Origin of the sequence: Amycolatopsis halotolerans, assembly GCF_042647905.1 — a bacterium.
GTDB lineage: Bacteria > Actinomycetota > Actinomycetes > Mycobacteriales > Pseudonocardiaceae > Amycolatopsis > Amycolatopsis halotolerans.
Genome location: NZ_JBHRWI010000081.1, coordinates 57,672 through 115,342 on the forward strand (window position 1 = coordinate 57,672; position 57,671 = coordinate 115,342).

Consider the following 57,671-nt stretch of genomic DNA (forward strand, 5'->3'; position numbering starts at 1 on the left):
ACCAGCCGGTACCGTCCGCCGAGTCGGCGAAGGTACGGCAGCGGGCACTGCGGGCGAGCGTGCCGTCGAGGGAGAACTCGACGAACGTACGCGGCGTCGACATCACCGAGACCCCGCCAGCGAGCGCGAGCGTGCATTCACCGTTGCGCAGCGCCTGCACCGCCAAGTGCAGCGCGACCAGCGAGGACGAGCACGCGGTGTCGATGGTCACCGCGGGTCCTTCGAGCCCGAAAGTGTAGGCGAGGCGCCCGGAAATGACGCCGGAGGAACCGTAGCTGCCCTGATAGTTGTGGTACATCGTGCCCGCGAAAACGCCGGTCGGACTGCCCTTCACCGAATGCGGCGCGATCCCCGCGCGCTCGAACGCCTCCCAGGACGTTTCGAGCAGCAGCCGCTGTTGCGGGTCCATCAGCAGCGCCTCGCGCGGGCTGATGCCGAACAGGTCGGCGTCGAAATCGAGCGCGTCGTGCAGGAATCCGCCCTCGCGCACATAACTCGAACCCGGCCGCTGCCCGGTCGGGTCGTAAAGCCGTTCGAGGTCCCAGCCCCGGTTCGACGGGAACTCGCCGATCGCGTCGACACCCCCGGACAGCAGTTCCCACAACGCTTCCGGGGTGCCCGCGCCGCCGGGAAGCCGGCAGGCCATCCCGACGATCGCGATCGGCTCCCGTGCGGCTTCGGTGAGCTTGCGGTTCTTCTCGCGCAACCGCTCGGTTTCCTTCACCGAAGCCCGGAGCGCACCGACCAGCTTCTCCTCGGAGTTGCCCACGTGCCCACGTTCCTTCCGCGTCGCATGCTCGCCCGACGTCGTGACGATACGAGCGCGCCCGCGCGGCGACCCACCCCTAACGGCCCCTGCCGCGCCGGTCCGCCCGCCCGGCCAAGGTCCGCTTTAGACGGTCTTTAGGGGTTGTCGCACGCACCGGCGGATGTCAGATTTTGCTGGCGTTCCAAGCCATTTCGCACGGCTCGTTTCCGCTGGGGGTTTCACCGCCCGGACAAGGACTGGGGAATCGTATGCACACGTTGACACGCAGGCTGCTGGTGGTGGGAGCCCACGGCGACGACGAAACGCTCGGCGCGGGCGGGACCATCGCCCGGCTCGCCGACGAGGGCGTCACCGTTTCGCTTTGCATTCTCACCAACGACGACGGTTCGCGTTCGGCCGCCGGCGCCGAGGTCACCAATCGCGCCGACGCGATCGAACTGGCCGCGAAAACGCTCGGCATCGAGCGCGTGCGAGTCCACGAATTCGGCGACAACCGGCTCGACACGGTCAGCCACCTCGAACTGAACCAGGTCGTCGAGCGCGAGGTCCGCGAATTCGAGCCGGACACCATTTTCGCCACGAGCATGTGCGACCTGAGCACCGACCACGCGCTGGTCAGCCGCGCCGCGCGGGTCGCCGGACGGCCGGGCAAGGGCCCGGTGCGCGAGGTCCGCACCTTCGAGATCCGCTCCGCCACCGACGTCGGAGAGGCCTCCGGGCTGCCGGTCACGTTCCGGCCGAACTGCTGGCAGATCCTCGACGAAAGCCACCTCGAACGCAAAATCGAAGCGCTGCGCGCCTACGGCAAGGAACTCGAGCCGTGGCCGAATCCGCGCAGCGAACGCGGCGTCCGCGCCTTGGCCGAATACCGCGGCTCGCAGGTCAGCGCCGGCCTCGCCGAGGCCTTCGAAATCGTCCGTTCGGTCCGATGACCGCGTTTTCCTCCGCTTTTCCCGCTCGCTTTTCCCACAGCCCATCCAGAAACGGGTGACCAGGAATGACCAGTACTGTCGCTGAATTCGAGACCATCGCCGAACGGAACGAACTGACGTCGGTCGCGGTGATCGGAATGGGCTACGTCGGCCTGCCGACCGCGCTCGGCCTGCACGCCGGCGGCGTCGGCGTGATCGGCATCGACCTTTCGCAGAACCGGCTCGACTCGATCCGCACCGGCGAGGTCGACCTCATCGAGGCCGACCACCGCAGGCTCGAGAAAGCCGTGCACCAGGAAGACTTCCAGCTCACCACGGACTCGGCGCGGATGGCCGAGGCGGACGCGGTGCTGGTGTGCGTGCCGACCGGGCTCGACGAGTACCTGATGCCGGACCTCGGCCCGCTCGAGGCGGCGTGCGCGGCGCTGGTCGCGAACGCCCGCCGCGGCCAGACGTTCATCCTGACCTCGACCAGCTACGTCGGCACCTCCAACCGGCTGCTGGTGAAACCGCTGGTGGCCAAGGGATTCACCATCGGCCGCGACCTGTTCGTGGCGTCCAGCCCGGAGCGGATCGACCCCGGCAACGTCACGCACACCCAGTCCGAGACGCCGCGCGTGCTGGGCGGCGTGACCCCGGTGTGCACCGCGATGGCGCAGCGCGTGATCAACGTGCTCACCCCGAGCGTGCACTGCGTCAGCTCGCCGGAAGCGGCGGAGATGACCAAGCTGTACGAAAACACGTTCCGCGCGGTGAACATCGCGCTGGCCAACGAGTTCGCCGAGATCAGCGACGGCTTCGCGATCGACCCGATCGAGGTCATCGACGCGGCGGCCAGCAAACCGTACGGCTTCATGGCCTTCCACCCCGGCCCCGGTGTCGGCGGCCACTGCATCCCCTGCGACCCGCACTACCTGCTGTGGCAGCTGCGCGCGACGCAGAGCAACGCACCGCTGGTGACCCAGGCGATGCACGCCATCGCGGAGCGGCCGAAGCAGGTTGTCGACCGCGTACTGAACACACTGTCGCGCGAAGGCAAGGGCATGGCGGGTACGCGCGTGCTGGTGGTAGGCGTGACGTACAAGCCCGGTGTGCAGGACGTGCGTTCTTCGTCCGCGCTCGACATCCTCGACCTTCTCGCCGCGAAGGGCGCGAAGGTCGGCTACTACGACCCGCTGGTCCCGAACGTCCGAGTCACCGGCGGTTCGCTCGACACTGTCCCTGAGCCGGAAGGCCAAGACTGGGACGTCGCGCTCATCCACACCGTCCAGCCGGGCCACGACTACGAATGGCTCGCCGACTGCCCGACTGTCATCGACGCTACTTACCGCTTCGACCGCGCGCTCTTCGCTAACTGATTCTTTGCGGGGGTTCCGGGTGGCGGAGCCCCCGGCCTGGGGCGCGGCCCCACATGACACTGAAAGGAAATCGCTGTGCGTTACCTCATCACCGGAGGCGCCGGGTTCATCGGCTCCCACCTCACCGAGCACCTGCTGGCCCGCGGCGACGAGGTCGTCGCACTGGACAACCTCAGCACCGGCACCCTGGACAACCTCACCGGCTTCGCCGGACACCCCGGATTCCGCTTCGTGCGCGGCTCGATCACCGACCCGAACGCGGTCGAATCGTGCATGGCGGGCATCGACGCGATCTTCCACCTCGCCGCCGCGGTGGGCGTCTTCACCATCCTCGACAAGACCATGGACAGCCTGCGCACCAACCTGCACGGCACGGAGAACATGCTCGACGCGGCGCTGCGGCACGACGTGCCCATCCTCGTCGCGTCCACGAGCGAGATCTACGGCAAGAACACCGCCGACGGGCTGCGCGAGGACGACGACCGGATCATCGGGTCGCCGTTGAAGAACCGCTGGTCCTACGCCGAGGCGAAGGCGCTGGACGAGACGTTCGCCCACCTGTACGCGGTGGAGCACGGCCTGCGCACGGTGATCGTGCGGCCGTTCAACACCGTCGGCCCGCGCCAGACCGGGCGCTACGGCATGGTCATCCCGCGCTTCGTGACGCAGGCGCTGGCCGGCGAGCCGATCACGGTCTTCGGCGACGGACAGCAGACCCGCTGCTTCTGCCACGTGCAGGACGTCGTGCCCGCGCTGGCGGACCTGCTCGCCGACGAATCCGCGTACGGCAAGGTGTTCAACCTCGGCAGCAACGAGCAGACCACCATCTCGCAGCTGGCCGAGCGCGTGATCGGCGCGACCGGTTCGAGCAGCACCATCACGAAGGTGCCGTACGAGGAGGCGTACGGCGACGGGTACGAGGACATGCAGCGTCGCATTCCCGACTGCACCCGCGCGTACAACCAGATCGGCTTCGTGCCGACGCGTTCGCTGGACGACATCATCGAAGCGGTGGTTGCTGACCGCCGATCCTGAGCTGTTGCCGGTTCTTGTTCCGGTTCCGGTGAAGGGTCTCTCGCGGAGTTCGCGCGAGAGGCCCTTCACACGTTTCGGAGCTTGACGTAGACGGCTGTCAGATGGCTGGCGGCGGTGTTCGCGGACACTCCCAGTACCTCCGCGATCACCGCCACCGGCGTGCCCTGCGCGGCGAGTTCCGCGACTCGCAGCTCTACGTCGGTCAGCACCCTTGCTCCCGTGAGTTTTTCCATCACTGCCCGGCACCGGCCAGCTCTCCGGCGAGCGCACTCCGCCCCGCCACGCCGAGTTTCCGGTACACCCTGGTCAGGTGTTGCTCCACAGTGGACACCGTGATGTACAGCGTTTCGGCGATCTGGCGGTTGGTCCGCCCGTGCGCCGCGAGCTCCGCGACGCGCAGTTCGGCCTCGCTGAGCGCGGTCGCCGCCGCTCCCTCCGGATCCGCGCGAGGCGGCTCGGGTCTCGACGCGACCGGACGAGGCGCGAGCGGACGCATCGGCTGCCGCGGCACCTGCACCGGTTTCACCAGGCCCGCCGAGCGTTCCGCGCGCTGGCCGAGCTGGTTGATCGCGCGGACCGTGCGGGCCAGCTCGAGCCGGTCGCCGGATTCCTTGAACGCCTCCGCCGCCCGGTTCAGCAGACCGGACCGCGCACCGGTGTCCCCGGCGAACGCCAGCACCCGCAGCGCCACTGCCTGCGAGAACGCGTCCGTCGTGTCCGCCAGCTGCTGTTTCGCCAGCTCGACCGCCAGGGTCGGGTTGCGCAGCCGCAGATTCGCCTCGGCGAGGTCGGTCCGCCACGGTGCCACGGCGGGCAGGTCGAGGTTGCGGTCACGAAGAATGCGTTGGCATTGCTGGAAATCGCTCACCGCCGAGAGCCCGCGGTTCGTGGCCAGGTGGAACTGCCCGCGCGCCCTGAGGAACCGTACGCCGCCGAGTGTCGTGTACACCGTTTCAGGCAGAGCGTGTCGCAACACCGCTGCTGCGGCCTTGAACGCGCCTGCCGCGGTATACGCGGTCAGCATCGTCGCCAGCGGGTACGTGATCGCGACGCCCCAGTTCGGTTCGTCAAGCAGCGCGAGCGCACGGCTCGCCGCTTCAGCCGCTTCGGCCGGTTCGCCGCGACGCAGCAGCAGACTCGCGCCGATAGCGTCGAGCATCGCCTTCCACGTCACCGCGCCGCGATACTCGGCCTCCTCGGCCAGCGAAGAGCACCAGCCTTCCGCGCGGTCCGCCTTGCCGTCGTACGCAAGCGCGAGAATGGCCGTGGCCAACGCTTCCAGCGAAGTGTCCGAGAGTCGGCAGTTCTGCAGAATCCGCTCCGCGCACACCGAAGTCTCTTCGCTGCCGCCCACCTGCCATACCGACGCGAGCGTGGTGGCCGTGCGCATCCAGGGATCCGACGCGTCGACCGACAGCTGCGGTGCCGTGCCGTAATGCCAATGCGCGGCGAGAGTCAGTTCGGCGGCTGTGCGCGGGTGCAGCGGTTCGAGGTCATCGCCCAACCGGACCAGCGCGGACTCGAACGTGTCCCGGTCACCGAACCACAATGACTGGCGCACCAACGCGATCCGGTCCGACTGATCGAGCGAACCAGCGTCGCGCAACGCCGCGAGATGCGGTGCGGCCGCCGCCGGGTTGACCCGCCAGGTGATCTTGGCCAGCAGCTGCGAAATCATCTGCTGCTCCCACGACGCGGTGGTCGTCGATGCCGCCAGATGCAGGCAGCGGGTGGCGAAGTCGACGTCGTCGCCGAGCATCACCTGCTCCGCCGCCGCGACCAGCACCGGCAACGCCCACTCCGCCTGAGCTTCGCCCGCCGCCACAAGGTGCCGCGCGACCTCCGGAGCCGACAACCCGCGTGCGTGCTTCACCTCGGCGGCCCGAAGGTGCAGCTGCACCTTCTCGGACCCGCGCAACCCTCCGACGACCGCCGCCGCGGCCGGCTGCTGCCGGAAGCGCACCCCGTCGACCAGCCCAGTCTCCACGAGCAGCCCCGCGGAAGCCTCCGCCTCGACCGGGTCGACGCCCGCGACCGTCGCCACCGCGTCCGTGGTCACGTCGGTGTCCAGCACCGCGATCGCCGTCGCCACTTCCCGCAGCGGCGAACCGTAGCGACGCAGAAGCCGTTGCACCGCATCGGAATACACCGCGCCGTCGTCCACCGAGCTACGACATGCGTCGACCAACGCGCTGACCAGCAAAGGATTCCCCGCGCTCAGCCCGTGGATCCGCTCGGCGTCGCCGTGATCCGCGACCAGCTGCGCGATCGCCTCCACCGTGAACGGCGTGAGATGCACATACCGATGCGGCTGCGCGGCGAATTCGACGCCCTCGCCCGAATACCAGCCGTCCGGCTGCGTCAGCACCAGCAACATCGCGGCCGACCGCGCCCGCCGCTGCAGCCGCAGCAACAACCGCGCCGACGTCTCGTCCACGTGCTGCAAATCGTCGACCGCGATCAGCAGCGACCGCTCGCGGGCCAGCCGGTGCAACGCACTGCACAACGCAGCGATCCGGTCCTCGCCGTCAGCCGCGGCCAGCACTTCGCGCGGCAACGCCGGACTGGCCAGCAGCTGGTCGAGCACACCGCCGTCGACGTCGCGCTCGTCGGCCGCCCCCGCCGCGGTGAGCGTCAAAACGCCCAACTCGCGGGCTCGCGCCACCACTTGGTTCTGTACCTGTGTTTTCCCGCTGGCCGGTCCTCCGCCGACCAATACCGTGTCTCCTGCCCCCGCATCGCATTCGATCAGCAGGCCCTCAAGGAGGGACACTGCTTCGTTCGGCTCGGTGCGGCGGTTCTGCCCCCAGTTCACGCCCATCGCAAGCTCCTCGACCCAACGGTCATCTTCCTGCGTGTGCCACAGTCGCAGCCGCCCCCTAAGCACAGCCAACCGCGATCTAAAGTCACTCAATCAGGTGATCACGATTACTTTGCGTTTTTGGCGGCCGGGTTTTTCTTGCGGCGCCTGCTGCGCGCGAGGGGCAGATTTCCCGTGGCGAGCTTGCGCTTTAGCTCCGGACAGTGATCTTGCTTCGCGTGCTTCCACAGTTGGGGTTGACCAATTCGAGCGATGGCGTAATCGAACGTGCGTTCGAGAAAATAGAGGGGTGTCCACGACTACGACGCTCCCGGCCTGGCAACTGTCAGACCAGGACCTGACCACCAGACTCCTGACCACCCAAAGACAGCAGAACACCGCCTACGCCGCGCAACTGGAGACAATCCGGGAAGTGGAATCCCGCGGTGCCATACCCGAGGGCTATTCCTCGACCGCGGCCTACCTGGCGACGATCCTGCACGTGACGCCGCGCGAGGCCCGCGCTCGGCTCGCCCAAGCCACCGGCTCTCTGCCGCTGACCTGGAAAGCCTTGACCGAGGGCGAAATCACCGCCCAGCACGCAGCCGTGATCGCCGAATTCCTGGCCGACGCACCGAGATGGCTGACCCCCGAGGACTACACCGTCGCCGAAGACACCCTGGTGACCCTCGCCGCGCAGGCCAACCCCGGCACGGTCCGCCGAGCCGCGACCCGCCTGAAGATCTACTGGGACAACGATCCTGCCGAGATGCCCGGCTCTTCACCCGCGCCCGGTTTGGACCCCGACGCGAGCTCCGGTACGGACGCGGGCTCGGATGCGGCCTCCGCGCGCCCGTGGCGAGAATTCCGCTGGCACTGGACCCGAACCGGCCGTTTCCGCTTCACCGGCAACGTAGACCAGGAAACCGGCACGTTGATCGAACAACTGCTGGTCCCCCTGGCCGCACCAGACCCCGCGACCACGCCGGACACCCCCGACCCCCGCACCCCAGCAGAACGCCACGGCGACGCCATCGCCGCGATCGTCGACCTGGCCGCCCGAGCTCCCGACCTGCCGTCCAAAGCCGGCGAACGAGCAGTCGCCACCGTGACCGTCGACCTGGAAACCCTGCAGAGCACAGCAAAAGCGGTCTTCACCGACGACGAATCCGTCCTGCCAGCTTCCCACCTGCGCCGCATCCTGTGCGACGCCAGGGTCTACCCCGCCGTCCTGGGCACCGAAGGCCAAGTCTTAGACCTAGGCCGCTCAGCCCGCACCGCCACGAACGCCCAACGCCGAGCCCTGGCAATCCGAGACCGCGGCTGCACCTTCCCCGGCTGCGACCGCAGTCCAAAGTGGACAACCCCGCACCACATCGTCCACTGGGCCAACGGAGGCGCGACAGACCTGGACAACCTCGCCTCATGCTGCGAGCGCCACCACCGCCTCCTGCACCACAGCGGCTGGCAAATCCTCCTCCGCGACGGCGTCGTGTACTGGATCCCGCCGTCCCTCCTCGACCCCGAGCAAAAACCTCTGCGCAACACCGCCCACAACCCACCACCCACCCCGCTGGGCCACTCACGATGGCAAGCCGCGACACCACGCCCGGCTGCCGCTCCACACCCGTCGGCCGCAGCCTCATGACCGCCACACCCGACGCCACCTGTACCCGGACTCGCACCCACCACCGCGAGTCCGGGCGATGGCCCCTGCCTGGGCGCGCTCAAACCCGACGCTCAGCGCACCTTCGCCAACGCCACCCCTCCTCAGCCCAGCCCCAGGCCACTAGGGGTTGTCCCAACCTGCCCCGCCCCGAACACTCCTGGTTTTGTGACTGCAGTGGACGAAACACCCGCGAACGCACGCACAAGCCGGTGGATCCGCCGTTTCCACCCGACCGACCAGGCACGGGTGCGTCTGGTGTGCCTCCCGCACGCCGGCGGCTCGGCGACCGCCTACTTCCCGCTCTCCGCAACCGCAGCGGGGCAGGACTTCGAGGTCGTCGCCGTCCAGTACCCCGGCCGCCAGGACCGGCGCACCGAACCATGCCTGGACACGGTCGCCGCCATCGCCGACGCGATCACCGACGACCTGTCCGACTGGTCCGACCTGCCAGTGGCCCTGTTCGGCCACAGCATGGGCGCCACCGTCGGCTACGAGGTGGCCCGCCGACTGGAGGCGCAAGGCAACCCGCCGATAGGGCTCTTCGCCTCCGCCTGCCGGGCCCCGTCCGCGCAACGGATCGAGTTCATCCACCAACGCGACGACGACGGCCTGATCGCCGCGCTCAAGGAACTCAGCGGCACCGACGCCGGCGTGCTGGGCGACGACGAGCTGCTGCGCATGGTCCTGCCCGCGATCCGCGGCGACTACACCGCCGTCGAAACCTACCGGCACGAACCAGGTCTGGAGCCAAGCTGCCCGATCCAAGTCCTCGTCGGCGACGCGGACCCGGTAACCGACCTGGACGAGGCCGGCGCCTGGCGCGACCACACCACCGGCGCCTGCCAGGTCAAGATCTTCCCCGGCGGCCACTTTTACCTGAACGACCAGCTCAACGCCGTCCTGAAGACGATCACCACAACCCTGGCCGGATGGCAACCGGGAATCTGCCGGGGATAAGGGTGGGGAAACCCCAGGGAAGCTTCAGGAGCACACCCCATGGTTCCGGCCCGCCGGTTCCGAGAGACTAGGTACATCAAGGAAACACCCCCTCAACCAGGAGGCCATCATGATGGCGATCACCACCGCCCCCGGCGTCACCCAGCGCATGCTCGCCAACGGCCACCTGGAGCTGACCTGCCGCACGACCAACCGCCACATCGAATGCGAGCCGGTGGCCGCCGCGATGTGGATCGCCCTGAAGCAGCACAACGGCGACGTCGACCAGGCCGCCACCACCCTCTCCGCCCTGTGGGAAACGAACGAAGACGACACCCGCTACGACCTGATCGCCCTGGCCGGTTCGCTGTGCTCGCTGGGCATGGCCACCGAGTCGTAACCGGAATCGGCTCAACGCCAGCGGACAGCGGGCCAACCGCAGCGGTTCACAGCCGAACTTCGCTGCTGCGCCGCAATAAGACGCGCACCACGGAACCCCGGCCCTGAGCGGGAGACACCGGCAGCCGCTGCCCAAACGCGGTCTCGCCCTCCAGAAGGATCAAGCGTCCCCGCCAAACCCAGGCCTCAGGACTGCTCCAAAGCCCGCTCGATCGCCCGACGAGCCCGGCCCGCGGCCGCCCGGTCATGCTGCAGCTGCATAGCCGCGTTCAGCGCCAGCCCTGCCGCGATGATCTCGAACAACGCCTGCTCGACGTCGAATCCAGCAGGCAACTCCCCGTTCTCCACCGCCGCCGCCAAGTCGGCCCGCAGCTGCTCCCGCCAGCGCGACCACACCTCGGCCAGCGCATCGCGGACCCGCCCGGGGCGGCCGTCGTACTCGGTGAGCGCCGCGGTCATCAGGCAGCCGCCGGGGAGCAGCGGCGTTTCCAGGTAGTCCACGGAGTTGGCGCACACCGCGCGCAGCCGCCGCAAACCAGGCGGTTCGGGCAGCGCGGGCTCCACCACCCGGTGCCAGAAGTCCACGAATGCCTTGTCCAGCGTGGAGATCTGCAGCGTCTCTTTGGTGCCGAAGTGCTTGTGCACCCCGGACTTGCTCATCTCCAGCTCGTCGGCGAGCCGGCCGATCGTGATCCCGTCCAGCCCTTCCTCGGAGGCGATCTCGGCCGCGCGCTCGAGAATCCGGCCCCTGGTGGCCTGCGCTTCGGCCGCTGAACGTCGCGGTGACATGCGCCAAGGATAGCGTACGAACGTTCACTATTGATTAGCGAACGTCCGTACGCTAAATTTCCGGTGACCACAGAGACCAAGGAGCACGAGATGCGGTTGCGACGACTGGGCTGGGCCGGACTGGAGATCGAGGCGAGCGACGAGCGCCTGGTGATCGACTACGTCCGGGACCTGTCACCGCTGTTCACCGGATGGAAGTCCGGCGAAGGACTGGCGGTGCCGAGCGGGAAAGTCACTGCCGCGCTGGTCTCCCACCTGCACCGCGACCACACCGACGCCGCCGCACTCGCGGACGTGCTGGCACCCGCAGCGCCAGTGCTCCGACCAGCACCCGGCCACGGCGACGACGTGGACAACGTCACCACCCTGCCCGCCGAACACGAGCTGACCCTCCACCGATTGGCCGCCGAAGTCGTGGATCCCTGGTCCACTCGCGAGATCGGACCGTTCCGCGCCACCGCGGTCCCCGCCGTCGACGGGCTGGGCGACCCGCAACTGAACTGGGTCGTCGAGGCCGACGGGCAGCGCGTTTTCCACGGCGGAGACACGATGTTCCACGGCTACTGGTGGCTCATCGCGCGCCGCTTCAGCCCCTTCGACGCGGCATTCCTCCCCGCCAACGGCGCAGTGGTCGACGCGCCGCACCTCCAGCCGCCGAGTCCGCTGCCCGCCGCGATGGACCCCAGGCAAGCCGCCGCGGCCGCGGAAATCCTCGACGCTCGGTACGCGGTCCCGATGCACTACGAGGCCGAGCAGCCGGACAAGATCGCGGGCTACGTCGAGGTTTCCGACCCGGAGGCCGAGTTCCGCCTGCATGCCGGACGGCGCGCACGGGTGCTGCCCGTCGGGGAACGGCTGGACCTGGCGGACACGGCCGGTCCATCGGGGACCTTTCCCGCGCGACCCATCTGACCGCCAGAACGCTGCGCCACTACCACCAGGCCTGGCTGCTCGAACCGGCCGATGCGGATCCGGACACCGGTTACCGGCGCCACACCGTCGACCAGTTGCCTGCCGCCCAGGTCATCCGCCGGTTCCGCGAACTGGGCATGCCGCTGGAGGAGATCCGCGCGGTGCTGGCCACCAGCGATCTGCGGGCCCGCAACGACCGGATCGCCGCCCATCTCGACCACCTCGAGGGCGAGCTCAGCCGCACCCAGCACACTGTCAGCGCATTACGTGACCCCCTCGCGCCCGAACGCGCCGCGGATGCTCTCGAGGTCGAGTTGCGTCGCGTGCCCGCCGTTCCGGCCGCAGTGATCATCGAGGCCGTCGACGGTCAGGATTCAGTGGCCTGGTTGCAAGCCACTGAATCCTGGCCGCGCAGCATCTGCCCCGCACTGGTCCCGCTGGCGGGATCTACGCCGACGAGACCCAGTGGCAAACGGAGGCCAGCCGGTCTTCCTTACCGGTCCCGGCGACGCGGCTCGCTGAAAGAGGCTGGCCACGCGGACTGCGAGCAGGCTACCCTCCTTTCAGATGTTTATAACATCTGATTGTGGCATTGGACCCGAAGGGAGTCGGTCAGCGGTGCGCGTGCTCTTCGCCAGCCTCGCGTCGGTAGGTCATACCTACCCGCTCATCCCGCTCGCGGTCGCCGTCAAAGAGGCCGGGCACGAGGTGCATTTCGCAGCGGGCGAGAACGTCCACGCGTCCTTGCGCCGCAACGGGTTACAGCCTTTCCGGCCCGCGGATTCGTTCTACGAGATCTACGCCGAGGACCTCGAACCCGACCTGGCGCGGCTGCGGCCCGACCTCGTCGTCCACGAATGGGGGCAGCCGGGCCCGGCTGTCGCGGCGCAACGGGCGGGGATTCCCAGTCTCTGGCACGGGTTCGGCCGCCTGTTTCCCGACGGGATCGGGCTGGAGCGGCCTGCTCTGGATCGGCGGCATCTCGACATTTGTCCGCCGTCCTTGCAGGACAAGGACTTTCTCGCGACCGCTGAGCGGATTGAGCTGCGGCCGGTCGCCTATTCCGAACCGCTGCCGGAGTGGCGCGTCGGGAGAACGTCTCGGCCGCTGGTTTATCTGACGCTCGGCACTGCATTCGGTACGGCGGAAGTGCTCACCACCGCTATCAAGGGCTTGGCGACGCTCGGCATCGACGTGGTGGTCGCGGCGGGGAACGTCCAACTCGGCGCGGTGCCGGGAGATGTCACGCTCCATCGTTGGGTGCCGCAGGCGGAGTTGTTGCCGCATGTCGACGCGGTCGTGCATCACGGCGGCAGCGGTACGACGCTCGGCGCGCTCGCGGTCGGGGTGCCGCAGCTGGTTCTGCCGCAGGGAGCGGACCAGTTCGCTAATGCGGAGGCTCTCAGCGTTGCGGGAGCCGCGTTGAGCATTCTGCCCGGAGAACTGAGTGCGGACGGCGTTGCCGAGGGCGTGCGGAAACTGCTGTCACGGCGCAGCGGGCACCGGGACGCGGCGCGGGCGATCGCTGAGGAGATCGCGCGCATGCCGTCGCCAGGAGAGGTTGCCCGCGATCTGCCTCGGTGGGCGGAGGACAGGTAGCGGCCGCCCGCTCGGATCGGCGGGCGGCCCCAAAGCATTACCTGGCTTCCAGTTCCTCGTCCAGCAGCGCGAACAGCTCGTCCGCGCTGGCTCCTTCCACTTCCTCGTCCGGGACCAGCGACGCCAGCACTGCCTTCAACCTCGTCACGACTCCGGAGACCTCGTCCGGTTCCAGGGCTCGCACGACGTTTTCCAGCGCGTCCAGCTGGATCTCGACTGCCGACGGGGCGCCGTCCGCGACGAGGTGTTCTCCCAGGACCTGCACGGACGGGTAGTCGAAGATCAGCGTCGCGGGCAGGCGCATGCCGGTGAGGACGTCCAGGCGGTTGCGCAGTTCGATCGCGGTCAGGGAATCGAAGCCCAGTTCGATGAAACCCTTTCGCGGGTCTACCGCGTCCCGTCGTTCGTGGCCCAGGACTACGGCGGCGGTGCCGCAGACCAGGTCGACGGCGGCCCGTACGCGTTCGGCACCGGACAGGCGCAGGACCTGGTTCCAGGAATCGTCGACGACCTCGACTCGGCGGCGGCCTCGGATCAGGCCGCGCAGCATCGCGGGGACGCTGTGGGCGTCGGCGCGGAGGCCGGACATGTCCAGCCGCACCGGTACCAGCGACGGCTGGCCGGCGGCGACTGTCGCGTCGAACAGTTCCAGGCCGTCGGCGAAGGACAGGCCGAAGACGCCGGACCTGGCCATGCGGATCAGGTCGGTGTCGGCCAGATCGTTGGACATGCCGCCTTCGGACCACAGGCCCCAGGCGAGCGACACGGCTGGCAAGCCTTGTGCCGCACGGTGGTGCGCGAGGGCGTCCAGGAAGACGTTCGCCGCGGAGTAGTTGGCTTGGCCTGCCGCACCGAGGGTTCCGCCTGCCGAGGAGTACAGCACGAAGGCGGCCAGGTCCAGGGACGCGGTCAGTTCGTGCAGATGCCACGCGGCGTCGACCTTCGGGCGGAGTACGGCGTCCATCCGTTCCGGGGTCAGCGACAGCAGCACGCCATCGTCGACGACACCGGCGGTGTGGATTACCGCGGTCAGCGGGTGGTCGGACGGAACGTCTGCGATGAGGTCTGCGACGGCATCTCGGGAGGCCAGGTCGCAGGCCACCAGCGAGACTGACGCGCCCAGTTCGGTCAGGGAGGCGACGAAATCGTCGGCTCCTGGAGCGGCGGGGCCACGACGGCTCGTGATGAGCAGGTTGCGGACGCCGTGTTCGGTGACCAGGTGCCGGGCGATCAACTGGCCGAGCACGCCGGTGCCGCCGGTGACCAGGACGGTGCCGTCCGGGTCGAAGCTGACGGTGCCGGACGGGACGTACTTCGCCAGGCGGTGCACCAAAACCGCGCCGTCGCGGACTGCGACGCCGGGTTCGTCGGCGTACATCGCGCCGAGCACCGAGCCGATCGGGAGCGGACCGTTGTCGAGGTCTACCACCATGAATCGGTCTGGGTACTCGAGTTGCGCGGTGCGAATCACGCCCCACAGCGCGGCGTGGGTTAGGTCGGGCGCGCCCTCGTCGGGACGAGTGGCGATCGCGCCGGAGGCGACGACGACCAAGCGCGACGCGGCCAGTACGTCCTCGGCGACCCAGGATTGGGTTAGGGAAAGGAGGTTGTGGACGGCTGCGCGAGCGGCTTCCGGAGTTCCTGTCTCCGGGGCGGCGAAAGGCACGTAGACGACGTCCGGCACCAAGGCGCCGTTGTGGATCGCGCCCAGCAGTGCTTTGAGGTCCACATAGGACTCTCCGCCGAGGCTGAACGGGTCGTTGCCCAGGATCGCGGTGGTGACTGCGGTGACGTCGTCGCCCTGCCACGGGATCCAGTCGACGCGGAACAACGAATCGTCCACCGCCGAACGCTCGACCGAGGCGAACGCGTCGTCCGCGATGGGGCGCAGCACCAGCGAGTCCACGCGCAGCACGGGTGCGCCGGACGCGTCCGTCGCGATGAGCGAGACGGTGTTCTCGACGTCCGACGAGATCAGCACGCGCAGAGTCGCCGCGCCGCCGGCGTAGAGCGAGACGCCGGACCACGCGAACGGCAGGACCGGCTTGTCCTCGGTCGGCCCGGCGAGGCCGATCGTGTGCAGGGCCGCGTCCAGCAACGCCGGGTGCAGGCCGAACGCGCTGCCGTCGGCGTACTCGGGCAGCGCGACCTCGGCGGCCAGCACGTCGCCCGCCTGCCAGGCTCGACGCAGGCCCGCGAAAACCGGGCCGTAGTCGAAGCCTTGCGCGGCCAGCTCGTCGTACCGGGAGGTCACGTCGATCTCCGCGGCTCCGGCTGGCGGCCATGCCGCGGCGACCGCGGACGGCTCACTGGCTGGGGAGAGCCGGCCGCTGCCGTGCTGGACCCACTCGTCGGCGTCCTCGGCCTGGGAGAAGATCCCGAGCGCGCGGGTGCCGTCGTCTTCCTCGGTGCCGACGGTCACCTGCAGCCGCACCGCGCCCTGTTCGGGCAGGATCAGCGGGGCGGCCAGGGTGAGTTCGTCGACCCGGCCGCAGCCGACCTCGTCGCCCGCTCGCACGGCCAGCTCGACGAACGCCGTGCCGGGGAACAGCGCGTTGCCCTGGACGACGTGGTCGGCCAGCCAGGGCTGCGCGGCCAGCGAGAGCCGTCCGGTGAGGACGACGCCGCCGGAGTCCGCGGTGCCGACCACCGCGCCCAGGAGCGGGTGCGCCGCTTCGCGCTGCCCGACCTCGGCCACGCCGCGAGCCCGCGCGCCGGTGGGGTTGTCCAGCCAGTAGCGCTTGCGCTGGAAGGCGTAGGTCGGGAGTTCGACCACGTGCGCGCCGGAGTAGAACGCGTCCCAGTCGACGGTCCCGCCGAGCGTGAACAGTGTCGCGACCGCGGCGGCGGCCGACTCTGCCTCGGCTCGGTCCTTGCGCAGGACGGGGACGAAGGTGGCGTTGGCGAGTGCGGTCGCGTTGGCGAGCGCCGTGCCGTTGGCGAGTGCGGTGCCGCTGGCGAGTGCCGTGCCGCTGGGGAGGCCGGCGGTGTCGGCGAGGCTCGTCGCGTCGGCGGAACCACCGGCGGGCCCGCCCTCCCCTCCCACCCCACCCACCACAGCACCAGCGCCATCGACACAGCTCTGCCCCATCGCGGTCAGCACCGCGCTTGGGCCGACTTCGACGAAGGTGTTCGCTCCAGCCTCGGTCAGCGCTCGTACGCCGTCTGCGAAGCGCACTGCTGAACGGACCTGGCGCACCCAGTAGTCCGGCGTCGCCACATTCGCCGCAATGTCCACTGTGGACACAATCGGTACCGATGGCTCAGCGTAGGTCAGCGTGCGCGCCACCGCGGCGAACTCGTCCAGCATCGGGTCCATGAGCGGCGAATGGAACGCGTGCGACACCCGCAACCGCGAAGTTCGATCAAATTTCCCAGCAACCGCAAGTACTTCTTCTTCTATCCCCGACACTACCACCGACCGAGGGCCGTTCACGGCGGCGATTCCTACACCATCGGTTAGTAGCGGAAGCACCTCGTCCTCGGTAGCCTGCACCGCGACCATCGCCCCGCCGGCGGGCAGCGCTTGCATCAGCCGAGCGCGGGCGACTACCAGTTTTCCGGCGTCCGCAAGGGAAAGCACCCCGGCGACGTGAGCGGCGGCGATTTCTCCGACGGAGTGTCCCAGCAGGTAAGCAGGCTGGATGCCCCACGACTCCAGGAGGCGATACAGGGCGACTTCCACCGCGAACAGAGCGGGTTGCGTGTAGCCGGTCTGGTCGAGCCGGTCCGCGTCGGCTAGCAGGGTACGCAACGGAATATCTAGGTCCAGTGCGGCATCGACCTCGTCCAGGGCGGTGGCGAAGACCGGATACGCGGCGGCGAGGTCTAGGCCCATGCCAGCCCGTTGCGCGCCTTGGCCGGTGAAGAGGAAGGCCACGCGAGGAGCAGAAGCCATGCCTTCAACCACCGAGGAAGAAGCGCGGCCTGCTGCATAATCTCCCAGAGCGCGCGCGGCAGCTTCCCGATCGGCGGCCACTACCCCGGCCCGGTGTTCGCTGAGGGTTCGCGTCGTGGCAAGGGAAAGTCCGACGTCCGCGGCGGAGCCCGAAGGAGCAGAACCAGCCAGCTGGGAAGCCTGCGCCCGCAAAGCTTCCGGGGAAGAAGCCGAGAGCAACCAGGTAACTGGCCCGGAAGAAGAGGAAGGCGCAGAAACCGGATCGCCTTGCTCCACGATCACGTGCGCGTTCGTCCCGCTGATGCCGAACGACGACACCGCGGCCCGCCGGGGGCGGTCGGTTGACGGCCAAGGCGTCGATTCGTTCAGCAGCGCGACGGTGCCATCCGCCCAGTCAACGTGCGGCGAGGGCTCGTCCGCGTGCAGCGTCGGCGGAAGGACGCCCCGCCGGAGGGCCTCGACCATCTTGATGACCCCGCCGACCCCAGCGGCAGCCTGGGTATGTCCGACGTTCGACTTGAAAGAACCGACATACAAGGGGCGTGAAGGGGTGGCGACCTTGCCGTAGGTGGAGATCAGGGCCTGAGCCTCGATCGGGTCGCCCAGCTTGGTGCCGGTGCCGTGCGCTTCCACGGCGTCCACATCGGACAGTTCCAGTGCGGCATCGGCCAGGGCGGCACGGATTACCCGCTGCTGGGCTGGGCCGTTGGGCACGGTGATCCCGCTCGAAGCACCGTCCGAGTTCACCGCGCTGCCGCGCAGCACCGCGAGCACGTGGTGGCCGTTGCGCCGAGCGTCCGAAAGCCGTTCCAGCAGAAGCATTCCGGCACCTTCAGAACACCCGACGCCGTCCGCGCCGCTGCCGAAGGCCTTGCACCGGCCGTCCGAGGACAGGCCGTGTTGTTCGCTGAAGTACACGAACATGTCCGGCGTGACCATCACCGTCACGCCGCCTGCCAAGGCCAGCGAGCATTCCCCGCGCCGAAGTGCTTGTGCGGCAAGGTGCATCGCGACCAGCGAGGACGAGCAGGCGGTATCAACCGACACGGACGGGCCTTCGAGGCCGAGCGTGTACGAGACGCGCCCGGAGATCAGGCTGCCGTCGCTGCTGCCCGCGCCGTAGTCGTGGTACATGACGCCGGTGAACACCCCGGTCGCGCTGCCCTTCAGCGTGGACGGCACGATCCCGGCGCGTTCGACGGCTTCCCACGCGGTCTCGAGCAGCAACCGCTGCTGCGGGTCCAGCGTGACCGCCTCGCGCGGGCTGATGCCGAAGAACTCCGGCTCGAAATCGGCGGCGTCGTAAAGGAAACCGCCTTCGTTCGAGTAGGTCGTGCCGGGCCGGGCGCCGGTCGGGTCGTGCAGGGCGGCGGTGTCCCAGCCGCGGTCGGCCGGGAACTCGCCGATCGCGTCGACGCCGCCGGCCACCAGGTCCCACAGCTGCGCCGGCGTGGTGACCCCGCCGGGATACCGGCAGCCCATGCCGATGATCGCGATCGGCTCGGACTGCCGCGCGGCCAGCCGCTGGTTGTCCGCACGGAGCCGTTCGTTGTCCGTCATGGACTGCCGCAGCGCGGCGACGATCTGCTCGGTCGAAGGAGCGGACTTGTCGGTCACTGGGATTCACCCCGTTCGTCGGTGCCGCCCATCGCGGAGCGGACCAGGTCGGCCAGGTCCATCGAGGCGACTGCCGCCGCCGCGTCGTCGGTGCCGTTCAGTTCTTCCGCGGAAACCTCAGGCTCGGCAGGTGCCAGTTCCGCCAGCAGGTGCCGGGCCAGGGGCAGCGGGCTCGGGTAGTCGAAGATCAGCGTCGCGGGCAGTCGCAGTCCGGTCGCGGCGCCGAGCCGGTTGCGCAGTTCCAGCGCGGCGAGCGAGTCGATGCCCAGGTCGGTGAAGCCCTTTTCGACCCCGACCGCCGACGCCTCGTCATACCCGAGGACTGCCGCCGTGTGCTCGCACACCAGGTTCAGCGCCGCCGAGTCCCGCTCGTCCGCCGGGAGCGTGGCGAGCTTGTCGGCGAACCCGGCCTCCGGTGCTGCTGCCGACGACGAGGCGACAGCGGCCCGTCGCGGTCCGGCAGTGACGAGACCCTTCAGGAGCGCCGACGCGCGGTCAGCGTCCTTGAGATCGAGCTTCACCGGCACCAATGCCGCCGCCGAAGCAGCCAGCGCCGCATCGAACAGCTCCAACCCCTCAGCCGCAGTCAGCTCCGCGACGCCGGATCGGGCGATGTGCGCCAGGTCCACCTCGCCGTCGGTGCCTTCCCACGGACCCCACGCGAGCGAGGTCGCCGGGAGGCCAAGCGAAGAGCGGTGCTCGGCCAGCGCGTCCAGGAACACGTTCCCGGCCGCGTAGTTCGCCTGCCCCGCCGCGAGCAGCAGGCCGCCCGCCGAGGAGTAGAGGACGAACGCCGTCAGGTCCCGAGCAGCCGTCAGCTCGTGCAGGTTCCAGGCCGCGTCCACCTTGGGCCGCAACACATTCTCTACCTGCTCCGGCGTCAGAGCACTCAGCACCGCACTGTCCATCTGCCCGGCCGCGTGCACCACGGCGGTCAGCCGCGGCAGCGTGTCGAGCAGCTTCGCCAGCGCGTCCCGGTCGGTGACGTCGCACGCGGCGACAGTCACCTTCGCACCCTCGCCGGCCAGTTCGTCGACCAGTTCCCGCGCTCCCGCCGCGTCGAGACCGCGACGGCTGGTCAGGACCAGGTCACGGGCACCGCGAGCGACCAGGTGCCGCGCCAGCAGCCCGCCGAGCAGACCCGCGCCGCCGGTGATCAGCACCGTGCCGTCCGGATCCCACTCGACCGTCTCGCCGACCTCGGTGACCCGGGTCAGCCGCGGCACGCGCACCTCGCCGTTCCGCACCCGGGCCTCCGGTTCGCCGGACGCGACGACCGCGGGCAGCGCCCGGGCCGACTCGGCCGAAGCGTCGAGGTCCACGACCTGGATCCGGCCGGGATTCTCCGCCTGCGCGGCCCGCACCAGGCCCCAGACCGGAGCCTGCGCCAGCTCGTCGCGAGTGACCACGACCAGCTTGCCGTCCCCAGTGGACAGCCAGTTCTGCAAGTGCCGCAACGTTTCCTGGACAACCTCGTGCACCCGAGAAGGCACCGAGCCAGCACCCGAACCGACCGGCAGCACCAGCACATCCGCATCGACCGGCTCAGCCTTCAACGGCACCCCGAGACCGAGGTCGTCGGTGCCGAGCACGGCCCAGCCGTCCAGCGAAGGCACCAGCCGCACGCCCGAAGCGGGCTGCCATTCGATGCAGTACAGCGAGTCCGGCACCTTCGCGCCGAGCTGGCCTTCCGACACCGGCCGCGTGACCAATGAAGCGATCTGTGCCACCGGAGCACCAGCGGCGTCCGCCAGGTCGAGCGACGAGCCGCTGTCGGTCTTCCGGACCCGCACTCGCAGCGCGGTCGCGCCGCTGGCCTGCAGCGACACCGAGTTCCACGCGAACGGGATGGTCGTCTCGGTCAACGCCTTCGGACCGCCCGGGATCAGGAAGTCCGTCGCACCGAGCGCCGAGTCGAGCAAGCCCGGGTGCAGGCCGAACTCGTTCGCCGCAGTGCCTTCCGGCAGCGCGACCTCGGCGTACACCTCGCCTTCGCGCAGCCAGATCGCCCGCAGGTTGCGGAACGTCGGGCCGTAGCCGAAGCCGAGCCCGGCCAGGTCGTCGTACAACCCGGTCAGGTCAACCTGTTCCGCACCGGCTGGCGGCCATTCGCTCAGCGAGAAGTCCGCCGCCGAACCGTTGGCCAGCGTGCCCGCGGCGTGCTGGACCCAGCCGGACTCAGTCCGCGAGTGCACCGACAGCTCCCGGCGACCGCTGCCGTCCGGCGCGCTGATGACCACGCGCAGGTCGACCCCGTCGTCGGTCAGCAGCAGCGGAGCCTGCTGCGTCAGCTCCTCCAGGAGGTTGCAGCCGACCTGGTCACCGGCGTGAATCGCCAGCTCGACGTACGCGGTGCCGGGCAGCATCGTCCGCCCCATCACCACGTGGTCGGCCAGCCACGGCTGCGTCGCGACCGACAGCCGTCCGGTGAGCACCGCACCGCCGTCGGGCAGTTCCACCAGCGCACCCAGCAGCGGGTGTCCGGCGGACTGTGCGCCCAAAGTGCTGACGTCGCCGGTCGGCTTCGTCGCGTCGAGCCAGTACGACTTGTTCTGGAACGCGTAGGTCGGCAGGTCCACAGTGGACGCGCCCTGGCCGGCGAACAGCGCCTTCCAGTCGATCTTCGCGCCCCGGGAGAACAGCGTCGCCAGCGCGGTGAACACGGTCGGCACCTCGGCCCGGCCGCGCCGCATCGCGGGCACCTGGACGACCCGGTCCGGCCGGTCGGCCACCGCGGTGTCGCATTCGCGCGCCATCCCGGTGAGCACCGCGTCCGGCCCGAGCTCCACGAAGCGCGTCACGCCCGCGGCGAGCAAAGTGCTGACTCCGTCGGCGAACCGGACGGCCTCCCGCACGTGGCCCACCCAGTACTGCGGCGAGCACAGCTCGGCGGCGGTCGCGATCTTGCCGGTCACGTTCGACACCACCGGGATCGACGGCGCGGAGTAGGTCAGTTTCTCCGCCACCACCGCGAACTCGGCCAGCATCGGCTCCATCAGCGACGAGTGGAACGCGTGCGACACGACCAGCTGCTTCGTCCGGCGACCGGCTTCCTTGAAGGCCGCCATCGCCGCCTGCACCGCCTCTTCCGGACCCGAGATGACCACCGACCGCGGCCCGTTCACCGCCGCGACGTCCACCCCGTCCGGAAGCGAGGCCCGCACCTCGTCCTCAGTGGCCGCGATCGCCGCCATCGTGCCTCCGGTCGGCAGCGCCTGCATCAACCGCCCGCGAGCGGCGACCAGCGAGCAGGCGTCGGCCAGCGAGAACACTCCGGAGACGTGCGCCGCGGCGAGTTCGCCGATGGAGTGCCCGGCGACGTAATCCGGGGTGACGCCCCACGACTCGACCAGCCGGTACAGCGCGACCTCGATCGCGAACAGCGCGCATTGCGTGTACGCAGTCTGGTTGAGCAGCGGCGAGTCTTGCCAGATGACCTGCTTGAGCGGCGTTTCCAGCTCGGCGTCGAAGAGTCCGCAGATCTCGTCGAACGCTCCGGCGAAGGCCGGGAACGCCTCGTACAGTCCGCGTCCCATGCCCGGCTGCTGCGCGCCCTGCCCGGTGAACAGGAACGCCGTCAGATCAGCCGAGCTGACCGTGCCCGCCACAGTGCCCGCCGGGGTCCGGCCTTCGGCCAGTCCGTCGAGCGCCTTCAGCGCTGCTTCGCGGTCAGCCGCCAGGACCACCGCGCGGTGGTCGAGCGCGGCGCGGCCGGTGGCCAGCGAGTAGCCGATGTCGGTCAGGCTGACGTCCGGGTTGGCCCGCAGGTGCGCGGCCAGCCGGGTGGCCTGGTCGGCGAGCGCCGACGCGACCGAACCGGCCAGCGGCAACGGGATTGCCGGGAGTTCCGGTGCAGTGCGCCGGGTTTCGGTGGCCGGCGCGGGCGGTGCCTCCTCGATGATGATGTGCGCGTTGGTGCCGCTGATGCCGAACGACGAGACGCCGGCGCGACGCGGGTGCCCGTTCGGCAGCCACGGCCGCGGCTCGGTGAGCAGCTCGATGTTGCCCGTGGTCCAGTCGACGACCGGCGACGGCGCGTCGACGTGCATCGTCTTCGGCAACATGTTGTGCCGCAACGCTTGCACGACCTTCATCACGCCAGCCGCACCACCGGACGCCTGCGCGTGGCCGATGTTCGACTTCACCGAACCCAGGTACAGCGGCCGCTCGCGGTCCTGGCCGTAGGTGGCCAGCAGTGCCTGCGCTTCGATCGGGTCGCCGAGCTTCGTGCCCGAACCGTGCGCCTCGACAGCGTCCACATCGGACGGTTGCAGCCCGCCAGCCGCGAGGGCCGCGTGGATCACGCGTTCCTGCGACGGGCCGTTCGGGGCGGTCAGGCCGTTGGACGCACCGTCCTGGTTGACCGCGCTCGACCGGACCACCGCGAGCACCTCGTGGCCGTTGCGCTGTGCGTCGGACAGCCGCTCCAGCAGGAGCAGACCCGCGCCCTCGGCCCAGCCGACGCCGTCCGAAGCCGCGGAGAACGACTTCGACCGGCCGTTGGGCGAAAGCACGCCCTGGCGGCTGGAGTCGACGAACAGGTCCGACTGCGACAGCACCGTGACACCCCCGGCCAGCGCCAGCCCGCACTCCCCCGCCCGCAGCGCCTGCACCGCGAGGTGCAGCGTGACCAGCGAGGACGAGCACGCGGTGTCCACCGTCATGCTCGGGCCCTCGAGGCCGAGCAGGTAGGAGATGCGGCCGGAGACGACCGCGCCGGAGCTGCCGTTCGGGATGTAGGCGGCGACGTCGGCCGGGGCGCCGGGAGCGCGGCTGCCGTAGTCGTCGTACATCGCGCCGGTGAAGACGCCGGTCAGGCTGCCGCGCAGTACGGTCGGGTCGATCCCGGCGCGCTCGATGGCCTCCCACGCGGTCTCCAGCAGGAGCCGCTGCTGCGGGTCCATCGCCATCGCCTCGCGCGGGCCGATGCCGAAGAACGCCGGGTCGAACTCCGCCGCGTCGTGCAGGAAGCCGCCCTGGTTGGCGTAGGTCTTGCCGCGTTTGCCGCGCTCCGGGTCGTAGATGCCTTCGGTGTCCCAGCCGCGGTTGGTCGGGAAGCCGGACACCGCGTCGACCTCGTCGACCAGCAGCCGCCACAGGTCCTCCGGCGACCGGACGCCGCCGGGGTAGCGGCAGGCCATGCCGACGATCGCGATCGGCTCCTGCATCGACGCGTTCGTCCGGGCCGTCGTCGCCGGCGCCTTCGCGACGGCGCCGAGCAGCTTGCCCTTCACGAAGTCCGCGACGGCCTTGGCGGTCGGGTGGTCGAAGATCAGCGTCGCGGGCAGCGTCAGGCCGGTCGCGGTGCCGAGGAGGTTGCGGAGTTCGACCGCGGCGAGCGAGTCGAAGCCCAGCTCCTTGAACGCCCGCGTTCCGTCCACTTCGGACTTGTCCGCGTAGCCGAGCACGGTGGCCACCTGCGTGCGGACGAGGTCGAGCAGCACCCGGTCACGTTCGCTTTCGACCAATGCGGCCAGTTCGTCGGCGAGCGCGTTGTCCGCCGCCTTGGCCGCCTTCGCCACGCGACGCGCCTTCGGCGGCACGAAACCACGCAGCAGTGCGGGCAGTTCGTCGGTACGCGCTCGCAGCGCCGGGACGTCCACGCGAAGCGGCGCGATGACCGCGTCTTCCGTGGCCACGGCGGCGTCGAACAGGGCCAGGCCCTGCTCGGCGGTCACCGCGGGCAGGCCCAGGCGGGCCATCCGGGCGAGGTCGGCTTCGGCGAGGTCGCCGCCGAGTCCGGTGTTCTCCGCCCACAGACCCCAGGCCAGCGCGGTTGCCGGAAGTCCGGCCGCGCGCCGGTGTTCAGCGAGCCCGTCGAGGAAGGCGTTGGCCGCCGCGTAGTTCGCCTGTCCGGCGGGGAGCACCTGGCCGCCTGCCGAGGAGAACATGACGAACGCGGACAGCTGCCGGTCAGCGGTCAGTTCGTGCAGGTGCCAAGCCGCGTCAACCTTCGGCCGCAGCACCTTGTCAAGCTGTTCTGCGGTGAGGGAATCGAAGACGCCGCTGTCGGCGGTACCGGCGGCGTGCACCACCGCGCCGAGGTCCGGCAGACCGTTGACCAGCTGCTCGACCGCCTCGCGGTCCGCGACGTCGCAAGCCGCCACCTGGACCGTCGCGCCCAGGTCGGTCAACTCTTCGACCAGCTGCGTGGCGCCCGGAGCGTCGAGACCGCGGCGGCTGGTGAGCACGAGGCTCTCCACGCCGTGCTCGGCCACCAGGTAGCGCGCCAGCAGGCTGCCGAGACCGCCGGTGCCGCCGGTGATCAGGACGGTGCCGTCCCACGAGGTCGTGCCGGTCGATTCGGCGCGGGTGTAGCGCGGGGCGAGCACCGAACCGGCGCGGATCGCCGCTTCCGGCTCACCCGACGCGACCACCGCGGCGATCGTCTCGACCTTGGTATCCGTGTCGGCGTCGATCAGGAACACGCGGCCGGGGTGCTCGGCTTGCGCCGCCCGGGCGAGGCCCCACAGCAGACCCTGGGTGACGTCCACAGTGGACTCGCCAGCCGGGACCGCCGACTGCGTGACGATGGCGAGCTTCGTGTCGGTCAGCCGCGATTCGGCCAGCCACGCCTGGATCTCGGCGAGCAGCCAGGTCACGTTGGCCCGCGCCGATTCCGGCACCGTGCCATCCGCGGCAGGCACCGAGAGCGTCACGAGACCGGGCACCGGCTCGCCGCGGTCCACCGCACCGAGCAGGTCCGCGAACCCGCTGTAGGTGGCGGCCACGCCGACTCGGCCACGGCCGATCGCGACGACGTCGCCCGGCTCCGCGGCCGGGACCGGCACGGACTGCCAGCCGATCTTGAGCAGCGAACCGTCCGTGGTCTCCGCCTGCGCGGCCAGTTCGGTCCGCACCGGCCGCGAGACCAGCGACTCGACCGAAGCGACCGGATTGCCTTCGCCGTCCGCGACCTCGATCGAGGACAGCTCGTCGCCGTCGATCCGCACGATCCGCACTCGCAGCACGGAAGCGCCGACCGCGTGCAGTGTGACGCCGTTCCACACGAACGGAAGCAGCGTCGAACCGCTCGGGTCGCCGAGCAGGTCGGCGTGCATCGCGGTGTCGAGAAGCGCCGGGTGCAGGCCGTAGGAACCCGCCGTGGACGCCGCCGGTTCCGGCAGCGCGACCTCGGCGAACACCTCGTTGCCTCGTCGCCACGCGGCCTGGAGGCCCTGGAACGCCGGGCCGTAGCCGTAGCCACGTTCGTTGAGCAGTTCGTACGCGCCCTCGACCGGGATCGGGGTCGCGCCCGCCGGCGGCCATTCGGTGAGGCCAGCCGGTTCCGGCCGCGCGGCGGCGGACAGGGTGCCCAGCGCGTGCTGGGTCCAGTCGCCGTCCGATTCGACCGGGCGGGAGAACACGGTGACCGGGCGGCGGTCGCCGTTCGCGGGGCCGACCACGACCTGGAGCGCGACCGCGCCGTCCGGCGGCAGGATGAGCGGCGCTTGCAGCGTCAACTCCTCGACCACCGGGTGTCCGACCTGGTCACCAGCGGCGACCGCCAGCTCGACGAATCCGGTGCCGGGCACCAGGATCGCGCCCTTCACCACGTGGTCGGCCACCCACGGCACCGAGGAAGCGGACAACCGTCCAGTGAGGACAGTGGTGTCCGAACCGGACAGTGCCACGACCGCGCCCAGCATCGGGTGCGCCAGCGGCTGCTGACCGACCGAAGCGACATCGCTGGACGGCGTCGCGTCGAGCCAGTAACGCTTGTGCTGGAAGGCATACGTCGGCAGGTCGAGCCTGACCGGACCGTCGCCGAGCAGCGGGCCGAGCTTCGCCGCGCCGCGGATGTGGAGACGACCGGCCGCGGTGAGCGCGGTGCGCACCTCGTCCTGGTCGCGCCGTCCGAACGGGACGAACTCCGCGTCGACGATCTGCGGACCGAGCGCGGACAGCACGCTGTCCGGACCGATCTCCAGGAACGTCTGGACGCCGCTCTCCGCCAGAGTCGTGACCGCAGCGCCGAACCGGACCGTCTCGCGGACATGGGTGACCCAGTATTCCGGCGAACGCAGCTCGTCGTCGGTGGCGAGTTTCCCAGTGACCGTCGAGACGATCGGGATCTTCGGCGCGTCGTACTTCAAGCCAGCGGCGATCTCGCGGAACTCGTCGAGCATCGGCGTCATCAGCGGCGAGTGGAACGCGTGGCTCACGCGCAACCGTCGCGTTTGGACATCGCCGGCCGACCGCTCGATCTCGGCGACCACGTCCGCGTCGCCCGAGATGACCACGGCGGCCAGGCCGTTCACCGCTGCGATGCTGACCGCGTCCTCGTGGCCCCGCAGCAGTTCGCGAACCGTCTCTTCGGTCGCGGCGAACGAAACCATCGCGCCGCGACGATCGTTCAGCGCACCCATCAACCGGCCGCGCGCGGCGACCAGCTTTGCCGCGCCCTCCAGGGAAAGCACGCCCGCGACGTGAGCCGCGGCCAGCTCGCCGATCGAGTGCCCGGCGAGCGCGTCGGGCCGGAAGCCCCACGACTCGGCTAGCCGGAACAGCGCGACCTCGACCGCGAAAAGCCCGGTCTGGGTGTACTGCGTCTGGTCCAGCAGGCCGCGGTCGGCGAGTTCGGTGGTGCCGAACACGACGTCCCGCAGCGGCACGTCGACCAGCGGGTCGATCGCCGCGCACACCGCGTCGAACGCCGTCGCGAAGGCCGGGTACGCGTCGTACAGCTCGCGTCCCATGCCAACCCGCTGCGCGCCCTGGCCGGAGAACAGGAAGGCGAGCTTCCCGTCCACGACCTGGCCCGTCGGTGCATCGCCGCTCGCCAGCGCGTCGAGTCCGTCGGCAAGTTCGGCCGCGGTCTCGGCGACAACCACCGCGCGATGTTCGAGAGAGGCCCGCGTCGCAGCCAGCGAACGCGCGATCTCCGCGACGGAAACGCCCTCAGCCAGCCAAGAACGCAGTCGCGCCGCTTGCCCGCGCACCGCGGCGGCGGACCGGCCGGACAGTGCGACGGGAACGATCGTCTGGGTCTCGGAAGGCCGCTCGACCGGGATCGCCGGAGCCTGTTCCAGGATGACGTGCGCGTTCGTGCCGCTGATGCCGAACGACGACACCGCGGCGCGGCGCGGCCGGTCCGGCGACCAGTCCCGTGCTTCGGTCAGCAGCCGGACCGCGCCGGTCTCCCAATCGACCACAGTGGACGGACGGTCGACGTGCAGCGTCTGCGGCAACTGGCCGTGCCGCATCGCCATGACCATCTTGATGATGCCCGCGACACCCGCCGCGGCCTGGGTGTGGCCGATGTTCGACTTGATCGACCCGAGCCACAACGGCTGGTCCTCGGAACGGTCCTGGCCGTAGGTGGCCAGCAGCGCCTGCGCCTCGATCGGGTCGCCCAGCGTGGTGCCGGTGCCGTGCCCCTCGACAGCGTCCACTTCGGACGGCTGCAGACCAGCGTCGGCCAGCGCCTTGGCGATCACCCGCTGCTGCGAAGGCCCGTTCGGCGCGGTAAGGCCGTTCGACGCGCCGTCGTGGTTCACCGCCGAGCCGCGGAGGACCGCGAGCACTGGGTGCCCGTTGCGGCGAGCGTCGGACAGCCGCTCGACGAGCAGCATGCCCGCGCCCTCGCCCCAGCCGGTGCCGTCCGCCGCCTCAGCGAACGCCTTGCACCGGCCGTCGGCGGAAAGCCCGCGCTGACGACTGAAGTCGATGAAAGTGTCCGGAGTGGACATCACGGTGACACCGCCGGCCAGCGCCAGCGTGCACTCGCCGCGACGCAGCGCCTGCACCGCCCAGTGCAGCGCGACCAGCGACGACGAGCAGGCAGTGTCCACAGTGACCGTCGGGCCTTCGAGGCCCAGCGCGTACGACACGCGACCGGACACGACGCTGGCGAGGCTGCCGTTGCCGAGGTAGCCCGCGATGTCGTCGGAGACCGTACCGAGGCGAGTGCCCCAGTCGTGGTACATCACACCGGCGAACACCCCGGTCGCGCTGCCGCGCAAGGCGACCGGGTCGATTCCGGCGCGCTCGAACGCTTCCCAGGACACCTCCAGCAACAGCCGCTGCTGCGGGTCCATCGCCGCCGCCTCGCGCGGGCTGATCTCGAAGAAGTCCGCGTCGAACTCGGCCGCGTCGTGCAGGAAGGCGCCGTGCTTGACGTAGGAGTGGCCGGGCTTGCCGGGCTCCGGGTCATACAGCGAGTCGACGTTCCAGCCGCGGTCGACCGGGAAGCCGGACAGCGCTTCCTCGCCCTCGGACACGAGTCGCCACAGGTCTTCCGGCGTCGCGACGCCACCTGGGTAGCGGCAAGCGATGCCGACGATGGCGATCGGCTCCTCCGGGTCCACAGTGGTCACCGGGGCAACGAGACGCGCAGGAGCCAGCCCGGCCAGCCGCGACGCCAGGTACTCGGCGAGCGCGCGCGGCGTCGGGTAGTCGAACACCAGCGTCGCGGGCAGCCGCATGCCGGTGACCGAGTCGAGGATGTTGCGCAGTTCCACCGCGGCCAGCGAGTCGAACCCGATCTCGCCGAACGGGCGAGCCGGGCTGATCGCGTCGGCGCTGTCGTGGCCGAGAACGGCCGCGACGTGCGTGCGCACCAGGTCGAGCAGCGCACGGTCTCGGTCGGCCTCGGCGAGGTGCGCGAACCGCTCGGCGAACTGCTGCTCGGGCGTCACTTCACCGCTGGCGACGGCGATCCGGCGACGACCGGCGGGAACGAGCCCGCGCAGCACGGCCGGAACGTCCTCGCCGCGCGACCGCAGTGCGGCCCGATCGACGCGGGTCGGCACGACCGTCGGGACGCCGGTGCCGAGCGCGGCGTCAAGGGCAGCAAGGCTTTCCGACACGGTCAGCGGAGCCAGACCCAGCCGCGCGATGCGGTTGCGGTCCACTTCGGACAGTGTCGCGCCCATGCCGATCGCCTGACCGGCGTCCGGGGCCCAGAGACCCCAGGCCAGCGACGTCGCGGGCAGGCCAGCGGCGTGGCGGTGCTCGGCGAGTGCGTCGAGGAAGGTGTTGCCCGCGGCGTAGTTCGCTTGTCCGGCACCGTCGGCGAGGCCCGCCGAAGAGGAGAACAGGACGAACGCCGACAGGTCCAGCTCCGCAGTCAGCTCGTGCAGCGCCCACGCCGCGTCGAGCTTCGGAGCCAGGACCGCGTCGAGCTGCTCGGCGGTCAGCGAGCCGATCATCGCGTTGTCCAGCACGCCAGCGGTGTGCACGACGGCGGACAGCGGGTGCTCGGCCTTCTTGATGGCCGCCGACAGCGAACGCTTCTTGCTGACGTCCGAGGCGACCACCTTCGCGGTCGCTCCCAGCTCGGCCAGCTCTTCGACCAGCTCGGAAGCGCCCGGCGCGTTGGGACCACGGCGGCTGAGCAGCAGCAGGCTGCGGACGCCGTGCTTCGTGACCAGGTGCTTCGCGACCTGGGCACCGAGACCGCCGGTGCCGCCGGTGATCAGCACAGTGCCGTCGGCGCGCCAAGTCGGCTCGCCAGACTCGGCGGCCAGCCGGACCATCCGACCGGCGGAGACCGTGTCACCGTCGATGCGCAGCTCCGGCTCGCCCGAGCCGAGCGCGGTGGCCAGGGTCGCCGTGGTGGCAGCGCCCTCGACCAGGACCACGCGACCAGGGTGCTCGGCCTGGGCTGAACGCACGAGACCGCGGACGGCGGAGTCGGCCAGCGAGCCGCGCGTCAGCACGACCAGCCGCGACGACGCGTAGCGGTCGCCCTCCAGCCATTGCTGCAGCACAGTCCGCACGCGGTGCGCGGTCTGCTTGGCAGCGGCGGCGATGTTCTTGCCCGGCACGGAAACCGGCAGCAGCACGACCTCGGGCACGTCGACCAGCGACACCAGCGAGTCGACCACCGGAACGTCGAAGCCGCTGACTGAACCCAGCGACGCCAGCGTCGGCAGCGCGGATTCGCTGGTGACCGGCGTCCATTCGACGGTGTACAGCAGGTCGCGCGCCTGGGTCCCGAGGTCGGCCTCGCGGACCGGCCGCGAGCGGAACGATTCGACGGACAGCACCGGCGTACCAGCCAAGTCCGTCACGTCGATCGAGACACCGCCGGTGGCCGGGGACGTGATCCGCACCCGGACCTCGGTCGCGCCGGAAGCGTGCAGCCGCACGCCGGTCCACGCGAACGGCAGCCGGATCTCGTCCGGCTCCCGTGCCTCGCCCGGGGCGAAGTCGGTGGCGTGCAGGACCGCGTCGAGCAGCGCCGGGTGGACGCCGAACGCCGCGTCGCGACCGGTCGCGGGCAGCGCGACCTCGGCGAACACGACGTCATCGCGCTTCCACGCGGTCCGCAGGCCCTGGAACAGTGGGCCGTAGCCGTACCCCTGCGCGGCCAGTTCGGTGTACAGCTCGCTCGTCGCGACCACTTCGGCACCGGCGGGCGGCCATTCGCCGCGCGGGGCGGGCTCGACGACCGGGCCAGCGGCGAGGACACCGATGGCGTGCCGGGTCCAGGCCGCGTCGGCGTCGTTGTCGGGACGGGAGTGGAACTCGATGGTGCGGCGGCCGTCGACGTCCGGGCCGACCAGCGTCTGCAGCGCGACGCCACCGGTCTCCGGCAGCGCGAGCGGGGCCTGCAGCGTCAGCTCGTCGACCACGCCGTAGCCGACCTGGGCCGCGGCGTGCAAAGCCATCTCGACGAACGCGGTACCCGGCAGCACCGGGGTGCCCGCGATCGCGTGGTCGGCCAGCCACGGGTGCGTCCGCAGCGCGACGCGGCCGGTGAGGACCAGGCCGTCGTCGCCCGCCAGGCCGATCTCGGCGGCGAGCAGCGGGTGCCCGGAAGCCAGCTGGCCGAAGTCCGCCGCGTCGCCGTGTCCGGTCGGCGCGGTGAGCCAGTAGTGCTTGTGCTGGAAGGCATACGTCGGCAAGTCGACAACCTGTGCCGGACCGAAGAAGGCCGTCCAGTCGATCGCCACGCCACGGGTGTGCAGGCGGCCGAGCGCGGCGGCGAGGGTGGTGACCTCGGGCCGGTCGCGGCGCTGCGCGGAGGTGAACGCGATGGCGTCGCTCGTGCCGGCGGCCATCGCCGACAGCACGGCGTCCGGGCCGACCTCGATCGCCGTGGTCACACCGGCGTCGACCAGCGCCTGGACGCCGTCGGCGAACCGCACCGCGCGGCGGACGTGCCACAGCCAGTACCCGGGCGAGCAGAGTTCTTCGGCGGTCGCGATCCGGCCGGTCACGTTCGAGACGACCGGGATCGCCGGGGCCGCGTAGTCGACCACCTCGAGGATCTCGCGGAACTCGGCCAGCATCGGCTCCATCAGCGGCGAGTGGAACGCGTGCGAGACGCGCAGCTCGCTGATCTTGCGGCCCTGCATGCGGAACACCGACACGACGGCTTCCACCGCTTCGCGCTCGCCGGAAACGACGACCGACGTCGGACCGTTCACCGCGGCCAGGCTGACCTGGTCGTCCAGCAGCGGCTGGACCTCGTCCTCGGTCGCCGCGATGGCGACCATCGCGCCACCCTCCGGCAACGCCTGCATCAGTCGTCCGCGAGCGGCGACGACCAGGCACGCGTCGGCGAGCGACCACACGCCCGCGATGTGCGCGGCGGCGAGCTCGCCGATCGAGTGGCCGAGCAGGATGTCCGGCCGCACGCCCCACGATTCGAGCAGCCGCGCCAACGCGACCTCGACCGCGAACAAGGCGCACTGGGTGTACTGCGTCTCGTTCAGCTCCGCGGCGTTGTCGCCGAAGAGGACGTCGCGGAGCGGGGTCTCCATCTGCACGTCGAGGTGGTCGAGGGCCTCATCGAAGACCTCAGCGAACTTCGGGTACGCCAGATACAGCTCGCGCCCCATCGCGAGGCGCTGCGAGCCCTGCCCGGTGAACAACATCGCGAGCTTGCCCGGCGTGCGCTCCCCGAGCACGACGTTCGGGTCCTGCTCCCCCGCCGCGAGCGCCTGCAACCCGCGCACCGCGTCGGCGATGTCCTGCGCGACGACGACGGCGCGCTGGTCGTGCGCGGCTCGTGTAGTGGCGAGCGAGAAACCGAGGTCAGTCAGCGACTGGGATTCCACAGTGGACACCAGTGCGGCGGCCTGTGCCTTCAGCGCCTCTTCGCTGCGCGCCGAGACAACGAGCGGAACGACCGGCAACTCGTCACTCGTGGTTTCCGTGGTTTCGACGGCCGGAGCCTGCTCGATGATGACGTGCGCGTTGGTGCCGCTCACGCCGAACGACGAAATCCCAGCGCGGCGCGGACGTTCGCCCTCCGGCCATTCCCGCTGCTCGGTCAGCAGCTCGACGGCACCGGCAGTCCAGTCGACGTGCGGCGTCGGCTCGTCCACATGCAGCGTCTTCGGGAGCACGCCGTGCCGGATCGCCTCGACCATCTTGATGATGCCCGCGACACCCGCCGCAGCCTGCGTGTGACCGATGTTCGACTTGATCGACCCGAGGAGCAGCGGCGTCTCGCGGTCCTGACCGTAGGTGGACAGCAGCGCCTGCGCCTCGATCGGGTCGCCGAGCCGGGTACCGGTGCCGTGCGCCTCGACCGCGTCCACATCGGACGCCTCCAGACCAGCGTCCGCCAGCGCGCGCTTGATCACGCGCTGCTGCGACGGACCATTCGGCGCGGTAAGGCCGTTCGACGCACCGTCGGAGTTGATCGCCGAGCCGCGAACCACAGCGAGCACCGTGTGTCCATTCGCGACCGCGTCGGAAAGCCGCTCCAGCACCAGGACACCGACACCCTCAGCGAACCCAGTGCCGTCCGCAGCCGCCGCGAACGCCTTGCAGCGACCGTCTTCCGCGAGACCACGCTGACGGCTGAAGGCAGTGAACGTGCCCGGCGCACCCATCACCGCGACGCCACCAGCGAGCGCGAGCTGGGTTTCCCCACGCCGCAACGCCTGCACCGCCAAGTGCAGCGCGACCAGCGAGCCGGAGCAAGCGGTGTCAACGGTCAGCGTCGGTCCTTCGAGACCGAGCGCGTAAGCGACCCGCCCCGAGACGACGCTGGGCGCGTTGCCGGTGAGAAGGTAGCCGTCGAGACCGTCGGGAGCTTCGTGCAGCCGCGGGCCGTACTCCTGTGCCTCCGCGCCGATGAACACGCCGCCCGGAGTGCCGCGCAGCGTGGACGGGTCGATCTTGGCCCGCTCCAGCGCTTCCCACGCGGTCTCGAGAACGAGCCGCTGCTGCGGGTCCATCGCGGACGCTTCGCGGGGCGCGATGCCGAAGAACCCGGCGTCGAATTCCCCGGCGCCGGGCAGGAATCCGCCCGAGGTGACGTAGCTGCTGCCCGGCTTGTCGGGGTCCGGGTCGTAGAGGCTGTCGAGGTCCCAGCCGCGGTCCTCCGGGAAGCCGGAGATGGTGTGCACCTCGTCGGCGACCAGCTGCCACAACGCTTCCGGCGACACCGCGCCGCCCGGGTAGCGGCAGCCGATGCCGACGATCGCGACCGGCTCGTCGTTCGCTCCGCCGGCGGCCGGCGCCGCGACTGTTTCCTCCGCGCCGAACACCTCGGCGTGCAGGAAACGCGCGACCGCGGCCGGGGTCGGATAGTCGAAGGCCAGCGTCACCGGCAGGTCCATCCCGGTCGCGTCGGTGAGCCGCGCGTGCAGCTCCACCGCCGCGAGCGAGTCGAAACCGTGGTCGGAGAACGCTTTCTCCGGGTCGAGGACGGCCGGAACCTCGGGCAGCGCGGCCTGCAGCGCCGCCCGCGTCGCGTCGTGGACCACGCCGGCGAGGAACCCCGCGCGGTCCGCCGGCGGCAGAAGCGTCAGCCGCTCCGCGAAGCCGGATTCCCGATTCTTCTCACTCTCACGCATTGCGCACTCCACCGCGGTAGCCAGGCAGCATTCATGGGTCGTCGGTCGGATCGTAAGGCGGGCTCGCGCCGCGCCGGATCCCCAGAAAACGTCGTTAGGGGCGGGAAATCACCAGGCGACGCGCAGCAGCGACGGGCCGCGCACGATCACCCCGTACTCCCATTTCACGCCGTCGCGCCCGTCCGCGAGCCGCAATTCCGGGAACCGCTCCAGAATCGCTTTCAGCGCCTCCTGCAGTTCCAGCCGGGCCAGCTGCGCCCCGATGCAGTGGTGCGGGCCGTGCCCGAACGCGACGTGCGGGTTCGGGCTGCGGGTGAGGTCGATGACGTCCGGGTTCGCGAACACCTCCGGGTCGCGGTTCGCGGCGTGCAGCGCGGGCAGCACCGGATCGCCCGCCCGCACCACGACGTCGCCGATCCGGATGTCCTCGCGGGCATAGCGGGCGAACATCGCCGCGGTGTTGATCGGCACCCACCGCAGCAGTTCCTCCACCGCGGTCGGCAGGATCTCCGGCTGCGCCCGCAGTTGCGCGAGCAGCTCCGGCTGCGTCAGCAGGGTGAAGACGAAGCTCGGCAGGGCCGAGGAAACCGTCTCCACGCCACCGGTGAGCAGGCCCGCGCCGGCGATCGAGATGAGCTCGTTCTCGGAGAGCTTGTCACCCGCGTCGCGGGCGTAGACGAGCGCGCCGAGGAGGTCGTCGGTCGGGTCCTCGCGGCGCTGCGCGACCAGTTGGGCCACGTAGTTGTCCAGCTGATCGCCGTAGACGTCGAGCACGTCGCCCTTCGCCGTGGCGTCGCTGACCAGCGCCTGGGTCCACTCGCGGAAGATCGTGTGGTCTTCCTTCGGCACGCCGAGCAGGTTGCAGATCACCGTGACCGGCAGCGGCCGCGCGAGATCCTCGACAAGGTCGCCGGGCGCGCCGTTCTCGATCATCGCGTCGATCAGCTCGTGCGTCAGCGTGCGGACGCTCTCGCGCATCGCCTCCAGCCGACGCGCGGTGAACGCCTTCATCACCAGGCGGCGCAGGCGGGTGTGGTCCGGCGGGTCCATGCCCATGATGCCGTCGCCCATCTGCTGACGGCGCATCCGCGGCTGGTCGAGCCCCTGGGCCAGCTCGCGGCTGAACCTCGGGTCGGCGCTGACCAGCTTGACGTCGGCGTACTTCGTCGCCAGCCAAGCCTGCTCGCCGAAGGGCAACTGCACCCGGCTCATCGGCTCGTCGCGCTGCAACTGGTGGTAGGTCTCGGAAACGGACGTCTCGTGCATGTCGAACGGATACGCCCGGACAGTCCGGCGAGTGCTCATCGCGGTTCCCCTCCGATCGCGGTCATCGGCTGCTCCAATGCCTGGGTGTCATGGGTGTGCTGGACGTACGAGAGCGCCGACATCAGCGTCGACGAGGTGATCCGGCCGCTCGGCGCGCGTTCGGCGATCCCGCGCAACGGCAGCGAACCGAGCTCGGACCACCCGAGCCGGCCGTCCGCGTCGAGCGTGCTGCGCGCCTGCCCGGCGTTGTCCGGATGCAGGCAGTACGGCACGTCGAGCAGACCGCGTTTGAAGGCGACCACGAGCGCGCGGTCGAGATCGGCGTGGCTGTTGAGGACCGCGTCGACCAGGGCGTAGGCCTCGCGGTAGACCTGGTTGTCTTCGTCCACGATGGTCTTGCTGGCCTTGCTGCCGTTCGCCGAGGCTGCCGCGTGTTCGAGCGCGGTCACGTTCTCGGCGACAGTCGGGATACGGTGGGCTTCGGCGGCGGTCTTGACGATCAGCCGCTCCGAACCGGTGCTCATCGCCAGCTCGGCGGCCTTGCCCAGCAACAACATCGCACCGTCGGGCGTGCGCGGGAAGAGGCCCATGTACGCGTAAATCACCACGTGCCACGTCGCTTCCGGCAGGAACTCGGCGCACAACCGGCGCAGCGCGGCGACGGCCTCGCGGTCCTGCTGCAGGTTCGTCTGCTGCGCGTAGCTCACCGAAATGCTGCGCACACCCTTGCGGTAGAAGAACAACGCTTCCAGCACGCTGATCGCGACCAGCTCGCTCGGCGGACACAGCTGTCCGAGCATGCAGCCGCCGAACGTCTCCAGATGCGGACGGCCGCCCGGATGTTCCGCGTCGACCAGCAGATCGCAGCAATACGCCCAATTCCGCACGGATTCGTCGAGCGGCGTGCGGCTGTAGGGCAGGCAGTAGGAGATCGGGCCGCCTTCGGTGGCGTGCAACCCGGCGGCGATCATCGCGCGGAAGATGTCCACCGGCCGGGCCGAACCGTGCCGGACCTGCACCGGGAAATCCGGGCCTTCGAGACCGTCGAGCATCGCCCGGGTCACCTCGGACGGGTGGTTGACGATCGGGTAGCCGTTGAGCGGAATTCCGTTGCGCAGCGCGTGTTCCGCGGAATCGGTGTCGCGGACGCGGGTGTAGCTGTCGAGCGTGAGCGTGCCGACGGTCGCGGCGTTCGCGAGCTTGGTCGCGACCAGCCCGGCGCGCATCGCGGCCGGACTGTCGAAGCCCATGCGCGGCTGCACGACCAGTTCCCCGGCCGCGTGCCGCTGCGCTACGAACCGCTCGAAGCTCACGCTCCCTCCAACTGGCTGACCCCGCCGGGAAGCGTGGCCGCGAAGTGCCGGAAGGCGGCGGCGTTCTGCTCGTCGAAGACTCCGTCGAACCCGGCGAACAGCAGTTCCGCGGTCTGTTCGTCGGACAGCGGGCCGCCAGTGCCGAGCTTTCCGCCGATGACGATCGGCAACCGGCGCAGCTCGGGGATCGCTCGAAGCCGCTGCACGACCCGGAGCCCGTCTTGGTAGCCGTGTCCGTTGACGCTGCTCAGCACCAGCATCGCCGGACTGCGGCTGACGCATTCGGACTCCAGCAGTTCGTCCGGTACACAGGCGCCGAGGTTTACGACGTCGAAACCGAGTTCGCCCACGAGAAGTTCGAGGTAGACGAGGTTCCAGGTGTGCGAGTCCGACGCCATGCTGCTCACGATCACCGTGCGCCCGCTGGGTTCTTCGACGATGCTGCCGCCGTAAGCGCGGACCTCCTCGCTCATAGCGACACCTCATAGGCCCGCTGATAGTCCAAACGGGACACCGAAATGACTTCGTTGCCGCGCACCACGACTTCGGTCGGCGCGGGGCGGCCGAGAAAGCTGATCAGACTCGCGGTGACGCCGTACGCACCCACGTTCGGCACAGTCAGCAGGTCTCCGGCGGCCAGCTCGGGCAGTTTCGCGGCCTTCGAGAGCGAGTCGCCGGGAGTGCACAGTGGACCGACGAGTTGGCCCGGGTTGTCCCCGATCTGCTCGACCCCGACGGCGGCGGGCAGCAGGCGTCCAATGCCGGAAAGGCCGCCGACCACGTTGATCCCGGCGTCGAGAATGACGAACCGGTGACCGCGGCTCTCTTTCACGTTCACGACGCTGGCCAGCAGCGTCCCGCAGGTCCCGGAGAGATACCGGCCGGATTCGCACGCCAGCTCGACCGCACCGCTGCGCCACTCGGGCAGGTAGAGGTCGAGAAGCTGCTCCAAACCGTTGCGCAGCTTCGGGTAGTCGGTGCGCTCGCCGGGAACCGCGTACGGCGACGAGAACCCGCCGCCGATGTCGAGCAGTTCCAGCGGCAGGCCCACTTCCTGACGCAGCTGCGCGGCCGACTGCAGCACGAACTCGTACTCGCCGAGCAGCGCGTCCTCGTCCTGCGCGTTGCTCATGGTGAAGAAGTGCGCGCCCACGATCTTGGCCCCGGTGACCGCCTTGAACAGCGGCATCAGCTCCGGCAACGTCTCGGCGTCGACGCCGAACTGCGACGGACGGCCCATCATCCGGATCCCGGTCGACGCACTGCCCTGCGTGGTGTTCACCCGCAGCAGGCAACGCGCGACGGTGTCCTGCCGCTCCGCAGCCGCACCGACGTGTTGCAGGTCAGTCAGCGATTCGACGGAGAACAACCGGACTCCCGCGGTGATCGCCGCGTCCAGCTCGCCGTCCGTCTTGCCCGGGCCGGTGTAGAGGATGTCTTCGGGCGCGAACCCGGCGGTGAGCGCGTTGGCCAGTTCGCCGGTCGAGCTGATCTCCGCGCGGCATCCGCCCTCGCGCAGTTCGCGGGCGATCTCCGGATGCGGGTTGGCCTTCAGCGCGTAGTAGACCGCGAACCCCTCGGGCAGCAGGCTGAACAGCTGATCGCGCGACTGGGCGGTCACGTCAAGGTCGTACACGTAAGCCGGCGTGCCGAACCGTGCGGCCAGCTCGTCGTACTTGCTCATTTGCGGGCACCTTCCACCAGCAGGGCGAGTTCCTTCGTCGCGTTCTTGCCGTGCGCGGTGAGCGGGAACTCGTCCACGACGTGGCACAGCGCGGGCACCTTCTGCGGCTCGAGCCGCTGCGCCAGTTCCTTGAGCACCGTGGTCGGCGGCAGGTCGCTTTCCACGCAGATCGCCAGGTCGCGCGTCTCGCTCGGCGGGATCGCGCCCGCCGCCCGCACGCCCGGGATGTCCATCGCGGCGGCCTCGATCTCCAAAGTGGACATCCGGATTCCCTTGCGCTTGAACATGTCGTCGCGGCGACCCTCGAAGTAGAGGTAGCCGTCCTCGTCGAGGCGGCCGTAATCGCCGGTGTGCAGCCGGAGCTCGCCGGTGGCCTCGTCGCGGCGGAACGCTCGCGCGGAGAGCTCCGGAGCCCGCCAATAGCCGGGCATCACGTGCGGTCCGGCGGCCACGATCTCGCCGATTTCGCCAGCGGGCAACGGAGTTCCGTCGGCGGCGAGGATGTGCACGGTCGTGCCGGGCAGTGGAAGGCCCGACGAACCCGGACGTTCAGTGTCTTCCTCGGGCGGCATCACGGTGATCCGCTTGCACTCGGTCTGGCCGAACTGCCGGACCACGCGGACACCGGGGAAAGCGTTGCGGAGCTTCTCGATGGTCGAATCCGGCAGCGCCGCACCGGTGTTGGTGAACAGCCGCACCGGAGCCGGTTCGCCTTGGTCGCGCTCGGCCAGCGTGGCGATCATCGTCGCGAGCGAAGGCACGATCGGCACGACCGTCGCGCCGACCTCGCGCATCCGTTGCAGGAGGCGAAGATCGGACTCGGCGTCGGCGAGCACGATTTCGCTGCGGCCGAGCGTCGAGAGGAGGACCTTGTACAGGCCGTAGTCCCAGGACATCGGGAACCGGCAGAAAACGACGTCGTCCTGGCGGTACCCCAGCACCGCTTGGATCGCTCCCGCCGCGAAGGTGACCTGCCGGTGCGGCCCGATGACACCCTTGGGCGCGGCCGTGCTGCCGGAGGTGTAAACGAGTACCGCGACGTCGTCCAGGTCGACGTCAGTGGGCTCGACGCGCGTCTTCTCGCGGTACGCCTCTTCGACTTCCGTCCACAGTGGAGCGAACTCAGCCGGCTGGACGATCAGCACCGGTTCGGCGTTCTCGACGACGGAGTCGAAGTGGAACTGCTTCATCGCCGGGTTGATCGGGACGAACACCGCGCCCCGCCGCGATGTGCCGTGGAAGAGCGCGACCAGCGCCCGGTCCGTCGGCAACTGCACCACCACGCGATCGCCGCGCCGCACCCCGCGCCTCGCGAGGACCGCCTCCACCGCGTGACTCCAAGCGGCCAGCTCGGCATACGTCCACACCCCCGCCCGGTCGCGCACCGCGGCGGCGTCCGGCGCACTGGCCACCGCCGCGTCGAGCAGGGCATGGACGAGAGAACCGGATTCGTTCACGACTGCCACTCCCGAAAGGATTCGTAGAATCACCGTGCCTGCGCGGGATAGCTCCCCGACGTCCGGAAAGTTATCCGCGCGCAGGCGGTGATCCACACCCCTAACGGCCCCTAGCTGGCAGTCTGCCGGTCCGTGAAGGGCTCCTTCCGGGAATCTGATTCCCCCAAGGAGCCCTTCACGGACCTTAAGCGCAATGCCAGGAACTGAAGATTGTGCTGTGGACGCGCTGCTGACGTGTTTCCGCAGCTCAGCTGGCTCGATCCGGTTGAGCGCACGTCGCTGTGGACCCCGGCCCGGGAACGGAAGCCGGGTTGTGGTCCGTGAGGGGAACCCTGAGGGAATCAGAGTCCCTCAGGGTTCCCCTCACGTACTTCAAGACCCGGCCACCTGGCAGCAAATCGGGCGTTTCGGCGCAGTTGACGTCCTTTGTGGACGGTCAGCGGGCCGAGGTCAACGCGGCCTATAATAAGTTCCTGGCATTGGGCCTTAAGCGGGGACGGGGCTGAGAATCTCCGCGGCGCGCGCGGCGAGCGTCTTCCGGTCGATCTTGCGGTTCGAATTCAGCGGGAACTCCTCGACGTGCTCGTACCGCCGCGGGATCACTCCCTCGGGCAGCACCGCCCGCAACGCCCGCACCAGTTCGATCACCGGCCGCCGCGGCCCGGTGTAGAAGACGAACAGCTCGGTCCCGCCGTCCCCTTGGACGCCGAGCGCCACCGCCTGCACCCCGCACGTCTCCAGCGCGTGCTCCACCTCGGTGAGCTCCACGCGCCAGCCGAGCACCTGCACCTGCGAATCGAGCCGCCCGAGGTACGCCAGATCGTCGCCGCCGAGCCGGCGCACCCGATCGCCGGTGCGGTAGAAGCGCTGCCCGTCGCGGTCGAGGAACCGGCCCTGCTCGTCGGCCGGGTCGAGGTAGCCCGGCGTCAGCTGCGGTCCGGCGATGGCGAGTTCGCCCTCCCCCGCCTCGTTCTCGTCTATGAGCACGTATTCATGGCCTTCGTGCACCGCGCCGATCGGCACCACGCCGTTCACCGCGACGCGCGGGGTTTCCTCGTCGTCCCACCGGTACCCGGCGACGGTGATGGTGAGCTCCGTCGGGCCATAGAGGTTCTCCGTCACGGAATTGCCCGCCGCCGCCCGCCAATCCGCGGTGTCGCGGACGGTCAGCGCTTCCCCGGCGAAGAAGCTCCACCGCAGGCCGGGCATCGCGCCCGGGGCGAGCCGTCCGGTGCGGCGCACCAGATCGATCGCGCTCGGCGTGGAGAACCACACGGTGAGGCCGCGCTCCGCCACGAACGCCGGCACGTTCCGGTACGCCGCTCCCGGCAGGACCACCGCTTCCGCGCCCGCGCCCCAGGCGCAGAAGAGGTCGAACATCGCGCAGTCGAAATTCAGGTCGAACGTCTGGGAGAAGACGTCGTCCGGGGTGAAGTCGTACCGCGCGTCGAGCAGGCCGAAGTAATGCTCGGTGGAGCCGTGGCCGATCCGGACTCCCTTCGGCCGTCCCGTGGAGCCCGAGGTGAACAGCACGTACGCGGAGTCCTCAGGGCGCACGTCCTTGGGCTCGCTGAGGGCTTGGGCCGCTTTCAGTCCTTTCTGGTTGACCTCCGGGGCTAGGAGCGTCTTCACCGACGGAGCGACCGTGAGACCGCGTTCGTCGGCGATGAGCGCGTCCACCTCCGCGGCCTCGACCATCTGCTCGGTCCGGGCCGCCGGGAAGTCCGGCCGCAGCGGGACGACCGTCGCCCCCGCGTACAGCCCGGCCAGAATCCCGGCGTAGGCAGTGACTCCCTTCCCGGCCAGCACCCCTACCGTGCTAGCGCCGGACTCCGTCAGCGCGCCGCCCCACAGCAACGCCCGCTCGTGCAGCTCGCCGTAGGTGAACGTCTCCCCGCCGACGCTGACCGCCGGCCGGGACTCGGAACGGGCCAGCCCGCGCAGAAACCGCGCGTGCAGTCCCGAGGTGGTCGTCGTGTCCATCGTGGTCCTCCGCCTACTGTGTCGATCGCTGCTGACCCGACCACAGTCACCGCCTCAAGGCTTGGCAGCAACGGTTGCGTTCCGGGTCGGGGGTCGGCCTGCTTGTGGCCGGATGAGCAATAGGGGTGCCGGCTCGTCGCCCGGGAGCGGCGGCGCGGGGTAAAGTTCAAAACCGAACCGGGCGGTCGGTTTCCCCGCCTGGTGAAGTGCCCGACCCAGCCACCGGAGTAGCCATGTGGGACAGCTCTTTCGACGAAGCCCTCCGCCCGTACCTCCCGTTCCTGCCCGCTGACGAAGCGCTGACCGCCGAGACCCCGCTCAAGGAGTACGGCCTCGACTCGCTCGCCACGGTGGAACTGCTGGCGGTCCTGGAGGAGAAGTACAACGTCCGGTTCTCCGACGACGCACTGAACCTGGAGACGTTCGAGAACCCCGGACGCCTCTGGGCGACGCTGTCGCAACTGCAGCCGGCTAGCTGACCCGCGAGGGACCCGCGCCGCGCCGCCGCGGCTGCAGCGCGAGCCGCGGGTTCACCGTGGTCACCTCGAACCGGCTGGTGGTGGCGCGGACCCGGCCGAACAGCGTGTCCGGCCCGGCCACCCACAGCTTGCGCACGCCGAGCTGTTCGAGCGACGAGACGACGTCCGGCCAGCGCAGCGGCTCGACGATGCTGTCCAGCAGCATCGTGCGGACCTGCTCGCCGGACCGCAGCACCGAACCGTCCTGGTCAGCGATGATCGGAAGGAGGGGATCATGGAAGTCGAGGCCGCCGAGCACCTCGTCCTCGGCCTTGCGCCGCAACGCGCCGAACGCGCGCGAGTGCAGCGGAGGACGCATCGTGTACAGCGACAGCCCGCCCATGCTCCGCACGGTCTGCTTGAGCCAGTCGAGGTTCCGCTCCCGCACCGAGACCATGTAGAAGTCGTGGTCGATGTAGCAGGAGATGTCGGCCCATTCGCCGCGCCCGTCGAGTTCCGCCAGCGCGTCGCGCAGTTTCTCTTCCGGGGTGCGGACGAACGAGTGCGTGACGACGTCGGTGTGCTCGGTCGCGAAGAACTCGTCGAGGCATTGCGCGAGCTTCGCGGTCATCCACACCGCGTCCGGGAAAGTCAGCGAACCGGCGTACACGCTGGCCGGTTTCTCGCCGAAACTCGGGCCGGTGCAGTAGTCCGGGCTCATCCCGTACTCCTGTTCGGCCCACTCGGCGAGCGCGACGCAGGTGAGCATGAACCCGACCTGGGCGTACTCGGAGTAGTCGCCCTCGGCCTCGCGGAAGCGGTCGACCAGCGAGTAGCCCAGCCGGTCGTCGGCGTCCTTGATGAGCCTGCGCGCGAACGGGTTGATGAGCAGGAACTTGCCGAAGTCGACGAACCGGCACGGGCTCATCCCGGGGAACACGACCGCCGATCCGGCCTGGCTGGCCTCATCCATGACTGGCGACCTCTCTCTCGGCGGGGGAATGGACTTCCTGCAGGAATCCCAGCAGGATTTCGCGGAACCGTTCCGGTTCCTCGAGATGGGGGACGTGGCTCGATTCCGGGAGGATCTCCCAGCGCACGTCGTGGATCCGGTCGTAGTACGGCTGCACGGTGGCCGGGGTGGCCTCGTCGTGCGCGCCGGAGATGAGCAGGGTCGGCACCTCGATGTCGTCGAGGCGGTCGATCACCGAATAGTCCGCGAGCGTGCCGGTGACGGTGAACTCGCTGGGGCCGTTCATCACCGAGTAGACGGTGTTGTTGTCGGCCATCTCCATGAACGAGGCGACATAGTCGGGCGGCCACGGCAGCACGCGGCAGACGTGCCGGTCATAGAAGACGCGCATGAGGTCGAAGTACTCCTGCGTGTCCGTGGTGCCCGCCGTTTCGTGGGCCCGCAGGCCCTCGTCGACGCCGGGCGGGAGCAGCGCGCGCAGCCGGTCCATCTCGCCGCGCCACAGCTCGTACGACGCCGGCGAGTTGGCGATCACCAGCCCGCGCAGGCCGTCCGGACGCTCGGCGGCGTGCCGCGCGACGACCAGGCCGCCCCACGACTGTCCATAGAGGACATAGTTGTCCTCGATGCCGAGCCGGTGCACCAAGTTGTCCAGCTCGTCGCCGAACAGCTCCGGGTTCCAGAACCCAGGTTCGGCGTCCGGCAGCCGGCTCGACCCGCCGCTGCCGAGCTGGTCGTAGTGCACGACCGGGAATCCGTGCCCGGCGAGCTCGGTCAGGCTCAGCAGGTAGTCGTGCGTGCTGCCCGGCCCGCCGTGCACCACGACCACAGCGGGCGCTGCTCCTCCCGGTTGCCCGGTGACCCGGTACCAGGTGCGGTGCTCGCCGAACGGGACCCAGCCTTTCGCGGTGGGCGCCACGGCCATGCTCATCACCTCGTTCGCCTCCCTCGTCCGTCTCCGGCGCAGCGCGGCCGGATCCGATTACCTGTCTATCTGCCGCGGCCCGCGCGCCATAGCCCCTAAGGGGCATCTAAAGCCGAGCCAAATCCTCCTTGCCCGTGCCGGATTCAGGGGTCCCCTACCGGGTGGGCGCGGGACTGGCGCGGCCCTACCGTTTTCCTTGTTCTCCCCTGACTACGAACCTGGAGCTGCCGCGATGCGCGTGATGCTGATGGTCTTCCCGACGAGGACGCACGTTTACAGCATGGCTCCGGTGGGCTGGGCGCTGGCCGCGGCCGGGCACGAGGTGCGCTTCGTCGGGCAGCGCAACCCGCGCGAGGTCGAGCCGTTCACCGAAACCGGGCTGGACGCCATGTGGTTCGGCGACGAACTCGACATCGCCCGCCACCGGCAGCAGCAGGTCGACGGCAACAACGCGATGCACGGCGAATTCCGGCTCTCGGAAAGCCGTCCCGAGCGCTACACCGACGAGTACGTGCGCAACGTGTACGAGCACTGGGTCGACGTGTACCGCTGGACCACGCCGGATCTGCTGCTCGACGAACTCATCCGCTTCGCCCGGCAGTGGCAGCCGGACCTCGTGGTGTGGGACCCGCTGATCTACGCCGCGCCGATCGTCGCGCACGCCATGGGGGTGCCGCACCTGCGGATGATGTACGCCGCCGACCAGACCGCCCGCCTCGGCGCGCAGTACCGCGACCTCAGAGCCAGCCGCCCCGAGGACAGCTCGCCGGACCCGTTCGTGACGTGGATGTCGGCCAAGGTCGCCCGGTTCGGAGCCGACTACGACGAAGCCCTCCGCTACGGCGTGCGGACCATCGACTGTCATCCGTCGTATCTGCGTTACGACGGCGTGGACGTCGACTACCTCCCGGCCCGGTTCGTGCCGCAGAACAAGCCGATGGCGATCCCGTCCTGGGTGCTGGAGCGGCCGGAGCGGCCGCGGGTGATGCTCACCCTCGGCATCTCCAACCGGCAGACGCTCGGCGTCGAGGAGACCTCCGTCGGGGACCTGCTGGACGGGCTCTCCGACCTCGACATCGAAGTGATCGCCACGCTCAACGCGGAACAGCTCGCGTCCGTGCGCGCGATCCCGGACAACGTCCGCGCGGTCGATTTCGTGCCGATGAACGAACTCCTCGCCTCGTGCTCCGCGATCGTGCACCAGGGCGGCGGCGCGACGATCGGCAACGCGGTGGTGAACGGCGTCCCGCAACTGGTCATCCCGGGCACCACGTGGAGCGAACGCGGCTCCGCGGTGGCTCAGGTGAAGCGCGGCAACGGATTGCTGGTGGACCTCGAGGACGTGACGCCCGCGAGCGTCCGCGACGGGGTGTGCCGGCTGCTGGAAGAACCGTCCTTCCGGGAGTGTGCGCTCGAGGTGCGCGACGAGATGCTGGCAACGCCCGCGCTCGACGACCTCGTGCCGGAACTGGAACGGATCGCGCGATGCCCGTGACGCGGCCGCCGACCATGCGCACGATCGGGTTTCTCGTGCTGAGCCTCCCGATCCGGCTCGCCGCGTTCGTGCTGATCCTGGTGACCATGCTGGTCGGCGTCGGGACGACGATGCTGTGGGTCGGCATCCCGATCCTGCTGGTCGCGACCTCGCTGATGCGGTCGTACTGTGCGTTCGAACGACGCTGGGCACACCAGATGCTCGGCGCCGCGATCGCCGAACCGGTCCGCCGCCGTCCGGCGGGCCCCGGCATGCTCACGGTGTGGCAGGCGCGGCTGCTCGACCCCGCCACCTGGCGCGAGTTCGCGTTCGTGCTGATCGCTTTTCCGCTGGGCATCGTGGAATTCGTGGCGGGCGTCGTGTCCACCGCGGTACCTCCTTTCGGAATTTTCGTGGCGCCGCGCATCGGGGCGATGCACGGCGAACTGGCGGCGTCGTTCCTCGGCCCGAACCGCACCGCGCAACTGGAAGCGCGCACGGTGCAGCTGCGGAACTCGCGAGCACGCGGAGTCGACGCAGTGGAGGCCGAACGCCGCCGGATCGAACGCGACCTGCACGACGGCGCACAGCAGCGGCTGGTGTCCGTCGCGATGAGCCTGGGCCGCGCCCAGCTCAAACTCGACCTCGACGACCCGACCGCGGTCCGCGAACTCATCGGGGCCGCGCACGCCGACGCGAAGCTCGCTGTCTCGGAGTTGCGCGACCTGGCGCGCGGGATCTATCCACCGGTGCTCCAGGATCGGGGCCTGGACGCCGCGTTGTCTTCTCTTACCGCAAGAATGCCTATCCCTATTGAGGTCGAGGTTACCGTACAACCCCGGCCGCCCGCACCTGTCGAAACGACGACGTACTTCATCGTGAGCGAAACGCTCACCAACGTGACCAAACATTCCGGCGCCGACCGCGCGTCCGTGCGAGTGACCCGCGACGACGACACCGTCGTCGTGGAAATCACCGACAACGGCCACGGCGGCGCCTCGATGCGCCCCGGCGGCGGCCTGGCCGGATTGGCCGACCGCGCCGCCACGATCGACGGCGTGCTCACCGTCGTAAGCCCCGTCGGCGGCCCCACCGTCGTGCGGGCCGATCTGCCCGTCCGCTGGTGAATCCTGTTGTGGAGGCAAGGAAAATGCGCGTCGTGATCGCGGAAGACTCGGTGCTTTTGCGCGCCGGGGTACAAAGCCTGCTGGCGGACGTCGGCATCGAAACCGCCGCCGCGGTCGACAACGGCGATGATTTGCTGGTGGCCATCCGAGACCACCGCCCAGACCTGGTGATCGCCGACGTCCGCATGCCCCCGACCTTCACCGACGAGGGCCTGCGCGCCGCTTTGGCCGCCCGCAAGGAAATCCCCGGCCTGCCGGTGCTTGTGGTGTCGCAGTATGTCGAAGGAAGTTATGCGGTAGACCTGATCGCTGAAGGCACTTCCGGCGTCGGCTACCTGCTGAAGGAACGGGTCGCCGACGTCGCGGACTTCCTGGAAGCAGTCCGCCGTGTCGCCGGCGGCGGGTCAGCCATCGATCCGGACGTGGTCGCACAGATGCTGTCCCGCAGCCGGGATCCGCTGGAGGCGTTGACGGCGCGGGAGACGGAGGTGCTGGCGCAGATGGCGCAGGGCCTGTCGAACACGGCCATCGCGAAGGCGCTTGTGGTGACTCAGGGAGCGGTGGAGAACCACATCAGCAACATCTTCGCGAAACTCGGCTTGGAGGCCAGCCGGGACCAGAACCGTCGAATCCGTGCTGTGCTTACGTATCTGGACAGTACCGCGGTGCACGCCTGACCCTCAGACCGCCTCATCCCGCGCCGTCCGACGCTGTCCGGACCGCACCATCGCACCTGATTCACCGGATCGATACCGTGCAGATGTTCGACTGGCACCGGTAGCTTGGAGATATGGATCTTGGACCTGTCCCCCTGTCATCCATTGTGGACGACGTCGTTGTTCTCTTGTGGCGCAACACTTCCGCCACCCGACTCCGCTCGCCGCGACCTCTGCTGCCGTTGAGACCGGCACTTCGAGCAACGCGGCGATCTCGAAGACCGGCATTCCGCGCGGCCGCCCGCGCCGCAACTGCCGCACTGCGGAAGGCCCGCATCGCCCTGCGCCGATGCGGGCCCCGCTCCTCCGCTTCATTCGCGGACGAAGTTACCGCGCCCGCCAGCTCGTCGCCGGAACAAACCTTGTCGACGGTTGCCGAAGTGACGGCACGGCAATTTCCTCGCGCCCAGACTCCGCAACCTGACCGATTGCGGCCAATGCCACCAACAGCGCAGCCACTTCCACGTCATCCGGATTCCCACGCACCACACGTACTGCGGGCGCTACCGCCGCAGCATGCTGTTCACCGCGCACACCAGCAGCTTCGAGTCCAGCCGAATCCCCCTGCACCGCAGGAAACTCCACCGTGGCCGCGCCTGGACACGCCGCTGTCGCAGCACCCTGCCCACCATGCTCCCCATCAGATTCGCCATCAGCCAAATCCCGCAGCACAGAGGGCTCCACACCGGCCGCACCTACAGACGCGGCAATCTCATCCCGCCGTTGACGGTGCATCCCCACGGGATCCCGGCGAGCAAACTCCACACTCCCCGCAGGGCCCGCCGCCGAACCGCCCGGATCTTCGGGAGATTCCGCAGGTGAGGCAAGCGAATGCACCCTGGCCGCACCTGCAGGTGCGGCCAGCACGCTTCCCCGCTCGCCAGACTGCCCGGGAGCAGCGGACAACTCCGTCCCGCCCGGCTCACCGCCCGAGGCAAGAACCTCCGCGTCCAGCCCCGGATCCACCGCCCCAGCCGACCCCACCACATCCCCCGTTCCTCGCCGCGCAGCCCGGACCGCCATCACATCGGCGGGTTCCCGTGCTTGCGCGCCGGAACGTCGGCGTGCTTGGCCCGCAACATCGCCAGCGACCGGATCAGCATCTCGCGCGTCCGGCCGGGCTCGATCACGTCGTCGACCAGCCCTCGTTCGGCCGCGTAGTAGGGATGCATCAGCTCGGTCTTGTACTCCTTGATCTTCTGCCGCCGGACCGCCTCCGGGTCGTCGGCAGCGTTGATCTCGCGCCGGAAGATCACGTTCGCCGCACCCTCGGCGCCCATCACCGCGATCTCGTTCGTCGGCCACGCCAGCGAAACGTCCGCGCCGATCGAGCGCGAGTCCATCACGATGTACGCGCCGCCGTAGGCCTTTCGCAGGATCATCTGCACCCGCGGCACCGTCGCGTTGCAGTAGGAGTACAGCAGCTTCGCGCCGTGCCGGATGATGCCGCCGTGTTCCTGGTCCACCCCGGGCAGGAAGCCCGGCACGTCGACCAGCGTCACCAGCGGAATATTGAACGCGTCGCACGTCTGCACGAACCGCGCGGCCTTCTCGCTCGCCTCGATGTCGAGCACCCCGGCGAGCGTCGCCGGCTGGTTCGCCACGATCCCGACCACCTGTCCGTCCAGCCGCGCCAGAGCACACACGACGTTCGTCGCCCAACCGGCATGCACCTGGAGGAACTCGCCGTCATCGACGATCTCCTCGATCACGGCACACATGTCATACGCGCGCGCCGAGTCCGTCGGCACCACCTCAAGCAGCTTGTCCGTACGACGGTCCGCCGGATCGGCCGTCGGCTCCACCGGCGGCACCTCGTTGTTGTTGGAGGGCAACAACGAAATCAGGTACCGCACGTCCTCAAGACAGCTGGGCTCGTCGTCGTAGACAAACGCGGCGACACCCGACGTCGAAGCGTGCACATCCGCGCCGCCAAGGCCGTTCTGGGTGATCTCCTCGCCGGTCACCGCGTGCACCACATCCGGGCCGGTGATGAACATCTGCGAGGTTTCGCGCACCATGAACACGAAATCCGTCAACGCGGGCGAGTACGCGGCACCGCCAGCACACGGCCCGAGCATCACCGAGATCTGCGGGATGACCCCCGAAGACCGGGTGTTGCGCTGGAAGATCCCGCCATACCCGGCGAGCGCCGTCACGCCCTCCTGAATCCGCGCACCGGCACCGTCATTGAGCGACACCAGCGGCGCACCGGCCGCCGCGGCGAGGTCCATCACCTTGTGGATCTTCTGCGCGTGCGCCTCGCCAAGCGCGCCGCCGAAAATGCGGAAGTCGTGGGCGTACACGAAAACCGTGCGCCCATAGACCGTTCCCCAGCCGCACACCACACCGTCCGAATACGGCTTCCGGTGTTCAAGGCCGAACGCTGTCGCGCGGTGGCGGCGCAAGGACTCGATCTCGGTGAACGAGCCCGGGTCGAGGAGAAGCTCGATGCGCTCGTGCGCGGTCAGCTTGCCGCGGTCATGCTGCCGGGCGGTCGCGGCGTCGTCGGGACCGCGTCGCGCGGCCTCCTTGATCTCCCGCAGTTCCTCGAGCCTGCTGTCGAATCCGACCGCCAGTGCCTCAGACATGTGCACGCCCCTTGTCGACAAGCCGATCGGTCAGGTACCGGAGAATCACGTCCTGGTGGCGGGTCAGGAAGAAATGCCCGCCGGCGAGCGGGACCAGCTCGAAGCCCGCCGCGGTGTGGTCGCCCCACGACCGGACCTCGTCGACCGAGGCGACCGGGTCGTCGGTGCCGGTGAACGCGACCACCGGGGCCGTCAGCGGCGCACCCGGCTGGTACCGGTAGGTCTCCACGGCGCGATAGTCGTTGCGCACCACCGGAAGGATCATCCGCACGACGTCGTCATCGCCGAGCAGGTCCATTTCGGTGCCGCTCAACCGGCGCAGTTCGTCGATCACGCCGTCGTCGGTGCGGGTGTGCACGTTCTCGTCGCGGTGCCGCGACGGCGCCCGGCGGCCGGACACGAAGAGCGTGTCCACCGCGGTGCCCGCGGCCTCCAGCCGGCGCGTCACCTCGAAGGCGATCATCGCGCCCATGCTGTGGCCGAACAGCGCGAGCGGAAGGTCGTCGCGCCCGCGCAGCAGCTCGGCGATCCGGTCGGCCAGCGCGTCGATCGTGGTCAGGAACGGCTCGTGCCGCCGGTCCTGGCGGCCCGGGTACTGCACCGCCAGCACCTCGATGTCCGGCGTCAGCGCCCGCGAAACCGGGAAGTAGAACGGAGCCGAACCTCCGGCGTGCGGCAGGCACACCAGCCTTGCCTTCGCCTCGGGCGACGTGTGGAAGCGGCGAAACCAGCTGTCCTCGTCGGAATTCGCGCTACCCGTCATGTCGTCCCACCGCCTTTCCGACGTCTGCGCCGGGACGACCCGGCCACGGATCCTTCTTCGCCGACCCACGGTAACCGCGCCCACCGCGCGCAACGACCCCTAACTCCCCCTAGATCCACAATGGACAGTCGAGGCCGCCCCCCTAGACCGAAGGATTCTTTTCGCATGCAGCCAACGTTCGTCCTCGTCCCCGGCTCCCACGCCGCCGGACGCTGCTTCACCGCGCTCCAACGCGAACTAGCCCTGCGCGGCCACCGCAGCCTCGCGGCCTTCGCCGACGAACCGTCGCCGACGGCTGGCATCACGCACGCCGACAACGTCGCTCACGTCACCGAAACCGTCCGCCGCGTACGCAAACACGGTCCCGTCATCCTGGTCGGCCACAGCCGCGGCGGGTTCGTCGTCACGAGCGTCGCCAACGCCGTCCCAGACCTGCTGGCCCGAACCGTCTACGTCTCCGCCTGGTGCTGCGTAACCGGCACGGCCGCCGACTACCTAGCCACCCCAGCGTTCAGAGCACCCGACACTGGCGCAGAAATCGTCGCCTCCCGGTCAGCCCTCGACCCCGACGAATCCCGAGACGCCGGTGCCGACGTCGTAGACCCAGCGGCCTGGGGCGGAATCCCGCACAGCTACGTCCGCCTCACCGCGGACGCCAGCATGCCCCTCGCGTTGCAAGACCACTTCATCGAAGAAGCCGACGCCCTCACCCCGGGCAACCCCTTCGACGTGCACTCCCTGCCCGTCGGCCACATCGACTCACTGCTCCAGCCGACGGACCTAGCCGAGATCCTCGCCGGAACCGCCGACTACCGCGAAGGAGCCCGATAAGCACCGAACTGCATCTGCCGGGCAAGGCGGAACCCCAACTTCTCGTACAACCGGATCGCGCCGGTGTTCGTCTCGGCAGCGTGGAGAAACGGCCGCTCCCCGCGCTCCCAGATCCCCGCGGCCACCGCCAGCACCAGCCGGGCCGCCAACCCCTGGCCCTGGAACGCCGGGTCGGTGCACACCGCACTGATCTCCGTCCACCCCGGCGGATGCATCCGCTCGCCCGCCATCGCCACCAGGACGCCGTCACGGCGAATGCCCAAGTAGGCGCCCAACGTGATCGTCCGCGGCAGGAACGGGCCGGGTTTCGTCCGGGCAACCAGCTCGAGCATCTCCGGCACGTCCGCCTCGGTCAGCGGCACCGCTTCCGCGTCGGCGACCGCCGGGGCGGCCGAACCGTCCATCTGGACCCCGGTGAGCTCGGCCTCCACCGTCCAGTCCGCGGGCGGCGGCGTCCCGACCGCGCCGACCACGAGCGTCGACGCGCCAGGACCGATGAGGTCGGCGATGTCGTGCCACACGCGCTCGTCCGGATGGTCCGGGACGGCGAGGAACGGAGAGACGTCCACCGGATACCGCAGCACCTGCCCCTTCTGCTCCGCGAACGACGCGTGCGGGCCGCTCAACGCGGCCCAAGCGGGGTTTTCGAGCGGGGACGTGCTCATTCTCGCCTGCCATTCCGATCCGGGGTGCCCGATCAAGAATGCGTGCGCCGAACCGCACCCGGCCACTGCCTCCCACATGCTGAGCAGCCGAGGACCGGAGCTGTCCGCAATCCGCCATAACGTCGCCGCCATCACCGACGAAGGGATCTTGATGAGCACCGTCGACCGCAACCAGCCGCTCGGCACCCCGACCTGGATCGACCTCGCCGTGCCGGATCTGGACCGTGCGCAACGCTTCTACCGCGCTGTTCTCGGCTGGACCTTCGACGGCGACCACTGCCTGCTGCGCGAACTCCCCGTCGCCGGCCTCCGCCAAGCAGCCGACCCCCGACCAGCCTGGACGGTCTACTTCGCCACCGACGACTGTGACGTCACCGCGAAAGCCGTCACCGCCGCCGGCGGCAAGCTCCTCGACCAACCCCACGACGACGGAGACCACTCCCGCATCGCCGTCGCGGAAGACCCGACCGGAGCGCGATTCGGAATCTGGCAAGGCCGCAGGCTCCCCGGCGCCCGGCTCGTCAACGAACCCAGCACCCTGCTGCGCAACGACCTCGTCACGCCAGCCCCCAAGCCAGCGCGCGACTTCTACTGCGAGGTCTTCGCCTTCACCCTCGACGGCAACGACGACCTCGCCGGCGTCGACTTCACCTTCCTCCGCCGCCCGGACGGCCACGAAATCGGCGGCATCATCGGCGACCCGTCCGCCACAGCGCCGGCGTGGGGCACGCTGTTCCTCGTCACCGACGCCGACGCGGCGGGCAAACAGGCGGTCGAGCACGGCGGCGAGGTCGTAGAAGCGCAGGACAGCCCGTACGGGCGCATGGTGACCGTCCGCGATCCGTTTGGCGCGGAGTTCGTCCTGGGTTCCTGAACCGGCTCCATCGCCCTGAATCCGGTGCTAGAACAGGACAGGTGGACCTCGAAACCCTCCCCGGCGCGACCCTGCACCCAGCGACCTCCGACGACGCGGCCGAGCTGATGGTGCTCCAGCGGTGTTGCTGGGTCCAGGAAGCCCTGCTCAACAACACCCTGGAGCATCCCGCGCTGACCGAAGACCTGACTGAGGTCCGCGAGGCCATCAACACCTGGCACAGCTGGGTCGTCCGGCAGGGACACCGGCTCGTCGGCGCGGTCCGCGCCCGCACGGTCGAGGACAACGGCTGGGAGATCGGCCGCCTGATGGTCGCGCCGGATCTGGCGGGGCGCGGCCTCGGACGGGTCCTTCTCGAGCACGCCGAGCGCCACGCCCCGCCGGAGACGAAGCAGTTCGTCCTCTTCACCGGCGCGTCCAGCGAACGCAACATCGCCCTCTACGAACGGGCCGGGTACCGCCGCACGCCGATGCCGTTCGAAGCGACCGGCGTCTTGCAGCTCGCGGTCTACCTGGTCAAAGCTGCCTGACGAAGGCTCACAGCTCGTCGAAGACCAGCACGGTGTGCGTCGAGAGCACGTCCGGCATGGACTGCAGCCGTTCGAACACCAAGTCCCGCAGGCTGTCCGCGTCGCGGGTCCGCACGAACAGGATCAGGTCGTTGTCCCCGGACACCAGGCCGCCGTGTTCGATTTCCGGGATGTGCTTGAGCTCCGCGCTGACCGTGCGCCACGAGTTCTGCGTGACCTTCAGGTACACGTACGCGGCCAGCCCCTGCCCCATCCGGCGCGGATCGGTCACGGCCGCATACCCCGTGATCACGCCCTCGCGGTGCAGCCGCTCCACGCGCGTGTAGCAACCGGCCCGCGAAATGTGCGCGCGTTCGGCCAGCGCGCGCATCGAGGCGCGGCCGTCTTTCTTCAGCTCGGCGATCAGTTTCAGGTCGACCTCGTCGAGCGCCGCTGCCATTTGTCCACCCGGCTGGGACATCCGCGCCACCTCCCAAGCCAATCGTCCAATCAGTACTCCATAACCCGGCCATCATTCCACACTTGCCGCGCAAGTCTGGATCCTTGATCGCCCGACAGCGAGTATCAGGGCCTACTCGTCTTTGTCGATGGGAGCTGTCGGTGACCACCACGGAACGCACTGCCGCGTCCTACTTCCTGCCCAGCGACGAGCCGCTCGGCCTCGTGACCGCCGACGGCGCGCCGACGCCCGACCCGGCGCTCGCGATGCCCGCGGACGACGTCCTCCTCCGCCTCTACCGCGGCATGGTTTCCGGACGCCGCTTCGACACCCAGGCCACCGCGCTCACCAAGCAGGGCCGGCTCGCGGTGTACCCGTCGGCGCGCGGGCAAGAGGCCGCCGAGATCGGTTCGATCCTCGCGCTTCGCCCGCAGGACTGGCTTTTCCCCACCTACCGCGACTCGATGGCCGTCGTCGCGCGCGGCGTCGATCCGGTCGAGGTGCTCACGCTGCTGCGCGGCGACTGGCACTGCGGCTACGACCCGTACCGCGCCAACGTCGCTCCGCAGTGCACGCCGCTCGCCACCAACACGCTGCACGCGGTCGGCTTCGCGCACGCTGCACGAGTGAAGGGCGAGGACACGGTCTCGCTCGTTCTCGTCGGTGACGGTGCCACCAGTGAAGGCGACACGCACGAAGCGTTGAACTTCGCCGCTGTCTGGAAAGCGCCGGTCGTCTTCCTCGTACAGAACAACGGCTACGCCATCAGCGTCCCGCTCGAGAAGCAGACTGCTGCGCCTTCGCTCGCGTACAAGGGTGTCGGCTACGGCATGCCCTCCGTACTCGTCGACGGCAACGACGCCGCCGCCGTACACGCTGTCGTCGAGCAGGCTGTCGAGCGCGCCGCAGCAGGCGAAGGACCGACGCTCATCGAAGCCATCACCTACCGCATGGAGTCGCACACCAACGCCGACGACGCGACGCGCTACCGCGACAAGGCCGAAGTGGAGCAGTGGCTCACGCGCGACCCGATCAGCCGTCTCAAGCAATACCTCACCGACCGTGGCCTCCTCGACGACAAGACGCAGCAAGAGATCGACGCGCGCGCCGAAGAGGAAGCAGCCGCGTTGCGCGAGCGAATGAACGTCGATACCGAGCTTGACCCGGCGGATCTCTTCCGGCACGTCTACGCCGAGCCGACCGCCGCGTTGCGCCAGCAGGCCGCCGAACTGGCGCACGAGAACACCGAGGACCAGGCATGACCGCCACTCTGGACACGACGCTGTCCCTCGCCGGCGCACTCAACCGCGCCCTCGCCGACGCACTCGCGGAGGATGAGCGCGTGCTCGTCTTCGGCGAGGACGTCGGCACGCTCGGCGGCGTCTTCCGCGTCACCGACGGACTCGCCGCACGTTTCGGCGACGCCCGCGTCTTCGACTCCCCGCTGGCCGAATCCGGCATCGTCGGCACCGCGATCGGGATGGCGATGAACGGCCTGCGCCCGGTGATCGAGATGCAGTTCGACGCCTTCGCCTACCCCGCGTTCGAGCAGATCACCAGCCACCTCGCGAAGCTCCGCAACCGCACCAAGGGCCAGGTCGAACTGCCCGTGGTGATCCGGGTGCCCTACGGCGGCGGCATCGGCGGCGTCGAGCACCACTGCGACTCGTCCGAGGTCTACTACACGCACACGGCCGGACTCCGCGTCGTCACCCCGGCCACGCCGGACGACGCCTACACCCTGCTGCGCGAGGCGATCGACAGCCCGGACCCGGTCATTTTCCTCGAGCCCAAGCGCCGGTATTGGGAAAAGGGAACCGTTGCCCCGCAACGCCGTTCGCCTGGTCTCGACAAAGCGGTAATCCGCCGCGAAGGCAGCGACGTCACCCTCATTTCCTACGGCGGCGCACTCGGCACCACGCTCGAAGCTGCCGAAGCCGCCGCGGAAGAGGGCTACCACGCCGAGGTGATCGACTTGCGCAGCCTCGCGCCATTCGACCTGGAAACGGTCGCCGCGTCCGTGCGCCGCACCGGCCGCGCGGTCGTGGTGCACGAGGCGAGCCGATTCTGCGGCTATGGCGCCGAGGTCGCCGCGCAGTTGTCCGAGCATTGTTTTCATTACCTGGAAGCGCCGGTATTGCGCGTCGCCGGGTTCGACATTCCTTATCCCGCACCGAATCTGGAACAGCACCACCTGCCGGGCGTCGACCGGATCCTGGACGCGATCGAACGCCTCCAGTGGGACGACGCGGCACCGCTCGACGGGGAGAAGTGATGGCCGTCTTCAAGCTGCCCGACCTCGGCGAAGGTCTGACCGAGGCGGAAATCGTCGCGTGGCACGTGGCGGTCGGCGACACCGTGACCGTCGACCAGACCGTCGTGGAGGTCGAGACCGCGAAGGCGAGCGTCGAGGTCCCGGTACCGTTCGCGGGCCGGGTCGCGACGCTGCACGGAGCAGCGGGCGAAGTGCTGACCGTCGGCAGTCCGTTGATCACTGTGGACAGTGCGGCGGACTTCACCGAGCCTGGCGTCGTCACGCCGGAGGGCAGCGGGAATGTCCTGATCGGTTATGGCACCAGCCAAACCGGCACCCGGCGCGCGAGGCGACCGCGCGGAAGCAAGGCACCAGCTTCAGCGCCAGCCGCAGCGCCAAAGTCCACTTCGGACCGAATCCGCGTAGTGTCCCCGCTAGTCCGCCGCATCGCCCGCGAGTCCGGAGTGGACCTTCACGCGCTCAACGGCACAGGCACCGACGGCATCGTGAGCCGCGCGGACGTAGAACGCGCGATCGCCGCCACAGAGATCCCAGCGACCCCGGCGGCAACCCCTGACGAGCAACGAATCCCCTTGCGCGGCCTACGCAAGACCGTCGCCGACAAACTCGCCCGCTCCCGCCGCGAGATCCCCGAGGCGACCGTCTGGGTGGATGTCGACGCGACCGAACTGCTGCGGCTGCGCACCGCGCTCAACAGCGATCCGCACGCCCCGAAGCTCAGCCTGCTCGCGCTCATCGCCCGGTTCGCCGTCGCGGGCCTGCGCCGTTTCCCCGAGCTGAACGCGCATCTGGAAGGCGACGAGATCGTCATCCCGTCCGCCGTCCACTTGGGATTCGCCGCGCAGACCGA

Annotated in this window: 37 protein-coding genes and 1 pseudogene (2 of these 38 cut by a window edge); 19 read left to right on the forward strand and 19 right to left on the reverse strand. The window is 69.6% G+C overall.

From position 1 onward, the window contains the following. Positions 1-769, reverse strand: a pseudogene (locus ACFORO_RS46100) (type I polyketide synthase) (its annotated part extends 8,690 nt beyond the left edge of the window); the annotation flags it as partial. A 248-nt stretch (positions 770-1,017) separates the two neighbouring features. Between ACFORO_RS46100 and ACFORO_RS46105 the strand changes: the two are divergent. From ACFORO_RS46105 to ACFORO_RS46115, 3 genes are all read left to right on the forward strand, one after another. Beyond that, the gene (locus ACFORO_RS46105) at positions 1,018-1,701 is read left to right on the forward strand and encodes a PIG-L deacetylase family protein (protein WP_354735141.1); all 684 of its coding nucleotides are present in this window, start codon (positions 1,018-1,020) and stop codon (positions 1,699-1,701) included. Positions 1,702-1,766: 65 nt separating this feature from the next. Then, the gene (locus ACFORO_RS46110) at positions 1,767-3,059 is read left to right on the forward strand and encodes a nucleotide sugar dehydrogenase (RefSeq protein ID WP_354735142.1); all 1,293 of its coding nucleotides are present in this window, start codon (positions 1,767-1,769) and stop codon (positions 3,057-3,059) included. 75 nt (positions 3,060-3,134) lie between these two features. Further along, positions 3,135-4,094 carry an NAD-dependent epimerase/dehydratase family protein gene (locus tag ACFORO_RS46115; protein ID WP_354735143.1) on the forward strand — a complete coding sequence of 320 codons (960 nt, stop codon included), beginning with the start codon at positions 3,135-3,137 and terminating at the stop codon, positions 4,092-4,094. A gap of 65 nt (positions 4,095-4,159) precedes the next feature. Here the strand turns inward: ACFORO_RS46115 and ACFORO_RS46120 are convergent, their stop codons facing one another. Together ACFORO_RS46120 and ACFORO_RS46125 are read right to left on the reverse strand one after the other, a co-directional pair. Further along, a complete protein-coding gene (locus ACFORO_RS46120; RefSeq protein WP_354735144.1) occupies positions 4,160-4,303 on the reverse strand; it encodes a LuxR C-terminal-related transcriptional regulator in 144 nt (47 codons plus the stop codon). Positions 4,304-4,326: 23 nt separating this feature from the next. Continuing rightward, on the reverse strand, positions 4,327-6,915 hold the full coding sequence (locus ACFORO_RS46125) for a helix-turn-helix transcriptional regulator (RefSeq protein WP_377875596.1): 2,589 nt from the start codon (positions 6,913-6,915) through the stop codon (positions 4,327-4,329). Positions 6,916-7,204: 289 nt separating this feature from the next. On the opposite strand from ACFORO_RS46125, the gene ACFORO_RS46130 reads away from it, so the two are divergent. The 3 genes from ACFORO_RS46130 to ACFORO_RS46140 all read left to right on the forward strand — a co-directional run bounded on the left by ACFORO_RS46130 (position 7,205) and on the right by ACFORO_RS46140 (position 9,899). Beyond that, positions 7,205-8,542, forward strand: a complete 1,338-nt coding sequence (locus ACFORO_RS46130; protein ID WP_377875598.1) for an HNH endonuclease signature motif containing protein — start codon at positions 7,205-7,207, stop codon at positions 8,540-8,542. A gap of 195 nt (positions 8,543-8,737) precedes the next feature. After that, on the forward strand, positions 8,738-9,520 hold the full coding sequence (locus ACFORO_RS46135) for a thioesterase II family protein (protein WP_377875600.1): 783 nt from the start codon (positions 8,738-8,740) through the stop codon (positions 9,518-9,520). A 109-nt stretch (positions 9,521-9,629) separates the two neighbouring features. After that, entirely contained in the window at positions 9,630-9,899 is a 270-nt protein-coding gene (locus tag ACFORO_RS46140) for a hypothetical protein (RefSeq protein WP_182891233.1), read from the forward strand. Between the two features lie 185 nt (positions 9,900-10,084). Here ACFORO_RS46140 and ACFORO_RS46145 read toward each other — a convergent pair whose 3' ends face one another. Next, positions 10,085-10,687 (reverse strand): TetR/AcrR family transcriptional regulator, encoded by a 603-nt coding sequence (locus tag ACFORO_RS46145; RefSeq protein WP_377875603.1) that lies wholly within the window; start codon positions 10,685-10,687, stop codon positions 10,085-10,087. Between the two features lie 63 nt (positions 10,688-10,750). Here ACFORO_RS46145 and ACFORO_RS46150 point away from each other — a divergent pair, with 63 nt between their 5' ends. Genes ACFORO_RS46150 through ACFORO_RS46160 form a run of 3 tightly spaced genes read left to right on the forward strand, consistent with a single transcriptional unit; the run spans position 10,751 to position 13,198 of the window. After that, positions 10,751-11,599 carry an MBL fold metallo-hydrolase gene (locus ACFORO_RS46150; protein WP_377875605.1) on the forward strand — a complete coding sequence of 283 codons (849 nt, stop codon included), beginning with the start codon at positions 10,751-10,753 and terminating at the stop codon, positions 11,597-11,599. Between the two features lie 11 nt (positions 11,600-11,610). Then, positions 11,611-12,183, forward strand: coding sequence for a MerR family DNA-binding protein (locus tag ACFORO_RS46155; RefSeq protein ID WP_377875756.1), 573 nt, complete (start codon positions 11,611-11,613; stop codon positions 12,181-12,183). Positions 12,184-12,217: 34 nt separating this feature from the next. After that, positions 12,218-13,198 carry a glycosyltransferase gene (locus ACFORO_RS46160; protein WP_377875608.1) on the forward strand — a complete coding sequence of 327 codons (981 nt, stop codon included), beginning with the start codon at positions 12,218-12,220 and terminating at the stop codon, positions 13,196-13,198. Positions 13,199-13,235: 37 nt separating this feature from the next. Here the strand turns inward: ACFORO_RS46160 and ACFORO_RS46165 are convergent, their stop codons facing one another. The 8 genes from ACFORO_RS46165 to ACFORO_RS46200 form a co-directional block, all read right to left on the reverse strand. Continuing rightward, positions 13,236-18,713, reverse strand: a complete 5,478-nt coding sequence (locus tag ACFORO_RS46165; protein ID WP_377875611.1) for a type I polyketide synthase — start codon at positions 18,711-18,713, stop codon at positions 13,236-13,238. Then, entirely contained in the window at positions 18,710-34,477 is a 15,768-nt protein-coding gene (locus tag ACFORO_RS46170; protein WP_377875613.1) for an SDR family NAD(P)-dependent oxidoreductase, read from the reverse strand. The genes ACFORO_RS46165 and ACFORO_RS46170 overlap by 4 nt, the downstream gene beginning before the upstream one ends. Before the next feature lie 108 nt (positions 34,478-34,585). Then, positions 34,586-35,782 (reverse strand): cytochrome P450, encoded by a 1,197-nt coding sequence (locus ACFORO_RS46175; protein WP_354735154.1) that lies wholly within the window; start codon positions 35,780-35,782, stop codon positions 34,586-34,588. Then, positions 35,779-37,056, reverse strand: coding sequence for a methylaspartate mutase (locus ACFORO_RS46180; RefSeq protein WP_377875616.1), 1,278 nt, complete (start codon positions 37,054-37,056; stop codon positions 35,779-35,781). Before ACFORO_RS46180 ends, ACFORO_RS46175 begins: the two co-directional genes overlap by 4 nt. Continuing rightward, positions 37,053-37,529, reverse strand: coding sequence for a cobalamin B12-binding domain-containing protein (locus tag ACFORO_RS46185; RefSeq protein ID WP_377875618.1), 477 nt, complete (start codon positions 37,527-37,529; stop codon positions 37,053-37,055). The genes ACFORO_RS46180 and ACFORO_RS46185 overlap by 4 nt, the downstream gene beginning before the upstream one ends. Further along, a complete protein-coding gene (locus tag ACFORO_RS46190) occupies positions 37,526-38,740 on the reverse strand; it encodes a type III PLP-dependent enzyme (RefSeq protein WP_377875620.1) in 1,215 nt (404 codons plus the stop codon). The genes ACFORO_RS46185 and ACFORO_RS46190 overlap by 4 nt, the downstream gene beginning before the upstream one ends. Next, entirely contained in the window at positions 38,737-40,206 is a 1,470-nt protein-coding gene (locus ACFORO_RS46195) for an AMP-binding protein (protein ID WP_377875622.1), read from the reverse strand. Before ACFORO_RS46195 ends, ACFORO_RS46190 begins: the two co-directional genes overlap by 4 nt. 477 nt (positions 40,207-40,683) lie before the next feature. After that, complete coding sequence (locus tag ACFORO_RS46200; RefSeq protein WP_377875624.1) at positions 40,684-42,180, reverse strand: AMP-binding protein; 1,497 nt, start codon at positions 42,178-42,180, stop codon at positions 40,684-40,686. Positions 42,181-42,413: 233 nt separating this feature from the next. Between ACFORO_RS46200 and ACFORO_RS46205 the strand changes: the two genes are divergently transcribed. Next, positions 42,414-42,659, forward strand: a complete 246-nt coding sequence (locus ACFORO_RS46205) for a phosphopantetheine-binding protein (RefSeq protein WP_101438236.1) — start codon at positions 42,414-42,416, stop codon at positions 42,657-42,659. On the opposite strand, the gene ACFORO_RS46210 is transcribed toward ACFORO_RS46205, so the two are convergent. Further along, positions 42,652-43,611, reverse strand: a complete 960-nt coding sequence (locus tag ACFORO_RS46210; RefSeq protein ID WP_377875627.1) for an ACP S-malonyltransferase — start codon at positions 43,609-43,611, stop codon at positions 42,652-42,654. The two genes, ACFORO_RS46205 and ACFORO_RS46210, sit on opposite strands and share 8 nt — an antisense overlap. After that, a complete protein-coding gene (locus tag ACFORO_RS46215; RefSeq protein WP_377875629.1) occupies positions 43,604-44,536 on the reverse strand; it encodes a proline iminopeptidase-family hydrolase in 933 nt (310 codons plus the stop codon). Before ACFORO_RS46215 ends, ACFORO_RS46210 begins: the two co-directional genes overlap by 8 nt. A gap of 232 nt (positions 44,537-44,768) precedes the next feature. Here ACFORO_RS46215 and ACFORO_RS46220 point away from each other — a divergent pair, with 232 nt between their 5' ends. Genes ACFORO_RS46220 through ACFORO_RS46230 form a run of 3 tightly spaced genes read left to right on the forward strand, consistent with a single transcriptional unit; the run spans position 44,769 to position 47,814 of the window. Further along, positions 44,769-46,031, forward strand: a complete 1,263-nt coding sequence (locus tag ACFORO_RS46220) for a nucleotide disphospho-sugar-binding domain-containing protein (protein WP_354735161.1) — start codon at positions 44,769-44,771, stop codon at positions 46,029-46,031. Further along, positions 46,022-47,137, forward strand: a complete 1,116-nt coding sequence (locus ACFORO_RS46225; RefSeq protein ID WP_354735162.1) for a sensor histidine kinase — start codon at positions 46,022-46,024, stop codon at positions 47,135-47,137. The genes ACFORO_RS46220 and ACFORO_RS46225 overlap by 10 nt, the downstream gene beginning before the upstream one ends. A 23-nt stretch (positions 47,138-47,160) precedes the next feature. Then, positions 47,161-47,814 (forward strand): response regulator transcription factor, encoded by a 654-nt coding sequence (locus ACFORO_RS46230; RefSeq protein ID WP_067580506.1) that lies wholly within the window; start codon positions 47,161-47,163, stop codon positions 47,812-47,814. 366 nt (positions 47,815-48,180) lie between these two features. Here ACFORO_RS46230 and ACFORO_RS46235 read toward each other — a convergent pair whose 3' ends face one another. From ACFORO_RS46235 to ACFORO_RS46245, 3 genes are read right to left on the reverse strand one after another with little or no spacing between them, the layout of a single operon-like run. Beyond that, on the reverse strand, positions 48,181-48,876 hold the full coding sequence (locus ACFORO_RS46235; protein WP_377875632.1) for an acyl-CoA carboxylase epsilon subunit: 696 nt from the start codon (positions 48,874-48,876) through the stop codon (positions 48,181-48,183). Then, positions 48,876-50,444, reverse strand: coding sequence for an acyl-CoA carboxylase subunit beta (locus ACFORO_RS46240; protein ID WP_377875634.1), 1,569 nt, complete (start codon positions 50,442-50,444; stop codon positions 48,876-48,878). The genes ACFORO_RS46235 and ACFORO_RS46240 overlap by 1 nt, the downstream gene beginning before the upstream one ends. Further along, on the reverse strand, positions 50,437-51,207 hold the full coding sequence (locus ACFORO_RS46245) for a thioesterase II family protein (RefSeq protein WP_377875636.1): 771 nt from the start codon (positions 51,205-51,207) through the stop codon (positions 50,437-50,439). Before ACFORO_RS46245 ends, ACFORO_RS46240 begins: the two co-directional genes overlap by 8 nt. A 165-nt stretch (positions 51,208-51,372) precedes the next feature. Between ACFORO_RS46245 and ACFORO_RS46250 the strand changes: the two genes are divergently transcribed. Further along, positions 51,373-52,038: an alpha/beta hydrolase gene (locus ACFORO_RS46250; RefSeq protein ID WP_377875638.1), complete on the forward strand. Its 666-nt coding sequence runs from the start codon at positions 51,373-51,375 to the stop codon at positions 52,036-52,038. Here the strand turns inward: ACFORO_RS46250 and ACFORO_RS46255 are convergent. Beyond that, positions 52,017-52,703, reverse strand: coding sequence for a GNAT family N-acetyltransferase (locus tag ACFORO_RS46255; protein WP_377875640.1), 687 nt, complete (start codon positions 52,701-52,703; stop codon positions 52,017-52,019). The genes ACFORO_RS46250 and ACFORO_RS46255 overlap by 22 nt on opposite strands. A 151-nt stretch (positions 52,704-52,854) precedes the next feature. Between ACFORO_RS46255 and ACFORO_RS46260 the strand changes: the two genes are divergently transcribed. Both ACFORO_RS46260 and ACFORO_RS46265 read left to right on the forward strand, forming a co-directional pair. Then, on the forward strand, positions 52,855-53,577 hold the full coding sequence (locus ACFORO_RS46260) for a VOC family protein (protein ID WP_377875642.1): 723 nt from the start codon (positions 52,855-52,857) through the stop codon (positions 53,575-53,577). A gap of 41 nt (positions 53,578-53,618) precedes the next feature. Next, positions 53,619-54,107 (forward strand): GNAT family N-acetyltransferase, encoded by a 489-nt coding sequence (locus tag ACFORO_RS46265; RefSeq protein ID WP_354735169.1) that lies wholly within the window; start codon positions 53,619-53,621, stop codon positions 54,105-54,107. 7 nt (positions 54,108-54,114) lie between these two features. On the opposite strand, the gene ACFORO_RS46270 is transcribed toward ACFORO_RS46265, so the two are convergent. Beyond that, the gene (locus tag ACFORO_RS46270) at positions 54,115-54,546 is read right to left on the reverse strand and encodes an Lrp/AsnC family transcriptional regulator (protein ID WP_037363909.1); all 432 of its coding nucleotides are present in this window, start codon (positions 54,544-54,546) and stop codon (positions 54,115-54,117) included. 161 nt (positions 54,547-54,707) lie between these two features. Here ACFORO_RS46270 and pdhA point away from each other — a divergent pair, with 161 nt between their 5' ends. The 3 genes in view from pdhA to ACFORO_RS46285 are tightly spaced (each overlapping or abutting the next) and all read left to right on the forward strand, a layout consistent with a single transcriptional unit that may run on beyond the window. Next, the gene (gene pdhA / locus ACFORO_RS46275; RefSeq protein ID WP_377875645.1) at positions 54,708-55,808 is read left to right on the forward strand and encodes a pyruvate dehydrogenase (acetyl-transferring) E1 component subunit alpha; all 1,101 of its coding nucleotides are present in this window, start codon (positions 54,708-54,710) and stop codon (positions 55,806-55,808) included. Continuing rightward, positions 55,805-56,821 (forward strand): alpha-ketoacid dehydrogenase subunit beta, encoded by a 1,017-nt coding sequence (locus ACFORO_RS46280; RefSeq protein ID WP_377875647.1) that lies wholly within the window; start codon positions 55,805-55,807, stop codon positions 56,819-56,821. The genes pdhA and ACFORO_RS46280 overlap by 4 nt, the downstream gene beginning before the upstream one ends. Further along, on the forward strand, positions 56,821-57,671 hold the 5' portion of the coding sequence (locus ACFORO_RS46285; RefSeq protein ID WP_377875649.1) for a dihydrolipoamide acetyltransferase family protein. The gene runs 391 nt beyond the window's last position; 851 of the gene's 1,242 nt are visible here — the first part of the coding sequence; the start codon lies at positions 56,821-56,823; the stop codon falls past the right edge of the window. Before ACFORO_RS46280 ends, ACFORO_RS46285 begins: the two co-directional genes overlap by 1 nt.

What these genes read in the sequence shown, in the direction of transcription:
- ACFORO_RS46105 (WP_354735141.1), top strand. Translation starts at nt 1,018, where the DNA reads ATGCACACGTTGACACGCAGGCTGCTGGTGGTGGGAGCCCACGGCGAC.
- ACFORO_RS46110 (WP_354735142.1), top strand. Translation starts at nt 1,767, where the DNA reads ATGACCAGTACTGTCGCTGAATTCGAGACCATCGCCGAACGGAACGAA.
- ACFORO_RS46125 (WP_377875596.1), bottom strand. Translation starts at nt 6,915, where the DNA reads ATGGGCGTGAACTGGGGGCAGAACCGCCGCACCGAGCCGAACGAAGCA.
- ACFORO_RS46140 (WP_182891233.1), top strand. Translation starts at nt 9,630, where the DNA reads ATGATGGCGATCACCACCGCCCCCGGCGTCACCCAGCGCATGCTCGCC.
- ACFORO_RS46145 (WP_377875603.1), bottom strand. Translation starts at nt 10,687, where the DNA reads ATGTCACCGCGACGTTCAGCGGCCGAAGCGCAGGCCACCAGGGGCCGG.
- ACFORO_RS46170 (WP_377875613.1), bottom strand. Translation starts at nt 34,477, where the DNA reads ATGCGTGAGAGTGAGAAGAATCGGGAATCCGGCTTCGCGGAGCGGCTG.
- ACFORO_RS46175 (WP_354735154.1), bottom strand. Translation starts at nt 35,782, where the DNA reads ATGAGCACTCGCCGGACTGTCCGGGCGTATCCGTTCGACATGCACGAG.
- ACFORO_RS46185 (WP_377875618.1), bottom strand. Translation starts at nt 37,529, where the DNA reads ATGAGCGAGGAGGTCCGCGCTTACGGCGGCAGCATCGTCGAAGAACCC.
- ACFORO_RS46190 (WP_377875620.1), bottom strand. Translation starts at nt 38,740, where the DNA reads ATGAGCAAGTACGACGAGCTGGCCGCACGGTTCGGCACGCCGGCTTAC.
- ACFORO_RS46200 (WP_377875624.1), bottom strand. Translation starts at nt 42,180, where the DNA reads ATGGACACGACGACCACCTCGGGACTGCACGCGCGGTTTCTGCGCGGG.
- ACFORO_RS46205 (WP_101438236.1), top strand. Translation starts at nt 42,414, where the DNA reads ATGTGGGACAGCTCTTTCGACGAAGCCCTCCGCCCGTACCTCCCGTTC.
- ACFORO_RS46210 (WP_377875627.1), bottom strand. Translation starts at nt 43,611, where the DNA reads ATGGATGAGGCCAGCCAGGCCGGATCGGCGGTCGTGTTCCCCGGGATG.
- ACFORO_RS46215 (WP_377875629.1), bottom strand. Translation starts at nt 44,536, where the DNA reads ATGGCCGTGGCGCCCACCGCGAAAGGCTGGGTCCCGTTCGGCGAGCAC.
- ACFORO_RS46220 (WP_354735161.1), top strand. Translation starts at nt 44,769, where the DNA reads ATGCGCGTGATGCTGATGGTCTTCCCGACGAGGACGCACGTTTACAGC.
- ACFORO_RS46225 (WP_354735162.1), top strand. Translation starts at nt 46,022, where the DNA reads ATGCCCGTGACGCGGCCGCCGACCATGCGCACGATCGGGTTTCTCGTG.
- ACFORO_RS46230 (WP_067580506.1), top strand. Translation starts at nt 47,161, where the DNA reads ATGCGCGTCGTGATCGCGGAAGACTCGGTGCTTTTGCGCGCCGGGGTA.
- ACFORO_RS46235 (WP_377875632.1), bottom strand. Translation starts at nt 48,876, where the DNA reads ATGGCGGTCCGGGCTGCGCGGCGAGGAACGGGGGATGTGGTGGGGTCG.
- ACFORO_RS46240 (WP_377875634.1), bottom strand. Translation starts at nt 50,444, where the DNA reads ATGTCTGAGGCACTGGCGGTCGGATTCGACAGCAGGCTCGAGGAACTG.
- ACFORO_RS46245 (WP_377875636.1), bottom strand. Translation starts at nt 51,207, where the DNA reads ATGACGGGTAGCGCGAATTCCGACGAGGACAGCTGGTTTCGCCGCTTC.
- ACFORO_RS46250 (WP_377875638.1), top strand. Translation starts at nt 51,373, where the DNA reads ATGCAGCCAACGTTCGTCCTCGTCCCCGGCTCCCACGCCGCCGGACGC.
- ACFORO_RS46255 (WP_377875640.1), bottom strand. Translation starts at nt 52,703, where the DNA reads ATGAGCACGTCCCCGCTCGAAAACCCCGCTTGGGCCGCGTTGAGCGGC.
- ACFORO_RS46260 (WP_377875642.1), top strand. Translation starts at nt 52,855, where the DNA reads ATGAGCACCGTCGACCGCAACCAGCCGCTCGGCACCCCGACCTGGATC.
- ACFORO_RS46270 (WP_037363909.1), bottom strand. Translation starts at nt 54,546, where the DNA reads ATGGCAGCGGCGCTCGACGAGGTCGACCTGAAACTGATCGCCGAGCTG.
- ACFORO_RS46280 (WP_377875647.1), top strand. Translation starts at nt 55,805, where the DNA reads ATGACCGCCACTCTGGACACGACGCTGTCCCTCGCCGGCGCACTCAAC.